The organism is Paenibacillus prosopidis (assembly GCF_003337375.1).
Taxonomy (GTDB): Bacteria; Bacillota; Bacilli; order Paenibacillales; family Paenibacillaceae; genus Pristimantibacillus; species Pristimantibacillus prosopidis.
Window position 1 is genome coordinate 242674 of record NZ_QPJD01000008.1, and the last position, 57671, is coordinate 300344.

General features: G+C 46.5%; 48 protein-coding genes and 2 tRNA genes (1 of these 50 running past the window's edge). 38 read left to right on the forward strand and 12 right to left on the reverse strand.

Annotated elements, in window-relative coordinates; translation table 11 throughout:
• The first annotated feature begins 10 nt into the window (after positions 1–10).
• From DFP97_RS14670 to DFP97_RS14680, 3 genes are all read left to right on the forward strand, one after another.
• Positions 11–86: transfer RNA gene (locus DFP97_RS14670), tRNA-Lys, on the forward strand.
• 55 nt (positions 87–141) lie between these two features.
• Positions 142–226 (forward strand) — tRNA-Leu (locus tag DFP97_RS14675).
• Positions 227–443: 217 nt separating this feature from the next.
• Positions 444–1595: a Gfo/Idh/MocA family protein gene (locus tag DFP97_RS14680; protein WP_114380931.1), complete on the forward strand. Its 1152-nt coding sequence runs from the start codon at positions 444–446 to the stop codon at positions 1593–1595.
• A 4-nt stretch (positions 1596–1599) separates the two neighbouring features.
• Here DFP97_RS14680 and DFP97_RS14685 read toward each other — a convergent pair whose 3' ends face one another.
• Together DFP97_RS14685 and DFP97_RS14690 are read right to left on the reverse strand one after the other, a co-directional pair.
• Complete coding sequence (locus DFP97_RS14685; RefSeq protein ID WP_114380932.1) at positions 1600–2493, reverse strand: AraC family transcriptional regulator; 894 nt, start codon at positions 2491–2493, stop codon at positions 1600–1602.
• Positions 2494–2595: 102 nt separating this feature from the next.
• Entirely contained in the window at positions 2596–2934 is a 339-nt protein-coding gene (locus DFP97_RS14690) for a L,D-transpeptidase (protein WP_114380933.1), read from the reverse strand.
• Between the two features lie 335 nt (positions 2935–3269).
• On the opposite strand from DFP97_RS14690, the gene DFP97_RS14695 reads away from it, so the two are divergent.
• From DFP97_RS14695 to DFP97_RS14725, 7 genes are all read left to right on the forward strand, one after another.
• Complete coding sequence (locus DFP97_RS14695) at positions 3270–4841, forward strand: response regulator transcription factor (RefSeq protein WP_114380934.1); 1572 nt, start codon at positions 3270–3272, stop codon at positions 4839–4841.
• Positions 4842–4858: 17 nt separating this feature from the next.
• The gene (locus DFP97_RS14700) at positions 4859–6607 is read left to right on the forward strand and encodes a sensor histidine kinase (RefSeq protein ID WP_114380935.1); all 1749 of its coding nucleotides are present in this window, start codon (positions 4859–4861) and stop codon (positions 6605–6607) included.
• A gap of 182 nt (positions 6608–6789) precedes the next feature.
• The gene (locus DFP97_RS14705) at positions 6790–8499 is read left to right on the forward strand and encodes an extracellular solute-binding protein (protein ID WP_114380936.1); all 1710 of its coding nucleotides are present in this window, start codon (positions 6790–6792) and stop codon (positions 8497–8499) included.
• Between the two features lie 107 nt (positions 8500–8606).
• The gene (locus tag DFP97_RS14710; RefSeq protein ID WP_114380937.1) at positions 8607–9569 is read left to right on the forward strand and encodes an ABC transporter permease; all 963 of its coding nucleotides are present in this window, start codon (positions 8607–8609) and stop codon (positions 9567–9569) included.
• 13 nt (positions 9570–9582) lie between these two features.
• Positions 9583–10530 (forward strand): carbohydrate ABC transporter permease, encoded by a 948-nt coding sequence (locus tag DFP97_RS14715; RefSeq protein ID WP_114380938.1) that lies wholly within the window; start codon positions 9583–9585, stop codon positions 10528–10530.
• A gap of 33 nt (positions 10531–10563) precedes the next feature.
• A complete protein-coding gene (locus DFP97_RS14720) occupies positions 10564–11571 on the forward strand; it encodes an endo-1,4-beta-xylanase (RefSeq protein WP_114381019.1) in 1008 nt (335 codons plus the stop codon).
• A gap of 36 nt (positions 11572–11607) precedes the next feature.
• Complete coding sequence (locus tag DFP97_RS14725) at positions 11608–12747, forward strand: family 8 glycosyl hydrolase (protein ID WP_114380939.1); 1140 nt, start codon at positions 11608–11610, stop codon at positions 12745–12747.
• A 293-nt stretch (positions 12748–13040) separates the two neighbouring features.
• Here the strand turns inward: DFP97_RS14725 and uraA are convergent, their stop codons facing one another.
• Both uraA and DFP97_RS14735 read right to left on the reverse strand, forming a co-directional pair.
• On the reverse strand, positions 13041–14342 hold the full coding sequence (uraA, locus tag DFP97_RS14730) for a uracil permease (RefSeq protein WP_114380940.1): 1302 nt from the start codon (positions 14340–14342) through the stop codon (positions 13041–13043).
• Between the two features lie 119 nt (positions 14343–14461).
• Complete coding sequence (locus DFP97_RS14735; protein WP_114380941.1) at positions 14462–15376, reverse strand: ArsR/SmtB family transcription factor; 915 nt, start codon at positions 15374–15376, stop codon at positions 14462–14464.
• A 334-nt stretch (positions 15377–15710) separates the two neighbouring features.
• Between DFP97_RS14735 and DFP97_RS14740 the strand changes: the two genes are divergently transcribed.
• Genes DFP97_RS14740 through DFP97_RS14750 form a run of 3 tightly spaced genes read left to right on the forward strand, consistent with a single transcriptional unit; the run spans position 15711 to position 18850 of the window.
• The gene (locus DFP97_RS14740) at positions 15711–17018 is read left to right on the forward strand and encodes an ABC transporter substrate-binding protein (RefSeq protein WP_114380942.1); all 1308 of its coding nucleotides are present in this window, start codon (positions 15711–15713) and stop codon (positions 17016–17018) included.
• A 37-nt stretch (positions 17019–17055) separates the two neighbouring features.
• The gene (locus DFP97_RS14745; RefSeq protein ID WP_114380943.1) at positions 17056–17997 is read left to right on the forward strand and encodes a carbohydrate ABC transporter permease; all 942 of its coding nucleotides are present in this window, start codon (positions 17056–17058) and stop codon (positions 17995–17997) included.
• A gap of 4 nt (positions 17998–18001) precedes the next feature.
• Positions 18002–18850 (forward strand): carbohydrate ABC transporter permease, encoded by an 849-nt coding sequence (locus DFP97_RS14750; RefSeq protein WP_114380944.1) that lies wholly within the window; start codon positions 18002–18004, stop codon positions 18848–18850.
• Between the two features lie 90 nt (positions 18851–18940).
• Here the strand turns inward: DFP97_RS14750 and DFP97_RS14755 are convergent, their stop codons facing one another.
• Positions 18941–19321: a sensor histidine kinase gene (locus DFP97_RS14755; protein WP_114380945.1), complete on the reverse strand. Its 381-nt coding sequence runs from the start codon at positions 19319–19321 to the stop codon at positions 18941–18943.
• On the opposite strand from DFP97_RS14755, the gene DFP97_RS14760 reads away from it, so the two are divergent.
• From DFP97_RS14760 to DFP97_RS14805, 10 genes are all read left to right on the forward strand, one after another.
• On the forward strand, positions 19322–19645 hold the full coding sequence (locus DFP97_RS14760; RefSeq protein WP_181873530.1) for a hypothetical protein: 324 nt from the start codon (positions 19322–19324) through the stop codon (positions 19643–19645).
• Between the two features lie 337 nt (positions 19646–19982).
• Entirely contained in the window at positions 19983–21023 is a 1041-nt protein-coding gene (gene hflK, locus DFP97_RS14765) for an FtsH protease activity modulator HflK (protein WP_245976263.1), read from the forward strand.
• Complete coding sequence (gene hflC, locus DFP97_RS14770) at positions 21020–21886, forward strand: protease modulator HflC (protein ID WP_245976243.1); 867 nt, start codon at positions 21020–21022, stop codon at positions 21884–21886. The genes hflK and hflC overlap by 4 nt, the downstream gene beginning before the upstream one ends.
• A gap of 138 nt (positions 21887–22024) precedes the next feature.
• Positions 22025–23746 (forward strand): sensor histidine kinase, encoded by a 1722-nt coding sequence (locus DFP97_RS14775; protein WP_114380946.1) that lies wholly within the window; start codon positions 22025–22027, stop codon positions 23744–23746.
• On the forward strand, positions 23743–25299 hold the full coding sequence (locus tag DFP97_RS14780; RefSeq protein ID WP_114380947.1) for a response regulator: 1557 nt from the start codon (positions 23743–23745) through the stop codon (positions 25297–25299). Before DFP97_RS14775 ends, DFP97_RS14780 begins: the two co-directional genes overlap by 4 nt.
• A 188-nt stretch (positions 25300–25487) precedes the next feature.
• Positions 25488–26408 carry an ABC transporter permease gene (locus DFP97_RS14785; protein ID WP_114380948.1) on the forward strand — a complete coding sequence of 307 codons (921 nt, stop codon included), beginning with the start codon at positions 25488–25490 and terminating at the stop codon, positions 26406–26408.
• A 15-nt stretch (positions 26409–26423) separates the two neighbouring features.
• The gene (locus tag DFP97_RS14790; protein WP_114380949.1) at positions 26424–27362 is read left to right on the forward strand and encodes a carbohydrate ABC transporter permease; all 939 of its coding nucleotides are present in this window, start codon (positions 26424–26426) and stop codon (positions 27360–27362) included.
• A 56-nt stretch (positions 27363–27418) separates the two neighbouring features.
• The gene (locus DFP97_RS14795; protein WP_114380950.1) at positions 27419–29002 is read left to right on the forward strand and encodes a DUF3502 domain-containing protein; all 1584 of its coding nucleotides are present in this window, start codon (positions 27419–27421) and stop codon (positions 29000–29002) included.
• A gap of 74 nt (positions 29003–29076) precedes the next feature.
• A complete protein-coding gene (locus tag DFP97_RS14800) occupies positions 29077–29655 on the forward strand; it encodes a glycosyl hydrolase 53 family protein (RefSeq protein ID WP_114380951.1) in 579 nt (192 codons plus the stop codon).
• A gap of 29 nt (positions 29656–29684) precedes the next feature.
• Positions 29685–33119, forward strand: coding sequence for a glycosyl hydrolase 53 family protein (locus DFP97_RS14805; RefSeq protein ID WP_181873531.1), 3435 nt, complete (start codon positions 29685–29687; stop codon positions 33117–33119).
• Between the two features lie 262 nt (positions 33120–33381).
• Here the strand turns inward: DFP97_RS14805 and DFP97_RS14810 are convergent, their stop codons facing one another.
• A complete protein-coding gene (locus DFP97_RS14810) occupies positions 33382–34851 on the reverse strand; it encodes a glycosyltransferase family 39 protein (protein ID WP_114380953.1) in 1470 nt (489 codons plus the stop codon).
• Positions 34852–35028: 177 nt separating this feature from the next.
• Here DFP97_RS14810 and DFP97_RS14815 point away from each other — a divergent pair, with 177 nt between their 5' ends.
• The 6 genes from DFP97_RS14815 to DFP97_RS14840 all read left to right on the forward strand — a co-directional run bounded on the left by DFP97_RS14815 (position 35029) and on the right by DFP97_RS14840 (position 43331).
• Complete coding sequence (locus DFP97_RS14815; RefSeq protein WP_114380954.1) at positions 35029–35805, forward strand: YheC/YheD family protein; 777 nt, start codon at positions 35029–35031, stop codon at positions 35803–35805.
• 400 nt (positions 35806–36205) lie between these two features.
• A complete protein-coding gene (locus tag DFP97_RS14820; protein ID WP_114380955.1) occupies positions 36206–37114 on the forward strand; it encodes an ABC transporter permease in 909 nt (302 codons plus the stop codon).
• Positions 37115–37148: 34 nt separating this feature from the next.
• Positions 37149–38045, forward strand: a complete 897-nt coding sequence (locus DFP97_RS14825; protein WP_114380956.1) for a carbohydrate ABC transporter permease — start codon at positions 37149–37151, stop codon at positions 38043–38045.
• A gap of 79 nt (positions 38046–38124) precedes the next feature.
• A complete protein-coding gene (locus tag DFP97_RS14830; RefSeq protein WP_114380957.1) occupies positions 38125–39801 on the forward strand; it encodes an extracellular solute-binding protein in 1677 nt (558 codons plus the stop codon).
• A 168-nt stretch (positions 39802–39969) separates the two neighbouring features.
• Positions 39970–41511 (forward strand): response regulator, encoded by a 1542-nt coding sequence (locus tag DFP97_RS14835; protein ID WP_114380958.1) that lies wholly within the window; start codon positions 39970–39972, stop codon positions 41509–41511.
• A 2-nt stretch (positions 41512–41513) separates the two neighbouring features.
• Positions 41514–43331, forward strand: a complete 1818-nt coding sequence (locus DFP97_RS14840; RefSeq protein WP_114381022.1) for a sensor histidine kinase — start codon at positions 41514–41516, stop codon at positions 43329–43331.
• A gap of 290 nt (positions 43332–43621) precedes the next feature.
• Here DFP97_RS14840 and DFP97_RS14845 read toward each other — a convergent pair whose 3' ends face one another.
• Positions 43622–44164 carry a hypothetical protein gene (locus tag DFP97_RS14845; RefSeq protein WP_114380959.1) on the reverse strand — a complete coding sequence of 181 codons (543 nt, stop codon included), beginning with the start codon at positions 44162–44164 and terminating at the stop codon, positions 43622–43624.
• Positions 44165–44373: 209 nt separating this feature from the next.
• Here DFP97_RS14845 and DFP97_RS14850 point away from each other — a divergent pair, with 209 nt between their 5' ends.
• Complete coding sequence (locus tag DFP97_RS14850; protein WP_114380960.1) at positions 44374–45087, forward strand: MBL fold metallo-hydrolase; 714 nt, start codon at positions 44374–44376, stop codon at positions 45085–45087.
• A 25-nt stretch (positions 45088–45112) separates the two neighbouring features.
• Positions 45113–45673: a TetR/AcrR family transcriptional regulator gene (locus DFP97_RS14855; protein ID WP_114380961.1), complete on the forward strand. Its 561-nt coding sequence runs from the start codon at positions 45113–45115 to the stop codon at positions 45671–45673.
• A 42-nt stretch (positions 45674–45715) separates the two neighbouring features.
• Here the strand turns inward: DFP97_RS14855 and DFP97_RS14860 are convergent, their stop codons facing one another.
• A complete protein-coding gene (locus tag DFP97_RS14860; protein WP_114380962.1) occupies positions 45716–46630 on the reverse strand; it encodes an ROK family protein in 915 nt (304 codons plus the stop codon).
• A 194-nt stretch (positions 46631–46824) separates the two neighbouring features.
• Between DFP97_RS14860 and DFP97_RS14865 the strand changes: the two genes are divergently transcribed.
• Together DFP97_RS14865 and DFP97_RS14870 are read left to right on the forward strand one after the other, a co-directional pair.
• The gene (locus tag DFP97_RS14865; protein ID WP_245976250.1) at positions 46825–48066 is read left to right on the forward strand and encodes an MFS transporter; all 1242 of its coding nucleotides are present in this window, start codon (positions 46825–46827) and stop codon (positions 48064–48066) included.
• Between the two features lie 84 nt (positions 48067–48150).
• Positions 48151–48351, forward strand: a complete 201-nt coding sequence (locus DFP97_RS14870; RefSeq protein ID WP_114380963.1) for a hypothetical protein — start codon at positions 48151–48153, stop codon at positions 48349–48351.
• Between the two features lie 76 nt (positions 48352–48427).
• On the opposite strand, the gene DFP97_RS14875 is transcribed toward DFP97_RS14870, so the two are convergent.
• Entirely contained in the window at positions 48428–49102 is a 675-nt protein-coding gene (locus tag DFP97_RS14875) for a DUF4386 domain-containing protein (protein ID WP_114380964.1), read from the reverse strand.
• Between the two features lie 182 nt (positions 49103–49284).
• Between DFP97_RS14875 and DFP97_RS14880 the strand changes: the two genes are divergently transcribed.
• Together DFP97_RS14880 and DFP97_RS14885 are read left to right on the forward strand one after the other, a co-directional pair.
• Positions 49285–49662: a hypothetical protein gene (locus tag DFP97_RS14880; RefSeq protein WP_114380965.1), complete on the forward strand. Its 378-nt coding sequence runs from the start codon at positions 49285–49287 to the stop codon at positions 49660–49662.
• A gap of 4 nt (positions 49663–49666) precedes the next feature.
• Positions 49667–50464: a helix-turn-helix transcriptional regulator gene (locus DFP97_RS14885; RefSeq protein WP_114380966.1), complete on the forward strand. Its 798-nt coding sequence runs from the start codon at positions 49667–49669 to the stop codon at positions 50462–50464.
• A 15-nt stretch (positions 50465–50479) separates the two neighbouring features.
• Here DFP97_RS14885 and DFP97_RS14890 read toward each other — a convergent pair whose 3' ends face one another.
• A complete protein-coding gene (locus DFP97_RS14890; protein WP_114380967.1) occupies positions 50480–51379 on the reverse strand; it encodes an ArsR/SmtB family transcription factor in 900 nt (299 codons plus the stop codon).
• Between the two features lie 162 nt (positions 51380–51541).
• Between DFP97_RS14890 and DFP97_RS14895 the strand changes: the two genes are divergently transcribed.
• Entirely contained in the window at positions 51542–53305 is a 1764-nt protein-coding gene (locus DFP97_RS14895) for a glycoside hydrolase family 2 protein (protein WP_114380968.1), read from the forward strand.
• 195 nt (positions 53306–53500) lie between these two features.
• On the opposite strand, the gene DFP97_RS14900 is transcribed toward DFP97_RS14895, so the two are convergent.
• Positions 53501–53728 (reverse strand): 3-dehydroquinate dehydratase, encoded by a 228-nt coding sequence (locus DFP97_RS14900; protein ID WP_114380969.1) that lies wholly within the window; start codon positions 53726–53728, stop codon positions 53501–53503.
• A gap of 175 nt (positions 53729–53903) precedes the next feature.
• Positions 53904–54815, reverse strand: a complete 912-nt coding sequence (locus DFP97_RS14905; protein WP_114380970.1) for an AraC family transcriptional regulator — start codon at positions 54813–54815, stop codon at positions 53904–53906.
• A 172-nt stretch (positions 54816–54987) separates the two neighbouring features.
• Here DFP97_RS14905 and yicI point away from each other — a divergent pair, with 172 nt between their 5' ends.
• Both yicI and DFP97_RS14915 read left to right on the forward strand, forming a co-directional pair.
• Positions 54988–57309: an alpha-xylosidase gene (gene yicI / locus DFP97_RS14910; protein WP_114380971.1), complete on the forward strand. Its 2322-nt coding sequence runs from the start codon at positions 54988–54990 to the stop codon at positions 57307–57309.
• Positions 57310–57514: 205 nt separating this feature from the next.
• Positions 57515–57671 carry the 5' portion of a sugar phosphate isomerase/epimerase family protein gene (locus DFP97_RS14915; protein WP_114380972.1) on the forward strand. 614 nt of this gene lie beyond the right edge of the window, so the window shows 157 of its 771 coding nt (coding positions 1–157); its start codon is at positions 57515–57517; the stop codon falls past the right edge of the window.

The window sequence follows — 57671 nt, forward strand, 5'->3', positions numbered from 1 at the left end:
GTCACAGTGAGAGCCATTAGCTCAGTTGGTAGAGCACCTGACTTTTAATCAGGGTGTCGAAGGTTCGAGTCCTTCATGGCTCACCATTTACTTCAACCCTCGAAGTAAGTGCGGGTGCAGGATTAATTAAACTTCAAATATGCGGTAGTGGTGGAACGGCAGACACGCTATCTTGAGGGGGTAGTGTCCCATGGACGTGCAGGTTCAAATCCTGTCTACCGCACCATAACTTAAATAATCGAAACCCTTGCGGAGCAAGGGTTTTTTTTGATGCAGTGAAAGATGAGTCCGATTGGGAAGATTAAACCGCAAAGTAGCGTCATTTTCTCACAATCTATGCATACATTTGAAACCGTTTGCTTGGTAAGCTTGTTGCAACAAGTAAATCTAATGCTCTCGCAGCTGGTTTTGCTTTGCAAAACGTATTTTAGGAGGTTTCAACTATGCTTAAAGTAGCCATAATCGGTGCCGGGGCTATCTCTACGGCTCATATTGAATCATATTTGCAATTTCCCGAACGCTGCCGGATTGTAGCCATCAGCGATATTTACGAAGAGAAGGCATTATCTCGAATTGAACAATTTAAGCTGGAAGCAAAGGCGGTATCGGATTACAAGGAGCTGCTTAGCGAGGACATTGATATCATATCGATCTGTACGCCGCCTTATACGCACGCTCCACTTGCGGTCGCATTTTTGGAAGCGGGCAAACACGTCATCGTCGAGAAGCCAATGGCCTCCTCCTTGGAGGAGTGCGACCTTATGAACGAGGCGGCAAGGAAGAGCGGGAAAGTGTTGTCCGTCATCGCTCAGAACCGGTTCAAAACGCCGATGATGAAGCTGAAATCGGTGCTGGACAGCGGACTCATGGGCAAGATCCTGCATGCTCAGGTCGATTCGTTCTGGTGGCGCGGACACTGCTATTATGATTTATGGTGGCGGGGAACGTGGGAGAAGGAAGGCGGAGGCTGTACGTTAAATCATGCGGTGCATCATATCGATGCTTTGCTGTGGATGATGGGCCGCCCATCGGAAGTGCAGGCGTTTATGACGAATGTATCGCACGACAATGCGGAGGTAGAGGACTTATCGATCGGCATGCTCCGTTATTCGGATGGCGCGCTTGCGCAAGTAACGAGCTCCGTCGTGCACCACGGCGAGGAGCAGCAGCTTATTTTCCAAGGGGCAAAGGCGCGTGTCTCCACGCCATGGAAAATAAAAGCGTCCACCTCTATGGCGAACGGATTTCCTGAGCCGAATCCTTTGCTGGAGCAAGAGCTTCAGCGCTATTACGACGCCTTACCGGAAGTCGTGTATGAGGGACATGCCGGACAAATCGACAACGTTCTTACTGCTATAGAAACCGGGCAGCCTGTCCTTATCGACGGTATAAGCGGGCGTCAAACGCTTGAGCTTATCGTCGGCATCTATAAGTCGGCAAGCACGGGGCAGCTTGTGCAATTCCCGTTAAGCCCGGATGATCCGTTTTATACTCGAAGCGGCATGCAGACTTGTGCAATTCACTTCTATGAGAAAAAAACATCGGTGGAAAACTTCACGGATCAGTCGATCACAACGGGAAGCAGCTACAAATGACGGCCTAGTTCATCTTCTTAAATTTTTCGTGAAACTGTTTGCGGTATTGATGCGGTGTCGTACCCATGTGCGTCTTAAATAATTTGCAAAAATAGGAGCAGTTGGTTAAGCCGATTTCCTCGCCAATTCGGGCAATCGATTGATCGGTCGCGGTGAGAAGCAGTATGGCCTGCTGCATTTTTTTGGCCGTCACATAATCGGAAATGCTGCTTCCCGTACACTCTTTGAACAAATGGGACAAATGATAGGGAGAAAGGTGAAGCTCACTAGCCATATGGTCCAGTCGCAAAGGCTCTTTATAATGGTGCTCCAGCCAGCTAAGAATTCGTTCTGCCTGATGCGTTTTTCGTGCAGCGCCTAAAACGGGATGCTCCGTCTGCTGTTCCCACAACTGCTTGAGTACTCGGAAGAAGGCCACGAGGAACAAAGAAAACTCTTCAAAGTAATCATTCTTGGATAGGCTGGGAAGCCTTTCATTCAAGCTTCTCAGCAAGCTATGCAGTGCTTCGGGCTCTCCCAAATTGTACATACAGTTCCCGGAGAGCTTGCTCATATGCACTTTTCGGAAAAAAGCTTGCAATCCCGGCCATTTGTCAAAATACGTTTCGTATAGGGATGGCTCAAAATGAACGATAGAACGTATGAAGGGCGTCTCCCGGCTAACATCCATCTGAACATGGTGCAGCTGGTAAGGCTGAAAAATGCACATCATTCCTGAGGTGATTTCATAGCTCTTTTGTTCGATGATAAGTGTTCCTTTTCCCTGATGGATAAATAATATTTCAATGCCTTGATGGGCATGAAACGTCCCTTGGAACTGCTCGTTTCCGTAGCTTGCACGCTGGTAGGCAAAATAAAGCGGGATCTCTTGAAGATCGACGTTGTGGATGTAAGTCATAGAAGCACATCCTTACTTACAGATTAGGCTTAGTCTAATCATTTTACCACAACGGCAGGTGAAATTTATCGTTCGAGATGAGCTAACGTGAATGTCTATTCGCTATGGCCGAATCGTAACGCGCGTCCGTATGGGTACTATTTTTGATAAAGCGATAACATCGTCGTTATACATACGGATACACCCAAGCGAAACCATACGGCCGATAGAGGAAGGGTCATTAGTGCCATGAATACCGTAATGCGGTTTGGACAGCCCCATCCAGAAGGCACCATATGGACCGCCGGGATTAGCTTGTTTATTAATGATCGTGAATTCACCGGTAGGTGTTTGGGTGACCATTTTACCGATACCGACCGGGAAGGAACGAACGACTGTATTGCCGTCCAGTAAGTGCAGATGACGGTCTGACAGGTCTACTATAATGCGATAGGCGGGCATGCTTACTTCACTCCTTTCGCTCTATGCTATGTGGAAGGAAGGCAGGATGCTTCATAATTTACAAGAAGGGAGTGCCCAAGTTGGCGCTCCCTTTCTTCATGTGCGGCTAGCTGATTTACTACAGAATTACCCAAAGCAATAAAAGGCGGTATATAGTAAACTAAGGAGAATCTATATTTTTTGCAGTTAAAGTGCACATCGGATTACAGTATACTTAAATGGATTGAAAGCGCTTCCTGTATATTGAGATGAATAAAATGACATATGCCGGTAAGGCACCAGCAAACTTGAGCGAATATCCAGCCGCATGAAGACAACGATCTCAAGGGGGACTTATGATGTTCAAGGTAGTTTTGGTTGATGATGAGTTGTATGCAAGACAAGGCTTAAAGCAATTTACCGACTGGAACAAACACGGATTCGATATCGTGGCCGAGGCTGCGAACGGCGAAGAGGCGCTGCATGTAATCGAGCAGATCAAGCCGGATTTGGTCGTCACCGACATCCGGATGCCGGTGCTGGACGGGCTGGAGTTGATTCAAGCGGTGAAGGAAAGAAAGATAGCGGAACCCTCGTTTATTATTGTCAGCGGGTACGGCGATTTCAAATATGCGCAGAAGGCGGTTCGTTTCGGCGTCAATGACTTCATTTTGAAGCCGATCGACGAGGAGGAAATGGAACAGACGCTCCAAACGTTGAGTGAAACGTTAAGCAGGAACATACAATTTCAAGCGGATCGGGCAAGAATGCTGAGCAAATCCTTCTTCGATGGTTTAGTGACGGGAACGCTGGATAAGGCCTTGTCTTCCGATATGATGCGGGCATTGGGGCTGAGTGAAGATGAGGAGTTGTGCTATTTCGACGTTGAACTCAATGATCTTCAGCTTACCCCTGACGATTCGGAAGGGCGATGGAAAACGGATGTTGCTAACGCGATATCTTCTGCGATTGATCAAGCGGTCGTTTATGTTCATGAGCGGCAGAGAGGCGTGTACGGGTTTGTCGCGTGCCAGCGAAGCTGGAAGAGCGATGACCTCAGCTGGAAGCAGTTTGCCGATATGCTGCAGCTGCGGCTTCGCGAGCAATTAGGTGCGAATGTCGTTCTGTATGGAGGGAAGGCTGTATCTGCGGTCGAGCTCGTTCCCGAATCGTATCGAACAGCCGGCGAAGCTTGGAAACACAAATACGCATCGACCGCAGATGGGCCTATGCTGTTCGAGGAGTGGGAAGGTTGTCCTGTCCGATACTTAGAAACGGACGACAGTGTGGTTGCGAGACTTATGCTAACCATTGAAGAGAATGAGCCGACGGCTCTGTCCAGCGAGATCGATGAAATCTTTGATAAATTCAAAGCGGAGCATTATGCGCCGGATGCGGTGGTTAGGTCAATAACCCGGTTCATCTTTGGCGTCGTGCGGATCATAGAGAGCATGGATGGCGACAAAAACGGTTTGCTGATGCTGGATACGATGGTTACCTGGACGCAGACGCCCGCTTCCTTACAAGGACTAAAAGCCATGTTTATAACCTTTATTCAAGAAAGCACGGTCTATATTGCAGTGCTTCGGAAAAATAATTCGAAAGGCAGTATTCAGAAGATCAAACAATATATTGAGACGCATTACGACCAAAATCTGAGTCTCAAAAGCATAGCTGCCGTTTTTTATATGAATCCGGTCTATTTGGGACAGCTGTTCAAGAAAACATACGGCGTCTATTTTAATGAGTTTTTGCTCCAAACCCGTATGCAGGAAGCGAAGCGGCTGCTTCGCCAGACGGGGCTTCGGGTGTACGAAATCGCGGATAAAATCGGCTATAGTAACGCGGATTATTTCGTGACTCAGTTCGAGAAGGTGGAACGGAAGACACCGAGCGAATACCGCAGCGCCCTATACGCCAAAAATTAAGGTCTGGTGGTTTGTATATGCTGAAACTAAGCTTAAATCACGTGAAGCTGCGGGACAAAATGCTGCTTATTTATTTTTTATGCGTGCTGATCCCGATCGTTCTGACCAACGTGATCTTCTATAATGTAACGACGAATAACGTTAAAAATCAAAAAATGAAAGATATCGCCATTACAGTCGAGAAGGCAAGGAACGACCTCCGCTCCCAAATCGATATCGCTCTTGGAATCTCCTCCGTATTAAACACGGATTATTTCTTAAACGAAAGCTTGGAGAGATTGTACAAAACCGATAGTGAATATATAGCTAGCTACAACACCGACATTGTCTGGATTTTGAACAAATACAGTCCAGTCTATAAATCCATAAAGCAAATTACGATTTATACGGACAATCCGACCATTATAGGCGGCGGATACGTCATACCCATCACAGAAAAGGTTGAAAATTCCGAGTGGTACCGGGAAATCAATCAGACGTCTTATCCGATCGTTGTCCGCAATAGTGAATTGGGCGCGTTTGGCCGCGAAAATATGTACAGCATCATTCGAAAGCTCAATTATTCCGCCGATCAGAACAAGTGGCAAAAATTCGTGAAAATCGATATCCACGCCGATGCGATCGGGAAGGTGTTCAGCTCCATCGCGCTGGACGGCGACGTCTTCCTGGTTGACGAGGACAACATTATCCAGTATTCGAACCGGCGGGACATCGATTGGGTGAATCAAAAGGCCGCTTACTCTCCTTCCTACTTGGCAAGCGATGCTTTTCTATTTGAAGAACGATATTCAAACATGAATGATATTGGCGACTGGAAGATTGTGCTAGCCGTGTCTGAGGAGAAGGTATTGGAGGAGGTTCGGAAGTCCAGGGTATCCGTTTATTATTTAGCTTTGACTAATATATTGATCCCGACGCTGATCATTGCGTGGATTATGAAATCGCTAAGCGCACGTCTGGTTGGATTGCTGCGGCATATGAAGAAGGTGAAATATGGCTCCTTCCATACAGTGGCGTACGGGGATCACCGTGACGAGATCGGGCAGCTCACAAGAGAGTTCAACTTGATGACCCTGCAAATTAAAACGCTGATCGACGACGTCTATGTCGCCGATATCCAGAAGAAGGACCTTGAGCTGAAACGAAATCAAGCGCAGCTGCACGCGCTGCAAAGCCAAATCAACCCGCATTTCCTGTTTAACGCGCTTGCGACCATTCGAACGCGAAGCATGATGAAAAACGAGGTAGAGACGGCTAAAATCATTCATAATATGGCAAAGATATTCCGGAAATCGCTGCAATGGGGCAAGGATTGGGTCAGCGTCAGGGAAGAGATGGATTTGGTGCTGTGCTTTTTAGAGATTCAAAAGTACCGGTTTGCTGATAAGCTGAACTATCAAATCGAGGTGGACGAGTCCGCTTATAGCTGTACCATTCCTAAGATGATGCTTCAGCCACTGGTGGAGAATGCCAGCATTCACGGCATCGAGCCGCTCAAGGAAGATGGCCTGATTACGATCAGAATCGAGCATCGTGACGGATCGCTATATTTTAGCGTGAAGGATAACGGCGTCGGCATGAATGAGGAGGAATTGGGCCGAATGATGAGATCACTGCATGAGAGCGAAGATATGGGGGACAACGTAGGTATCAAAAACATCTATTACCGGTTACAGATGTATTTCAACGGTGAAGCTGATTTTGAAATAACAAGCTCCCCGGGAGAAGGGACGCTGGTCCACATTCGAGTACCTGATCGCGGGTAGCAATAATGGATAACCTATGGCGCGGATTGAATGTCGGAACCTCCGGTATCGTTCCGCGCCGTCTTATGTTGTTTGTTTTTGAAAGTAAAACCTTTAGTTTGCCGGGTAACAGAGAAACCGGTTTCATTTTATACTGAAAGTGCTTACAAAATAATGGCTGTTGAAAGGGGATTCTACAAAACATGCACGTTAAGAAATGGATGACAGGAGCGATTGCCGCTGCAATGCTGTTCACGGTCATTGGCTGTTCAGGCGGGAACGGAACAAATGAGTCGGCGACGCCGGGCAATAACAGCGAGACGAAGAGCAACGGGGCCGAAAAGCCTGCTTCACTTGAAAAGGTGACTTTCAGCTACTTCAATGCAGCCGCTGCGGCGAAGGACATCAATACAAACGAAACGACAATCGGGAAAATGCTCGAAGACCAAACGGGGGTTAACTTTAAAATTGAACATTTGGTCGGCGACCTCAATACGAAAATCGGTACGATGATCGCCTCCAACGACTACCCGGACGTATTGATTCCGGATGCAGCGATCGACAAAGTCCTCGACGCCGGGGCGTTCATACCGCTCAATGACTTGATCGAGGAGCATGGTCCGAACATTAAGAAAGTGTACGGTCCTTATTTCGACCAAATGAAAGCGGCAGACGGAAACATTTATTTTATTCCGTTCTCCAACGTAGTCGGCGAGTATGTCCCGGATCCGTCCATCGGTCAAGGTGCGTTCTGGGTTCAGCGCCGCGTATTGGAAGAAGCAGGCTATCCGAAGATCAACAAGCTGGATGACTACTTTAAGCTGATTGAAGACTACATGAATAAGCATAAAGACGAAGATCTGACTGGCTTCATGACCCTTACGCACGACTGGAGATTTTTCGCAACGTCGAACCCTCCGATGCACCTCGAAGGGTACCCGAACGATGGCGGCGTTATTGTCGATATGAACACGTTTGAAGCAAAAACGTATGCAGCGGCAGACTCCACGAAACGCTGGCTGCAGAAGTTGAACGACATTAATGCAAAAGGTATGTTCGACAAGGCCTCCTTCGTTGACAACTACGATCAATATCTTGCAAAAATGACTTCCGGCAAAGTACTTGGTTTCTTCGATTACGGCTGGCAAGTCGGCAACGCGACAAACAACTTGAGTGATGCGGCGAAAGCTGACCCGTCGAAGGACGGCTTGCGTTACTTCCCGCTTCCGGTTACGTTTGACGGTCAGAAGGACCAATACCTCGATCCGCCAAGCTTTGTTAAGAACCGTGGTATCGGCATCACGGTAAGCGCGAAGGATCCGGTCCGCATTATTCAATATTTCGATAACCTGCTGAAGGAGGAAAACCAAGTTCTTCGCAGCTGGGGTATTAAAGGCGAGACGTTCGAAGTGAATGATCAAGGCCGCATGTACCGTACGCCGGAGCAAATCGCCAAGATTGACGAGACGTTCAACGAAAAGTTCGGTTTCAAATACTATTCGTGGAACTGGCCGCTGTGGGGCAACGGCTCATCCTTCCCGGATGGAAACGCCGTGTCGCCGGGCGTACAACCGGAAGTATTCCAAATGAGCTTAACGGACGCCGATAAAGCGATTCTTGAGAAGTATGGCGTAAAAACGTATTCGGAAATGTTTGCAGCACCGGATGAGCGTCCTTGGTTCCCGGCATGGGCGATTCCGAAGGAGCAAGGCTCGCCGCAGCAAATTTTCACAACGAAGAGCGATGAAATCACGAAGAAGTACTTCCCGAAACTCGTTCTTGCAAATCCATCCGAGTTCGAAGCCGTCTGGGCGGAGTACACGGGCGAGATGGGTAAACTCGATACGGAACAATATGAGAAATGGACGACAGAAGAAGTGAAGAAGCTGATCGATCTGGCTAAAGCGAAATAAATGAAGCAGTAAAGGAAAGGTCGGCCTGAAGGGGCTCACTTAAGAGCCTCGCGTCCGACCTTTTCACCCTATTTATCCCGAATCGGTGCCGGAAGGAGAAGAAATGTATGGAGAACACACCACTGACGGCGTCTGCCAAGACGGAATCCAATAAACCGGCGGGTTTTTTCACGAAACTGGTTCGACAGCGCGCCCTTGTCCTGATGTCTGTTCCGTTTATTTTATGGTTATTTATATTTAAATATTTGCCGCTGTGGGGCTGGACAATCGCGTTTCAAGATTTTAAGCCGGCTAAAGGCTTCTTTAATCAAAGATGGGTAGGCTTCGAGCATTTTTCGTTTTTGTTCCAGGATGAACGGTTTTTAAGAGTACTGCGAAACACGCTTGCAATGAGCTCAATAAATCTCGCGCTCGGCTTCGTTACAGCCATTATTCTAGCTCTTCTGTTGAATGAGGTACGGCATGTCTATTTCAAGCGTGTCGTTCAGACGGTCAGCTATTTGCCTCACTTTATTTCCTGGGTCGTAGCGGCCAGCATCGTACAATCGACGCTCTCGCCCGATGGGATCATTAACCAAATGATGCTTTGGTTCGGATGGGTGGACAAAGGCAATGAGATATTATTCCTCGGGATAGGGGAATATTTCTGGGGAATATTCGGGGCATCCTCGGTTTGGAAGGATGTAGGCTGGAATACCATCGTATATTTGGCTGCCATGACCATGATTGATCCGGCCCAATATGAGGCTGCGAAAATGGATGGCGCGAATCGGTTCCAGCGTATTTGGTACGTGACGCTGCCAGGCATTAAGCCGGTTATTATCGTCCTGCTGATTATGCAAATCGGACATCTGCTTGAAGCGGGCTTCGAACCGCAATACTTGCTCGGCAACGGCATGAACGTGGACTATTCCGAGGTTATCGATATTTTCGTGCTCAAATACGGTATCGCACAAGGCAACTTCTCGCTCTCGGTCGCTGCGGGGATGTTTAAGACCGTAGTCAGCTTTATTTTATTGTTCGCTGCGAACTATTTAGCGAAGCGGATGGGCGAATCCAGATTGTTCTAAGGAGGGTTAGATCATGGCAACAGCAGCTATATCATCGTCGAAGCCGAAAAAGGCGCATCGCATATCTTCATCGCGCGAAGACCGGATTTTCGACATTTGCAACTATATCTTCTTGGTCCTGCTCATGGTCGTCACCTTGTATCCTTTTCTAAACACGGCGGCGATTTCTCTAAATCAAGCAAACGATACAATCCGCGGCGGCATCTATTTGTGGCCGAGATTGTTTACATGGGATAACTATGCATATGTATTCAAGGAAGCAAGCGTGTTTCATGCAACGATGATATCGGTGCTTCGGAGCGTGATTGGTACCGTGGTTACAGTATTCTGTTCGGCGATGGTCGCTTACACAATCAGCCGGCAGGACTTCGTTCTCCGCAAATTCGTGACGCTTGCGTTTATTTTGACCATGTATTTCAATGGCGGCTTAATTCCGAACTTTCTGCTTGTACGCGAGCTGGGCATGCTCGGCACATTCTCGGTTTATATTATTCCCGGCATCATCGGCGTATTTAATTTGATCATTATTCGCTCCTTTATCGACGGACTGCCTGAAAGCATCCTCGAATCCGCCCGGATCGACGGCGCCGGCGATTTCACGACTTTTATCAAAATTGTGCTTCCGCTCTGCGTGCCGGTGTTAGCTACTGTAGCTCTCTTTACAGCCGTATACCAGTGGAATTCATGGTTCGACGTGTTCCTGTACAATTCGTCTTATCAGGAGCTGAGCACTCTGCAGTACGAGCTGCAGAAGATTTTGCAAAACTCGAACGCATCATTAACGGCCCGCACAGCAAGTGATGCCTTTGCGAATGCTAATAATGATGCAGCGAATGCTGTCACTCCAATGGCGGTACGTGCTACGATGACGATCGTCGCGAGTTTGCCGATCATCATGGTGTATCCGTTCCTTCAAAAGTACTTCGTCAAAGGTATGATGGTTGGCGGAGTCAAGGGTTAATGTCTACCCAAGAAAAGAGGAGAAAAACAAATGATGCGACATTCTAATAATCCCGTGATACCTAAATTGTATGAGGCATTCAGCCAATCCTTCGATATCGGTGCCGCTGTAAATACGAGAACGATACAGACGCAGAAAGAGCTTCTGGCCTATCACTATAACAGCATCACACCGGAAAATGAGATGAAGTTTGAAAGCCTGCATCCTTCGGAGGATACGTATACGTTCGAGCACGCGGATGAAATTGCCTCTTTCGCCAAAGCCCAAGGCATGAAGCTCAGAGGGCATACGCTCGTGTGGCACAACCAAACGCCGGACTGGCTGTTCCGGGACAGCAAGGACGGCACAATTGAGGCCGAAACGCTGCTGACCCGCATGAAAACGCATATCGATACCGTTGTGAAGCGGTACAAAGACAGCATATACGCCTGGGATGTCGTAAATGAGGTGATCGCGGATGAGGGAACAGAGCTGCTGCGACACTCAAAGTGGCTCGATATCGCGGGAGAAGGCTTCATTGCGAAAGCTTTTGAATACGCGCATGAGGCGGACCCGAAAGCGGTGCTGTTCTACAACGATTACAACGAGAGCAATCCCGTGAAGCGGGAAAAAATTTATAAGCTGGTTAAAGGCTTGGTCGACCACGGAGTTCCGATTCACGGCGTCGGGCTGCAGGCGCATTGGAATATCACGAATCCGGGATTGGACGACATTCGCAGCGCAATCGAGAGATATGCTTCCCTGGGGCTGCAGCTGCAAATTACGGAGATGGATGTGTCGGTATTCGAACACGATGACCGGCGGACTGATTTAACCGCGCCGACAGAACGGATGAAGGAGCTGCAGACGGAGCGCTATGAACAGTTTTTCAAGCTGTTCCGCGAATACAAGCAGCACATTTCGGCGGTAACGTTCTGGGGTGCGGCCGATGATTATACATGGCTTGATTATTTCCCTGTTCGGAGCCGTAAAAATTGGCCGTTGCTGTTCGATGAGCAGCAGCAGCCGAAGGAAGCGTTCTGGCGCGTTATCAAGGGCTAGCGAAGCAATAACACTTTATGCCGGGGGGGACTTACAATGTCGGGGAAATTAGGCGCCTTCTATACAGGGCAATATCGTAACGTTTTTCTGGAATGCGGCTACAGGGAGGAGGAAATCGAAGCAAGGGTTCAGCATACGTGGAATGAGCTGTTCGAAGGCGATGAAGACACCCGGATTTATTACGAGGCAGGTGACGGCAAAGCGTATTTTCTCGACACCGGCAACCTGGACGTAAGGACCGAGGGGATGTCCTACGGGATGATGATGGCGGTGCAGATGGACCGCAAGGACGTATTCGACCGTCTATGGAAGTGGACGATGGACCATATGTACATGACGGATGGTCTGCATGCCGGCTATTTCGCGTGGTCGTGCAGTCAAGACGGCACGAGAAACGCGAACGGCCCGGCACCGGACGGGGAAGAGTTTTTTGCGATGGCGCTGCTGTTCGCCTCGTTTCGCTGGCAGGAGGGGCCGCCCCCGTTCGATTACGGCAGGCAGGCTCGCGATTTGCTGCACACGTGCATTCATAAGGGAGAGAACGACGACGGTTATCCGATGTGGAACTCGGACAACAAGCTGATTAAGTTTATCCCAAACTGCGAATATTCAGATCCGTCGTATCATTTACCGCATTTTTACGAACTGTTCGCCTTGTATGCCTACGAGGAGGACCGCGCGTTTTGGAAGCAGGCTGCGACAGCAAGCAGAGAGTATTTGAAAATTTCTTGCCATCCCGTAACAGGCCTGGCGCCGGAGTATGCCCACTACGATGGAACGCCGAATAACGACCGGGGCTACGGGCACTTCTTCAGCGATTCCTATCGGGTTGCGTGCAATGTCGGATTGGACTGGGAATGGTTCCGGGGCGACGCATGGGAAATCGAAGAAGCGAACAAGCTTCAATCGTTCTTCGCGGATAAGCAGCCGGACGATTACCGCCGGTATACGGTCGCTGGCGAGCCGTTCGAGGAAAAATCGCTGCATCCGGTCGGCTTGATTGCGGCGAACGCCATGGCGTCGCTTGCTGCCGACGGACCGCATGCGCGCGCCAATGTGGAGTTGTTTTGGAATACACCGGTCCGTACCGGCGCACGCAGATACTACGACAACTGTTTATATATGTTTGCCATGCTGGCCTTAAGCGGCAATTACCGGATGTGGCTGCCGAAATAAGCTTAGTTTTAGTCTGGGGGCCACCGGCTCCAGAAGTTCAAGAAACACCGATTTACTTCAAAGAGTCAAGACTAACCTTGATACTTTTCATAGGATCCTGACTAACATCCTGCTCTACGAAATAATACATGACGCCGACATCTCTGAGAATTCGGAAAATCGAAGGAAAATCGATGAACATAAAGAAGCTTATCGTCCATACGCTTGAGCTTCAAAGCGCAAAAAAAGGGCCATCTCAAAGCCGTGTAAACGACGGTGAGATAGCCCTTTTGTATAGCCGGTTTGGCCCGGAACTAATGCCCCGCCGCTTCGTGATCGTTCGAAAGCTTCAACACATCAAACAGCTTGAACAGCAAGCTAAGAACGATTGCGACTACTGTAGCGAGCGCCATGCCGGATAAGGAGAAATCGCCAATGGTCAATTTCACGCCGCTGAGGCCCGTAACGAGCACGACTGTCGTCAGAAACAGGTTGGTCGGCTTGCTGTAATCAACCTTTGATTCCACAAGCATTCGAAGGCCGGAGGCGGCGATAACGCCGAACAGCAGAAGGGAGACACCGCCCATGACCGGCTCTGGTATTCCAGAGATTAATGCAGAAAACTTACCGGAGAACGAAAGCACAATCGCAATAACCGCTGCTCCTCCGATGACGAATGTCGAGTAAACCTTGGTGATCGCCAGTACGCCGATATTTTCGCCGTACGTCGTGTTCGGCGTGGAGCCGACGAAGCCGGACAATACGGTTGAAATGCCGTTACCGAGCATGGAGCGGTGAAGACCGGGATCCTTCGACAAGTCTTTGTCGACGATGTTGCCCGTTACAACCAAATGACCGATGTGTTCCGCGATGACGACAAGTGCCGCTGGAGCAATCGCAATGATCGCTGTCCAATGAAACTCAGGGAACATGAAATGCGGCGATTGGATCCACCCGCTTTTTGATACACCTGTGAAGTTCGTAAGACCCATGGAAAAAGCGATGACGTAACCGGTAACGATACCGACCAGAATCGGAATAATTCGCATAAAGCCGCGGAACAGTACAGAGCCGAGCACGGTAACAGCCAACGTTATCGTGGATAGGGTCACGATGCTAGGGTCCGGTACCCAGGTTGCCGGGTCTTTGCCAAGAGGAACGATCCACCCGGACATCCGTGCCGCGACTGGAATAAGCTCCAAGCCAATAATAGCGACGATAGCGCCCATGGCCGCCGGCGGAAATACGACATGGATCCAACCCGTGCCAGCCGCTTGAATAATGAGTGCCACGATCGTGAATATCAAGCCGGCAAAAATAAATCCGCCTAAAGCTGCGGCGTAACTGCCGCCGCCTGCTGCTTGATCGCCGATAACCGCGCCGGCAGGAGCTAGAAAAGCGAAGCTTGAGCCCAGATACGCTGGAATTTTTCCTTTACAAATCCACAAATACAGCAGCGTGCCGATACCGTTCATCAGCAAACAAATCGCCGGATCGACGCCAAGTAAATTCGGTACGAGTACGGTTGAACCGAACATGGCAAAAAGATGCTGCAGGCTGAGCATGATGCTTTGCCCTATAGGAGGTCTTTCATGGACCCCGATTACGTTTTTCATTTTGAGACTGCCTCCATTAAATATGTAGTTTATGAAAAGACCCTTGTCGATTCTACATATTCAGTATTGGTTTGGCAAGTGTTTTCTTATAACAGTAACAGTCCTATTAGATGTTTCTTTTACTTCTCGATAACATCGTATAAAACTCTGGCAATCAGATCCTGCTTGTAATTCCCGAAGTGTTGTCCGTAAATGGTCAGTCCTCCCGCTTGTCCTGTTTCGGAAACGCCGATTTTGAACTTAATATCCATATGCTCATGCAGCTTCAGATCGTTAATGGTCACCTTAGAAATTAGGCAGCCATCGATGAACGTACCGCTTTCGTTAATGCGGAGGAGCTTTAGGAGTCCATACTGGTTCAGGTGGGGCGGCCACCAATCCGGATTATTTGTCCCTTTCTCGCCGCCGAAGTCGCCGGGGGAGGTCCATACGCCAAGCATGATATTGTTCACGCTGAAGACAATATCAGAGGGGTAATCGTTATTGTAGCCCGGCGCTTCCGAGCTTAGCTCCATGATGAACTGAAGCTCTTTGAAATGATGATTCCGTTTGAGGTAATTTGGAATCCGGTATTCAAGGAAACCCTTTGTCAACCATACGATTCCCGCGTTTATGCGCTCCGGATCGGCGAAATAACGCGGATTGTCGAATTCGCCGATAATGCTGTCATTGGTTGCCAGACCGCAGGTCGGTTCGGAATGATAGTCGCAATAATGGCCAACCTGTATTTCAACCTCATAGATGCTTTCCACGCCTTTCTTACGCAATTCGACGGTTAGCAGATCTTCATTTAAATAGCAAATTTTCTGAATGCCGTGCTTGCCTACCGCAGTCGTAATATCAATGAGTCCGCTTTCCTCCAGTTTCTTGATGTGCATCGTAATCGCGCCGTTCGTAAGGCCAAGCTTCTCTGCGATTTCGTTCATGTTTAAGCTATCGTATTTGGTTAACAGCTGTAGAATTTCAATTCGAATTTCAGAGCTTAATGCTTTGAAAATATTTAATCCTGAACGGAGTTCTTTGATATGGATCAAGATGAACCGCCTTCTTTCCGCCTTCATTGTTTTAAAACAGTATAAACTAAAAGGCTGAATGTGAGAAGAGAATTAGCCGAATATGACTATTTACTTATTCTAATGAACTCTTACATAGCGTATCTGCTTATTTCAACTTGAAATCAGTACGAAAAATGTCATTATTAGTCGAAATAAACCATCTTTAGTTTAAATTAATATCAATAAAATCAATATAGTAAACGCATACATTTCCATATTGACAAGTTAATTGGTTGAATTTATGATTAAAACGCAAACTGTTTTATAAAAGTTTAAAGTAAATCAATTAAACTATTTTAAGGGGGAAAAAGAAGTGAAGAAGCAACTGCTTGTGATACTCTCTCTTCTGATTATGCTCACAGCCTTGTTGACAGCCTGCTCGAGTAATAATGGCAATGCAGGAAATTCCGGAGATGGCAGCGGGAAGACGACCAATCTGGAATTTTGGACGTTCAATGAGCTTCATGAAAAGTTCTACCAGGACATGACGAAGCGTTGGAACGAAGCTAATCCGGACCGGCAAATCAAGCTGACAGCTAACGTATACCCTTACGATGATATGCATAATAAATTGTTGGTAGCGCTTCAATCCGGGAAGGGGGCGCCCGATATTGCCGATATCGAGTTGAACAAATTTCCAAACTTCCTGAAAGGCGAACCGCAGCTCTTGTCTTTAAATGATGTAATTGAGCCGGAGCTGAACAATTTGGTTAAATCCAGGCTGGATATTTACGCTAAGGATGGCCAATATTACGGAATTGATTTTCACGTAGGCGCTGCAGTTATCTATTATAACAAAGAGATTCTCGACAAAGCGGGAGTCAATCCTGACGATATTAAGACATGGGCTGATTTTGAATCGGCCGGTCAGAAGGTGCTTGATCAAACAGGCGTTCCGATGACATCGCTGGAAACGAGCGACCTTTGGTCGCTGTGGCCGCAAGTTGCCCAAGCACCGGGAAACGACGACTTCCAAACGGCGGATGGCCAGTTGAATATAACAAGTCCAATTGTTGTGAATGCGCTCAACTATCAACAGGGCTTGCTTGAGAAAGGCATCGCGATACCTGTTCCAGGCGGTAATCACCATTCGGAAGAGTATTACGGCTTGATGAACGGCGGCGGCGTTGCTTCCGTATGGATGCCGATGTGGTATATGGGACGGTTTACCGATTATATGCCTGATTTGAAAGGTAAAATGGTTATTAAGCCAATGCCGGCTTGGAAGGCAGACGAGCCGCGTTCCGCAGGTATGGGCGGCACAGGGACCGCCGTAACGAAGACCTCTAAGAACCCGGAGATTGCTAAAGAGTTTTTGGCGTTCGCCAAGCTCTCCAAGGAAGGCAATATCGAAATATGGAATCAGCTCGGCTTTGATCCACTCCGCTCGGACGTATGGGATGCACCTGAGCTTAAAGAGCCGAACAAATTTACGGATTATTTCGGTACTGATATTTTCAGCGTACTTACAGAAGTGAAAGAAGAGATCGAAGGGGTCAACATTAATGAGAAAACGCCTACGATTTCCGATATGTTCAGAACATCAGTAATTGTCCGTATTCTGCTCGACAAAGAAAACACCGAGAAGGTACTGAAGGAAGCAGCCGAGCAGTTAAAATAACAGGTTTGCATTCGCAAACCTTTAAGGAGGGGGAATCATGACAGACAGCGCCCTGGAAACGGCGGCAAACACGGAGGCGAAACGAAAAGCGAAGCGCTCTGGCATTTTATACTCGCAGAAGTTCGCCCCGTATTATTTTGTATTTCCGTTTCTCGTTTCCTTTGCTGTTTTTTTCGCTTATCCGGTATTGTCGGCCATCAACATGAGTTTTCAGGAGGTGCTTCCTGGTCAGGTTAAATACATTGGGCTGGATAATTACAAAGATTTATGGAATGCGACTTTTCTAAAAGCCATTTTGAATAGTACGAAATATACGATTTATACGATTGTTATACTCATACCCGTACCGCTTGTTTTGGCCGTGTTTCTACATTCGAAGCGAATGATCGCCAAAAACTTTTTCCGTTCCACGCTGTTCATTCCTGCTCTGACCTCGGTCGTTGTAGCGGGAACTGTCTTCCGGCTGGCTTTCGGCGAGTTAGAAGGGTCATTGATGAATTCATTTGTCATGTGGCTCGGCTTCGAGAAGCAGCGCTGGCTCGGCAATGGAGCGCTGGCTATGAGCACGCTCGTTATCCTTGCGGCATGGAGATGGATCGGAATTAACTTGCTTTACTTTATGGCCGGATTACAAAATATTCCGAAGGAATTGTACGAGTCGGCGGAAATTGACGGCGCATCGACTTGGAATAAATTTTCCCGTATTACGATTCCTCTTCTCCGGCCTATCACGATTTATGTGTTTACGATTAGTATTTACGGCGGTTATTCGATGTTTACCGAGAGTTATATGCTGTGGAACGGCAACCGGTCGCCGAATGACATTGGACTGACAATTGTCGGTTATTTATACCGGAATGGGCTGGAGCAGAATAATCTGGGTCTTGGTTCTGCCGTAGGGTTTGCGCTGCTGCTCATTACCTTTGTGATTACGATCGGTCAGCTCAAATTATTCGGTATGTTCCGGAAGGAGGAGTAACCGGGTGGATACGACAGTAAAAACAAAGTGGACGTTAAATCAGGTACTGCTTCTAGCTCTGTTTACTGTATTTGCCGTGTTCTCGTTATTTCCGATCGTTACTCTGACGATTGCCTCCTTTAAGCCGGCTCAGGAGCTAATGAGATTCGGTCTTAACCTGAAAATCGACCCTGACCTCTTTTCCTTAAAAAACTATACGTATTTGTTTTCCGGCGAATCATTATACTTGACCTGGTACAAAAACAGTATTGTCATAACTGCGATCTATACTGCACTGTGCTTGTTTATATCGTCGATGATTGGTTACGGGCTTGCCGTCTATAAATTTCCTCTTCGTAACCTAACGTTCACATTAGTGCTGATCACGATGATGGTACCGCTGGAAATCATTATGCTTCCGCTTTACAAGCTGTCTATTTCTTTGCAGCTGATTGATTCTATATGGGGAGTAATTCTTCCTTTTATTGCTGCTCCACTGCCGATTTTTTTCTTCCGTCAATATGCAGGCGGGCTGCCGAAGGATTTCCTGGACGCTGCGCGCGTGGACGGATGTACGGAATTCGGAATTTTTGTACGGATCATGATGCCGCTTATGGCGCCTGCTTTTTCCTCGATGGCAATTTTGCAGGCATTGTTTTGCTGGAATAACTTTTTATGGCCGTTAATCGTGCTGCGCACGAATGAGCAATTGACGATTCCAATCGGGTTATCCACTTTACTGACGCCATACGGAAATAACTTCGATATGTTGATTTCGGGTGCTGTGCTTGCCATCGTACCCATTCTGATCGTATTTCTTTTTTTTCAGAAATATTTTATCGAAGGTATGACAGCAGGCGGGGTCAAAGGTTAAGCATTGCAGCACGGAAAAATAGAAAAGCTGTCCCGCGAGCAGAGAAATCTGCCTATAGGACAGCTTTTTTTTGCTGAGCGATAAATTGATTTACCGTCCAGGAATACGAATGGTAACTGTCGTTCCGATACCGAGCCGGCTATATACCGTGACGCCATAGGAGTCGCCGTACAATAGCTTAATCCGATTGTCTACATTACGAATGCCGTAGCCTGATAACGTGTCGCCGCTCTCTGGCAGCTCGCAGTCGTTTCCTCTTCTCATACCCATGCCGTCATCAATGATTTTTAACAAGATATCAGGACCTTCCCGGTATGCTTTAATGATGATATTGATACCAAGCTTGTCGTCCCAAATGGCATGATTAATACAGTTTTCCACAAACGGCTGCAGCGTTAGCTTGACGATCGGGCAGGGCAGCACCGACTCCTCGATTTGATAATGGACGCGGAGCAGGTCGGTGAATCTCACTTGCTGGCCCCTTATGATTTGCCAGGCCGTTATGAATGTACGGAAATCGACAAGATGGCCATCAAAAACCTGTCTGATTCCGTTTTCGATTCAGCGATTTATGATGGGCTTGGTCCGCAGAGCGGAACGCCTGAGGCTTTGAATGAGCAGAAGGTGAACGATATCTTGAAGCAGGCCTTAACGAAGGCGATCATGGCCAAAACTGCGGATGATGCCAACGGCATCTATGACAAAATGCTGAATGATATGAAATCGGCTGGCGATGAGAAGGTCGAAGCTGTATATTCGAGCAACTACAATGCACGTAAGGATTTGTGGAAATAAGGGGTAGTTATTTATGGAGGAGGCCAGCTAAAAGCTGGCTTTTTTCATATCAGAAATGTGGAGGACGAGAGAGCAAGCGAAAAGATAGCATTATTTGAAAGGCTGGACATAGATTCCTCTAGGGGGCTAGTCGTCTGAGATCTATGGAACGGAAGCGAATGGCAGGTTGCGGCAGGTGCGAGCGAATTGCAAATGGAGCTGGCGCCTTCCGAGTCGAAGCTGCTGCTGATCAAGCAGCCTTAATCCATTGTGAGAAAACCGTGACCTTAGGCTTATTACCGCGTATTATCCCCTAAAGTACCATTTTTTCAGAAGGGGAGAGATCACTTTGAGCACAATGGATCAAGACCAGAACCAGAGCCAGACTCAAATGAACCGCAAGCCGCCTGAGTTCAAGCCAGGTACGGTCAAAAAAATCGTCATAGGGCTTGCAGCCGCAATCATTATTATTTATCTGGGGTCATCGTCGTTCTATACGGTACAAGAGCAAGAGCGGGCAGCCATCCTGACATTCGGTAAGTATACGGGGGAGAACTCAGCAGGGCTGCACTTTAAGTGGCCGTATCCGATACAACAAGTCATTACTGTTCCGGCGGAGCTGACGCAGCGAATTCATATCGGTTATCGTCAGAACGGGGACGAAGTGATTCCCGTTGACGAGGAAGCAATGATGATCACGGGTGATGAAAATATCGTATCCGCAGACGCTGTCGTGCAGTGGAAGATAAGCAATATTCATGATTATTTGTACAATATTGATGATCCGGAGCAATTTTTACGCAATGCGGCAAGCTCATCGATTCGTTCGGTAATCGGCTCGGAAAAGCTGGATTACGCCATTACGGATGGTAAAACGGTTATTCAAGACAAGGTTCGGGAGAGACTGCTGGAGCTGCAGGCTAAATACAACACAGGCATTCAAATCATCGATATTAAATTCCAGGATATCGAGCCGCCTAGCGGTCAGGTAGCGGAAGCGTTCCGGGAAGTAACGAACGCGCGGGAAGAGAAAAATACGAAGATCAATAATGCGGCCAAATACGAGAATGACCGCATTCCGAAAGCGCGAGGCGAGGCTCAGGCGCTTATCGAGAACGCGGAAGGCCAGAAGAAGTCGAGGATCCTGAACGCGGAAGGTGACGTGGCCAAGTTCAATGCGATATTCGGAGAGTACAAAAATAATCCGGGCGTCACGCAAAGCCGTTTAGTACTCGAGACGTTAGAGAAAATATTGCCTAACGCCCAAATTTTCATAACGAATTCGAACAGCGATACGGTCAATTACTTGCCGTTAAATGAACTGCTGCGAAACGGATCGTCGAATAATTCGGCCACGCCGCCTGCCGCAAATGCTCCGCAAGGAGGCGATGCCGAGTGAAAAGAAATCAATGGATTGGTCTCATTGCAGGCGTGCTTGTTCTAATTCTCGCATCAGGCTCGATGTATATCGTGAAGGAAGGCGAATATAAGGTCGTTCTCAAGTTTGGTGAAGCCGTGAGGGCAGTAGGAGAACCGGGTTTGAAGTTTAAAATTCCGTTTATCGAGAATGTTTCGACGCTCCCTAAATATCAGATGACGTATGAGAGCAGCCCGACGACGATTTTAACGAAGGATCAGAAGCCGATCGTCGTCGATAATTACACCGTATGGCGGATTAAGAACGCCTCGCAATTTTTACGAACCGTTCAGTCGGTCGGCGGCGGCATTCAACGTATTGATGAAGCGGTGTATAACTCGGTTCGCCGTAAGCTTTCGGAGGTAAATTACGATAACATCATCAGTGAAAATACGGCGCGAGGCAACATTAACGACGAGATCACGAAAGACGTTATAGAGGCATTGACGCGAGATAATTATGGTATCGAAGTTATAGACGTACGCATTAAGCGTACCGATTTGCCGGAGGAAAATAAGCAAAGCGTGTATAACCGGATGATCTCGGACCGTCAATCGATCGCGGCAAGGTATTTGTCCGAGGGTGACGAGGAGTCGCGCAAAATCACTTCTAAAGCTGATCGTACCGCTACCGAGCTGCTTGCTCAGGCGGAGGCCGATGCGAAGAAGATTATCGCTGAAGGCGAACGTGAAGCGGCAAAAATTTATAATAAAGCGTATGGCAGCGATCCGCAGTTCTATAACTTTTACCGGACGCTGGAAAGCTATGTAACGACTTTGCAAAATGAACCGGTCATCATGATACCGATCGATTCGCCATATGCCAAAATATTGTTAGGCCAGTAAATGAGAAGCCGTGTTCTATCCGTTATTTTGGATAGAGCTCGGTTTTTCTTTTGCCTGCTTCTTTATTTATGCCTAATTGCAAGGTAAGATGAACGTATATAATTCGACAAATTACACGGAAATCAACAGGGGGAGCGAATGAATAAGGAAACCCGCAGAAAAACGTTTATACCGTTTACTTATAAAATGATGATTCCATACCTCATACTGGTTTTGTTGACTGATGTGTTTATCGGTTATATTTCTTATACCATGCTTATTGAATCAAGGACGGAAATGGCTGAGACTAATATTCGTACGGCTATGGAACAGACCAGAAATAATGTGAAGTATCAGCTGGATGAAATAACGCGAATGTCCGACACACTGTTCAGCAGTCTATCCTTTCAACGGGCGCTTCAAAGAAAAGGTGATCCTTTGCAAAATTACCTTACCATGATGGATGAGATCGTCCCGCAAATGAAAGGGCCGCTTCAATTGTATGGCAATAATATCCGGCTTCTCGTTTATACGACAAATGAAGATCTAAATTATATTCAAGGCGACGATTTGACGGAACAGATTAAGGACAGCGACTATTATGTTCTCCCCATAAATGAAATTGCGAACAGCAGTTGGTTTCAAGCACTAAAGGATTCAGATATGGATAATCTTTGGCTGCAGGTCGACAGTGATAAAAAGCTGGAACACATCTCCCATTTTCGAAAATTGGTATCCTACAGCGACTATAAAACCGTTATCGGGTATGTTAGAATTACAACCCGGCTTACCGATCTTCTTGGCGACTTTAATTCTTTTCCGGTTGAGGAAGGCATTATCCTGCGACTATTCGATGAAACCTCGGGAACTAATTTGTTTCAGCGTGGTGAAACGAGTCAAAGGATCAGCGCTGAATCGTTTCTTATATTGAGGGAGAGCATTCCGGAAACGGGCTTTGTCATTGAAACGCTGGTACCCTATTCATACCTTGAAAAAGACGCCAGCAGATTGCAGTCCGTTATTATAATGGTGTGTTCGATCAGTTTCTTGTTTATGGCTTTTATCGGATTTATAGTGGCAAGATTGTCGGGGCGCAAGATGAAGCGTATTGTAGCCTTTTTGCGTTCTTTCCAGGAGGGTAATTTCCAGAAAAGGATACGGTTCAGCGGAAACGATGAATTTGTCCATATTGCCGATGCATTTAATGTTATGGCTACAAATACGCAGGAGCTTATTAATCGGGTTTATGTGCAGGGTATACAAAAAAAGCAAGCGGAGCTGGAGGCGCTGCAGGCTCAAATCAATCCTCATTTTCTTTATAATACGCTCTCAACGATAAGCAGTCTTGCTAACCTCGGGGAGACGCAAAAAGTAACCGGCATGGTCAGCGGACTTGCGAAGTTTTACAGACTTTCTCTAAACCAAGGGAACGTTTATATCCCTCTTGAAAAAGAACTGGAACAGATCGAAACCTATCTTGATATCCAGAAAGTGAAGTATGCTGATGCCTTTACCGTTTATTTTGATATAGAACCGGACATTAAAGACATTCAGGTCATCAAATTGATACTGCAGCCTTTTGTTGAAAATATTTTTAAGCATGCTTGGTTTGGTGATAAGATTGCCATCCGTATTACCGGAAAGCGGATTGGGGATCGAATTGAGTTGAAAGTGATTGACAACGGGATAGGGATGAGGCCGAATACCGTTAAAAACTTGCTGATCGGGCCAAGCCAATTGGGCGGGTATGGTCTAAAAAATGTGGATGACCGTATTAAGCTCAGGTACGGCGATGAGTTCGGCATTCATATCGGGAGCATTTACGGAGGGGGAACTACGGTGCAAATCTTACTTCCAGACAGGAGGCACAATCAGGAATGAATATCTTATTAGTTGATGATGAAGCTGTTGATCTCGAATGGCTTCGCCGCAGGGTTGTTAACAGCCATTTATCTTTGCAGGTAATCGGAACGGCCAATAACGGGTTTAGCGCTTTGAAAATTTTGGAGTCGGAGCAGGTCGATATTATCCTTTCCGATATCAGGATGCCAATTATGTCCGGCATGGAATTTGCGCGGAAGGCCAAGGAGCTGAGTCCACAGGTGCAGATCGTATTTATAAGCGGGCATGAAGATTTCGGTTATGCGAAAGAAGCGCTTCAGCTGAGTGCCTCCGGCTATCTGCTCAAGCCTGTCGACGACGGCGAATTGTACGATATGCTGGCTTCCTTATGCGAGAAGGTGGAGAAGGAACGCGAACAGAATCGCAGCGTATCGGAGGCTTTGACGCTTGTTAATCAGGAGCTGCTATTGCGTTGGTTCAATGATCATTCCCAGGGAGAGGCCCATCATCATATAAAAGAGTTTCTAGCGCCGTTACTGCGTTGCGGCACTGCAGCAGCTATTATTGAAACCGATGATATAGAATGGAAGATTGCTGAAGAAGAACGACATGGATATATGACAAATATTTCTCGATTTATCGAAAATTTTGCTCAGGAAAAAAACATAGGCACATTAATAATAAGTCACGATTCACGCTTTGTTTTGCTTTCAACCGTTCAGGAGGAACGTTTTACCTCATTGCTTGGAGAGTTAATTCTAGCCGTTCGTCATGCTTTTCCTGTTACGATTACGATCGGTACCGGAATGTATACAAATGAATTGAGCGGATTGCACGAGTCCTATCGGCAGGCCCAGGCTGCATTGAGCGCGAAATGGCTGTTAGGGAAAAACAGATTGATCAAGGACGGTTCTAAGTCGTCACCGAAAGGAGCACTCGCCCCGAATATTGAAGAGAGCGTCGAACGGATGCTTCAGGCTATACTTGAATATGATTTGGTAACGATTGATGATTGCTTATTAAAGCTGTTCAACAGAAATGTATCCATATCCCAGAAAAAAGACATATATGATCTTATTATCCGCATTACCTCTAAGCTGCATGCAGATTTGCTGCAGCGAAACGAAAACTTGTATGAGCTTCTAAAATGGGAATCTCATCAACCAGCCGTTTTATTCCAGTTCGAAACGATGGATGATATCCTCTCATGGCTCCGAAGAAGATTTTTTGAATTGTCGGAGCTGCTGTATGTCAAAAAGCAAAAGCAAAAACGAAAACTGGTAGAGGAAATCATAAAGTATCTCGAAGAAAAGCTGGAGCACCGCGTTACGCTCAAGGAGGTTGCGGCAAACTTCGATTTTACGCCCAATTATCTCGGGTCTTTATTCAAAGAGGAGACAGGCATTCTTTTCAGCGATTTTTTGAACGAGATGAGGATGAACCGGGTGTGTCAATTGCTTACCGATCCTACGCTTAAAGTATATGAAATTGCCGAACGCGTAGGGTATAAAAATATCATTTATTTTAACCGGCAGTTTAAACAATCAACGGGGATGACACCAGGTGAGTACCGGAAAAAGAACAAAATCTAATCTCAACTGATATCGAAAGCTCGCGTCTAAAGCAGACCGCGGGCTTTTCTTGTTATTTGCATCGAAGTATAAACTTATTATTTGCAAATCGTAGATTAAGTATTACTTTTAGTTGCTTTCCTTAATTTTTCTGACCCCGGCCGCTTTATATAATGAGTACACAGAGAGATTACGAGAGGAGAGTACAGATGAACCGAAGCGGATTTTGGGGCGATGTCCTGAAACAAAGAATGTTGCTATTGATGCTGACACCAGCGGTATTGTTTTTTCTCTTATTCGCTTATGTGCCGATGGCCGGTATCGTTCTTGCTTTTAAACAGTTTAATTATGGGGGCGGAATTTTTGGAAGCCCATGGAACGGTTTAGATAATTTCCGGTTCTTTTTTGAGTCGGGAAATGCATGGATGGTTACAAAGAATACCGCGCTATATAATATCGCTTTCATAGTCGTGAATAACGTGCTCCAAATCGCCGTAGCGATCCTGTTGTTTGAGGCGGTGGGAAAATGGTTCCGGAAAATAACGCAAACCGTTCTGTTTCTGCCTTACTTCATTTCTTGGGTTGTAGTCGGCGCTATCGCGTATAACTTGTTTAACTACGATGTAGGAACGATTAACTCGATCCTGAACGCGTTTGGCATAGAGCCGATCGATATTTACAATACGCCAGCCTATTGGCCCTTCATTTTGGTGCTGGTCTCCGCATGGAAGGCGCTTGGATACGGATCGGTCATGTATCTGGCAGCCATTACCGGGATTGATACTGAAATGTACGAAGCTGCCGAAATTGACGGCGCTAATGTCTTTCAACGAATCTTCCATATAACGGTCCCTAACCTCTATCCGACCATCATTATTTTGGTGCTGCTCGCGATTGGAAACATCTTTAGAGGCGACTTCGGAATGTTCTATAACATGGTCGGAAATAACGGCCTATTGTTCTCCTCCACCGATGTGATCGACACCTTCGTTTTCAGGTCGCTTACCACATCAAATGAAATCGGATTATCAGCTGCAGCAGGTTTTTATCAGTCCGTTCTTGGTTTTGCGACGATCTTGCTGGCAAACTATGCGGTGCGTAAATATGACAAAGATCACGCTTTGTTCTAAAACGGAGGGATAACAATGAGTGCTACCGTTACTAATTACGGCAAAACAGGCAATACGTCCAAGGGCGCAGGCAAAAAGCAAATAGACCGGCTGCTGCTTTCCCTCATCGGATACTCGGTCATTTCGATACTGGCAATCCTTTGCATCATTCCATTTCTGCTGATCGTATCCTCATCACTTTCAGAAGAAGGTAAAATTATCGAGAATGGATTCCAATTGATTCCTTCCATGTTTTCTCTTGAAGCCTACAGCCTTCTGTTTAAATATCCGGCGCAATTGCTGAAGGCATATGGCGTGACGATCGCGGTTACGGTTATAGGAACGATAGGGGGGTTATTTCTAACCGCAATGACCTCCTATGTCCTTCAACGGAAGGATTTTAAATGGCGCAACCAGTTTTCGTTTTTCTTCTTCTTTACGACGCTGTTCAGCGGCGGACTCGTTCCATGGTATCTGATGATCATCAAATACCTTGACCTAAAGAATACGCTGATTGTCCTTATCCTTCCGATGCTTCTGAATGTGTTTTATATCATTGTCATGAAATCGTTCATGAGCAGCATTCCTGAAGCCATTACGGAATCGGCAAAGATCGACGGAGCAGGCGATTTTCGTATCTTCATTCAGCTGATCATGCCGCTATCCAAACCTGCACTCGCTACAATCGGTTTGTTTATTGCTCTCGGTTATTGGAATGATTGGTATAACGCGCTGTTATTTATCAGCACCGAAAATCTAATGCCTCTGCAGTACTATCTGTATAAGATGCTTGGCAATATGGATGGCATGAGAAGGGCGATGGTCAGCTCCGGAGCAGTCGTTACGATGAATATTCCGACTGAAAGTCTGAAGATGGCCATGACAATTGTTGCGACAGGCCCGATTCTGCTTGCATATCCGTTTATCCAACGGTATTTTGTTCAAGGCTTAACGATTGGCGCAGTGAAAGGATGACCCTAGGGAAACCTGGTTATCATATACAACATTACCTTTTAGGGGGAAAACGGGTCATGCAAAAGAAAAAGTCATTTATGCTATTATTTGCAATCATCATGGTAATGGCAACGGTTTTAAGCGCATGCGGCGGTAACAACAACGGGAATACCGGCACGAATGCCGGAGCAAGCAATACACCGTCTGAAAGCAATGGCAATGAGCAGCCGGCTGCAAATGATGGGAAGGCTGACACTTCTGAGGAAGTCGTTCTTAAGATGCTGCTTGTTGGCGGCAAACCGATCGATTATGATGTCGTTTTCGGCGAACTTAATAAGAAGCTAAAAGAAAAAATCAATGCAACTGTCGAAGCGGAATTTTTGGATTGGTCCGATTGGACGCAAAAATATCCGTTGAAATTTGCTGCAAATGAAGACTTTGACATCGCTTATACGGCAAACTGGGCTTTCTATAACGACCAGGCTTTAAAAGGCGGATTCCTGGAATTGACCGAAGAATTGCTTTCCGCAAATATGCCGTTAACTTGGAAGGCAATGCCTGAAGTGGCTTGGAATCAAGCGAAAGTAAACGGAAAGCTGTTCATGGTTCCAAATAACAATCCGGAAGTTACGGATAAGGCTGTTCTAATCCGCGAAGATCTTCGCAAGAAGCACAATCTGGAACCGGTCAACAGCCCAGAGACTTTTGCTAACTATGTAAAAACAATTGCTGCAAACGAAAAAGGGATTAATGCCTACAACGCAAAAGCAGCAGACGGCTGGAAATGGCATGAGCTGGACCAAATCCTTCTGGAGCAGCAAAACGAATGGAATCTTGTCGACTACAACATTCCGCTCGCATATAAGCTGACTGACGAAAAAGGTCAAGTGTTCAACGTATACGATACTCCGGAATTCAAGCAATTGCTGGCGTACTACAAGGATCTGGCTGACAATAACGCTTGGTCGAAAAACGTTGTAAGCAATAAAAATGATGTTTGGCAGGATATGAAAGCAGGCAAAACGGCTTCATACGCTCATAACCTGGGTACGTTAGCCATGAACCTGGCTGAGCTGCGCAGAGAGCAGCCTGAGGTTGAACTGGCAATCGCAGATCTTACGCCGGATAAAAAGAAGATTGCTGCAATTTCAACACAAAACGGAATGGCTATCCATGCGACTTCCAAAAATGCAGAACGTTCGTTGATGCTCATTGATCTTCTGCAAAACGATAAAGAAATTCATGATCTATTCATGAACGGTATTGCAGGAAACCATTATGAAGCGGTTGGCGATGATAAATTCAACGCGACAGCGGGCACGCCTAACTTTACAGGCTTCTCCAACTGGGGCGCTAACTCGCCGCTCAATCGAAAGGATGCCTCTTATCCGGCAGAAGCGGATGCGATCGCTAACGCTTGGCAGGAGAAAATTCACAACTTTGCACTGGAAACGTTCGTTTTCAACGATGCCAATGTGAAGAATGAAGTGGCAAACGTAGGCAATGTTATGCTTCGTTACGCAATTCCGCTCGAATATGGCCTAATCAAAGATATTGATAAAGGACATGCTGATTTGATCGAGCAGTTAAAAGCAGCTGGCATTGAAAAGCTTCAACAGGAACTGCAAACTCAAATCGATGCTTTCCTGGCAAACCAATAATAAGCAGAAAAAGGAGGTGACAGCAGTCTCCTCCTTTTCTTTTCGAAATGAAACATTCTTTAGAGGAGATATGAATGATGACCAAAACGTTGATCGAAGACAAGGACATTTCTTTTTTGGATGAAATCGGGACATTAGAAGTGACGAACGAAGACGACGGTCAGACATTAGATGCTCTAGAGATCATGAAAAATAATGGAGTTAACGCGATTAGGCTTCGCATCCGGAATGAGCCTGCAGGAGGCTTTCGCAAGCTTGAACGTACGCTTCAAATGGCCAAACAGATTAAGGCTCTACATATGCATTTTTTGCTTGATTTCCATTTTAATCATAAATGGGCATACCCGGAGGATCATTCGAAGTCTAAAAATCGGGTGCATTTAGGAAGAGAAGCACTGAATGATCAGGTCTTTAATTATACGTACTATGTTTTATCCGTATTGAAAGAGCAGGGGGCGTTGCCCGATATGGTCCAGATAAGCAGTGAAATCACTCACGGCCATCTTTGGAATGAGAGTAAAGTCGATGGGGATTTCGGTTCAAACGATCATTGGGATCATTATATGACTTCAGTAATATCCGGTGTAGTTGCAGCGAAATCGATTGATTCTGCCATCAACATTAGGCTGGGAGATGGAGGAGAATTACAATGAAATCTATGACTATACGAGGTGGAAGGCGCATGATCGTTTTGGCTCGTAAATGGATGATAACCTTAATGGTATTTTCGATAGCGCTTACAACGATGTTTGCCGCGGGTGTATACGAGGAGGCTTCGGCTGCTGTGGTAAATCCAAATCTAATTAAAAATTCTGGCTTTGAGAGCGGGAATCTAACTAATTGGTCGGTCTCAGGAACTGAGAATGCTGTAGTAATCAAAAATGTAGAGGCAGATGCCCACTCTGGAAGTCATGCAATCAACTATTGGTTTAAAACGCCGTATGCGTTTAAATTAAAGCAGACGATTACCGGGTTGGAAAACGGCACCTATGAGCTGAAGGCATGGGCATCCGGCGGCGGAGGCGATACCAAGCTTAAGCTGTTTGTAGAAGGTTTCGACGGAGAAACGCGGAGCACCGATGCCGTTAATACAGGCTGGAACAAATGGATACAGTACTCTGTTACAGACATTGAGGTAACGGGCGGCCATGTTACGATTGGCTTTGATGTTGAGGCTCCTGGTGATGTGTGGGGATACTTCGACGATTTTGAACTTGTGAAAGTTTCATCAAACGAAGAACCGTCAGAGCCAGAGGAGTTTATTAAAGGGGTAGACATATCGACGCTTCAGGCGATAGAAGCAAAGGGAATCAAGTATTATGACGGAGGTGTAGAGAAGGATCTGCTCACGATACTGAAAGACCATGGCGTCAATTATGTGCGATTACGGGTATGGAACAATCCCGTTGAAGCGGAAGGGTTTAATGATAAGGCGCATTTAATTGCCCTGGCAGAGCGGGTTAAGGCTGCAGGAATGAAGCTGCTCGTCGATTTCCATTACTCCGATTTCTGGGCCGATCCCGGTAAGCAGGTCAAACCGAAGGCTTGGGAAGATCTGGCATTCACTGACTTGAAGCAAGCGGTTTATGACTATACGAAAGAGGTTATGAATGAATTAAAAGCGGTTAGCGCCTATCCGGATATGGTACAGATCGGAAATGAAATTAACAACGGCATGATGCATCCCGAAGGTTCCGTTAGCAATTTCGTACAGTTAGCAGAGCTGCTGAAGGAAGGCGTTAAAGCGGTTCGTGATACGACTCCGGTCAATCACACTACGAAAATTGTGATCCATTTGGCAGAGGGTGGAGATAATCGTAAGTTCCAGAGCTTCTTCGACGAAGTAGAAAATCATGATGTGGATTATGATGTGATCGGCATGTCTTATTATCCATATTGGCACGGAACGTTCCAACAGCTGAAGACAAATATGGACGACATGGCTGCCCGTTACGGGAAGCAAATCGTCGTCGCTGAAACGGCCTATCCGTTCACGCTGGATAACGGCGACCAGCAAGGAAACATCGCCGGAGCGGATCAGGTGAGAATTACCGGCTTTACGGCAACGCCGGAAAATCAAAAGCTTGTAACAGAAACCGTAATGAATACGGTAGCCCATGTTGAGGGCGGTAAAGGTCTGGGTGTGTTTTACTGGGAACCGGCCTGGCTTCCCGGTGTCGGCTGGAAAGTTGGAGAAGGCAACGGGTGGGAAAATCAGGCGATGTTCGATTTTGAAGGAAATGCGCTGAACTCGCTCGATGCGTTCAAGTTCACACCTGGCAGCATCCCGGAGTTATCTCCGATTTTGGTATATGCGTTACCTGGTATTACAATTGCCAAAGGCGGAACGCCTACAATGCCGAGCAAAGCTAACGTGCTGTATAATGAAGGTTCCATTTTTCAGACAAACGTGGTTTGGGACAACATTACCGAGGAGCAGTTGAACACACCCGGGACATTTACGGTAAATGGTACCGTCGTCGGTCTGAGCCAGAAGGCGACGATTGAGATTACCGTGCTGGCAAACCCTAATATGGTGAAAAATCCAGGCTTCGAAAACGGGGATTTGACGGATTGGACCGTAACAGGGACAACCGCTGCTGGGAAGATACATGAAAGTACGGGCAACTCTCATTCTGGAAGCCATGCGTTCAACTACTGGTATGGATCGCCGTATGCCTATCAATTAAAGCAGACGATTACCGGCTTGGAGGCTGGGACGTACGTGCTCAAAGCATGGTCATCCGGCGGCGGGGGCGACACAAGGCTGAAGCTGTTCGCAGAGAACACGGGAGGAACAACCCTTAGTAAGGATATGGTTAATACGGGTTATAACGTTTGGAAGCAATATGCCATCGAAAATATTCAAGTGAACGACGGCCAGTTAACCATAGGCTTTGATGTCGAGGCGCCAAAAGATATTTGGGGATACTTCGACGATATTGAACTCGTACAAGTAGCTAAAGCGCCTACCGATACGGGTAACAGTTCAAATTCGGGCAGCACCAATGAGAGTGGTGGTGTCATCGTTACACCTGATCAAATCAGTAAAACCGAGGATGGGATCAGAACGGTTGAGCTTCCTGCAAATACTTCTGAAGTCATTCTGCCTTCCGGTATCTATGACCAACTGAAAAATGAGCCGCTGAAGTTTGATACGGGCAACCTCTCTATTGAAATACCTTCCGAGTTGTTTAAAGAACTTCAAAGTAAGCTGCCTAACGTGGAAAAAAGCACGATTACGCTTAAGTTATTGCCTCTGGAAGAAGCCAAAACGAAGGAAATACTTTCGCAGAGCGGTGAGAACCGAGGGAATACACAAGTTAAGGTGGCTGGCCAGGTTTACGATTTTAAACTATCGATCAAGAATGAAGCAGGAAACGAAACGGTTCTTTCGCAGTTCAGCAAGTCGATCACCATTCGATTAAAACCGGATTCAACGATCAATTCACAAAATGCAGGTATTTACTATATCGCAGATGATGGAAGACTAGAATATGTAGGCGGCAAGTGGATTAACGGTGAATTAGTGGCACAAATCGAGCACTTCAGTTTGTATGCAGTCTTGGAAGTAACGAAGCAGTATGACGATGTGGCAGCGGGATATTGGGCACATGATATCATCGCCCAGCTTGCAGGTAAACAAATCGTTCAAGGAACGACAGCTGCTACCTTTGAGCCTAGAAATTCCATAAGTCGTGCGGAGTTTGCTGCTTTGCTTGTAAGAGCTCTAAAGCTAAAAGGTCAAACGGAAAATATATTTAACGATGTGCCAGCCGGAGCATGGTATGCGGATGAGGTTTCCGCAGCGTACGGGGCAGGTATCGTCAAGGGCCGCAGCGCATCTCTGTTTGATCCGAAAGCACCGATCACGCGCCAAGAAATGGCGATTATGCTGATGAAGGCCTACTCGATTAAAACGGGTGCTACTGCGGCACCAGGGGAAGCAGTACCATTTGTAGACGCAGATAAAATAGACGAATGGGCAATATCATCAATTCAATCAGCACATAAGCTTGGATTGATCCAAGGACGCGAACAGAACAGGTTTGCACCGGATGTGTATATGACCCGTGCCGAAGCGGCCCAGGCCATAAATCGATTGCTTATGATTTAATCAGACAATAACAAGCCAACAGGCGCACCTAGCTCATCACTAGTTGCGCCTGTTGCACTTTTTACAGCAGAAACCTCACATCAATCATCGAAAGAAGTGTTCTGTTATAAAAACTGCAATGCAAGTTAGAATCCAGACGTCCAAAGTCTATTCTGCTGCACAAACTACAGTAGAAACTTAGGTAACCCATCTCTGACTACTTAAGTAACCATTACTGACTCATCGGTTAAGCGTGTCCCGCTAGGGACGAAAGCGCTCCTACTCAAACGTCCCCGCCAAGCGTCTCTTTAGCTCTAACGTTCGTCCCCGCGCGGGTGTCCAGAGGGCGCAGCGCCTCGGGGCCCTCCCTTGGAAGGGAGGGTTTGGGAGGGTTCGAAACGCCTTTGAAGGTTTGGTTGAAGCCTTTGAAGGTTTGGTTGAAGCCTTTGAAGGTTCGGTTGAAGCCTTTGAAGGTTTGGTAGAAGCCTTTAAAGGTTTGGATGTCCAACGCTCGATCAACCACATAAGCGGCACATAGGAAAATAATGAATACATTAGGGTAGCCGTATCTTGAAAATGCGACAAAAGGTACATAAATAACGGTAAAGTAGGCGAAGGTCAGCAGCAATAACAGGTATTGCTGTTTCCTTTGTCTAATGGCTTGAATGAGCATTAGAAGCAACCCGGCCCCGCCAATCGCTACAAATAGGATATGATAGACCGTTACCAATGACCCTGGAATGCCAAATACTGTTTTCCAATAATATGGTCCCAAATATAATCCTTTTAGTTTTTCGATGGTGTACCACTGTAAGTATTGTAAAGGCTGCTCTTTGAATCCGAATTGCACAATCTTCTTGGTTGTCTCTGCCATATCCGCATCTGAGCCTGTGAAAAGGCTGTCTCTGCCGCCAGTGTATTCCGGATGCGCATCAAAAAAGGCTTGCGGCGGAGCTGCATTATGGATGAGCGCCCCAAGCAGCATCGGATTCCCTGCGGATTTGGTAAATGGAATGAACTCATCGAACGTTGCGTAATTACGAATCCACCATGGACATAGTAGCAAAATTAAAGTGACGGAAATAACGGTGGTATGCTTGATAATTGTTTTCCAAGATACCCTGTTCACTAACCACAAAATGAATAGCACGATCGGAAAAAGGATGGCATGCGGTTTGAAATAGCAGGCTAACCCTACTAGAACGGCTGCAATTACATAATGTTTTGTTTGATTGCTCTTCAAAGCAAGGATGCAGAAACAGATCAGCAGTATAAAAATAGTCCTAAATAGAGTTTCCGATAAAATGACACCCGACGAAAAGTAATCAGGCAAATATAGTGCCGAGGCAATACAGGCAATAATAGCTGCTCTACAATTAAACAAGTGATTTGCTATAACAAATATGAGATAAATAGACAAAGCTTGCAGGGCTGCCTGTAGAACACGGAACGCAATTACCGCATCGTTGTCTTGTCCGAAAATAAGCATGAATCCGGATAAAATCAAGGGCATTCCCGGCATAATAAACGCCGAAGGTGCTTCTCCGCTATTATAAGCAAGCGTATGCTTATTCAATAAAATTTTGGCGCTGTTTACGTATTTGACATCATCGTTATTTAATTTTTCATAGGAGCCTAGCAAAAAGTGGTCCCCATGATAAAGGACAGATGCCGTACTGATCGCGAAAACGAGCAAGATGATGACGATAAGAGATATCCTAACTCGATAAGATATATGATTCAGCTTAAACAAAACCTGCACACCTTTCTCTACTATAAATATACGACAAATACATAAAATTCCTCCTCATTTTAATAGAAACGTACAAATAAAGCAAAATGTTCCATCCAGTTGGTATTTTTAGCGTCTATACACGTCCGTACAAGTACATATATCTCTCATTTCATAAAGTATAACGAGGTGAGAGTATTGTATAGAAAAGGATATAACAGCAGAAGAATACGGGGAAAGCTTATCGTGTGCGATTACTTATCAGCCAGCGTGGAGCTAGAGCAGCATATTCCGCAAACCGTTTCCTTTAGTCTAGCTCAATTAGAGGAAATGATAGGAAGGTACTCGACGCTTTACGTGAAGCCCGATATCGGCTCGCATGGGATCGGCATTTTTAAGCTAAAGTGCTTGACTGAAGGATTTGAGCTGTACGAGATCGTAAAGAAAAAGCAAATGACGAATCAGTATGAGACGCTGACAGCTGTTTATGATCGAATAAATACCGCGAGCTCAGCCAAGCTGATTATTCAAAGAGGCGTCGAATTGGACAGGGTGAACGGACGTCCCTATGATATTCGAGCCATGGTTCAGCGGAAAAAGGGAGGCATCTGGACCGTCACCGGGTTTCTCGTAAAAGTGGGCGCAGCTGACAAAATAGTAACGAACTATCACCAAGGCGGCACTATATATACGATGAACCAGCTAGGCAAGCTGCAGGGTCTGTCTGCATCGCAGACCCAATTACGGATACAGACGTTGACGCTTACCGCTCTCAAAATTAGCCGGCTGCTGAGCGAGAAGCAATCGGGAATGCACGAAATGGGCATCGATTTTGCTTACGATGTTGAGCAGCAGCTGTGGGTGCTCGAGGTTAACTCGAACCGTCCGCAGTTTGGTCCCCTGAAGCGGCTTGATCGCCGCGCATATGACAGGATGAAGCGGTTTGCTGCAAGCTACGGCAGACGCAGCCATTAATGGTAATTAAAAAGAGCAGCCAAGGCTACGTCGAAGATAAGGCATATAGCGCATCCAATGTCCGCACGACTCGCTTTTAAGCCTTTTTCATACAAATAGCGGATCCAATGTCCGCAAAATAGAGGTTTTTTTGCTCAAGAAAGCAGCAATAGTCAAAAAAAGAAATAGGACGGAGCAGTTTTAGCTGCTTGCTCCGTCCTATTTCTGTTTAGTGGTTTTAGTCAAAGCGAGCTGTTTCTCAAGTGAACCTACTAACTTTTGAGATGACCCCTTTATTAATTATGATATTATTCAACGCATAATGATTGAAAAGTATCATTTTTCGTTGTTCAGGTAGCTAGTAGTGCTATAGTCGTCACGATAAAATACAAGTAGAACGACAGCAGCAAGGGGGACTGGAATGGCGATGTTCATTCGATTCGTTAAGCAAATCGACATCCAATTGATGGTATTGCCTGCCTTAATACTCATTATCATTTTTAGCTACATTCCGATGTACGGCGTACTGATGGCTTTTCAGGATTACAGCATCTTCAAAGGTTTTATGGCGAGTCCATGGGTTGGATTGAAGCATTTCAATATGTTCTTTGGCTCTCCGGAGTTTTTGGAAGTTATGCGAAACACGGCAGTCATCAGCCTGTTGAAATTTTTTATAGGCTTTCCGGCACCGATCCTGCTTGCATTAATGCTCAATGAAGTGAAGAACATGATGTTTAAGCGGCTCGTACAAACCGTCAGCTATTTGCCTCACTTTATGTCATGGGTTATCGTAGCCGGGCTAGTAATGTCGATGCTCTCTACCGATAACGGCAGCATTAACATTTTGATGGAAAAGATGAATGTCATCGATGAACCAATTAACTTCCTGTCTCTTCCGGAATTGTTCTGGTCCATCCTGGTGTCGACCGGCGTTTGGAAGGAAATCGGCTTCGGTTCGATTGTATACTTAGCCGCAATTGCCGGCATCGATCCGAGTATGTACGAGGCAGCATCGATGGACGGGGCGAGCAGGTTTAAACAAATCTTTCTGATCACGCTGCCTTCCATTATGCCTGTCGTCATCATTTTTATGATTCTTGCGATAGGAAATCTGCTGAACGCAGGCTTCGAGGACATTCTCCTGCTTGCCGTCAATCCGGTGCTCAGGGACGTTTCGGATGTTATAGATACCTATGTGTATCGAGTGGGCATACAAAATTCGCGTTACTCATACGCCACTGCGGTCGGATTATTCAAAGCGGTAATCAGCGTCGGACTTTTGACGATGGCCAATTATATTGCCCGCAGAGCCGGCAGCAGCTTGTGGTAGATTATACATTTTGTCCGGAAAGGCGGATGGTGCAGTGATTAGGCTCAGCTTTGGAGACCGCGTAATGACGGTAACGATTTATATTTTGCTATCGCTACTCGCGTTTATGACCTTTTATCCGTTCTGGAACGCACTTGTTATATCATTCAACAGCGGGATGGATACATCGATGGGTGGCGTAACGTTCTGGCCGCGTGTATGGACGTTGGAGAATTACGGGATCGTGTTTAATGATGCGCGGCTCCTGAATGCGTTCTTCATCTCCGTTGGGCGTACGGTTATCGGAACGGCGGCATCGATTTTGTTCACAGCTATATTCGCATATGGCATCTCTAAGAGAGAATTGATGGGCCGCAAATTTTACATGATTCTATGCATCATTACGATGTATTTCAGCGGCGGGCTCATTCCTTCCTTCTTGCTCATCCGTGAGCTTGGCCTGATGAATAGCTTCTGGGTATTTATTATTCCTTCTCTAATCAGCGTTTGGAATATGATCATATTCCGCACCTTCTTCCAAGGTCTGCCTGCAGGACTCGAGGAATCAGCGAAAATCGATGGAAGCGGCAACTGGGGTATCTTTTTCCGAATCGTCATTCCGTTATCCGGTCCCGTAATAGCAACATTATCGCTCTTCACTGCCGTATATCACTGGAATGATTGGTTTGGACCAAGCATCTACATATCCAATGAAAATCTGCTTCCTATACAAACGATGCTGAAGCAAATTTTGAATTCAAACATCGTGTCCGATCAAATGTCGCAGCTCGATTCCGCGGCTCAGGGCCAGCTTGCCAAAATGAGAACGGTTACGAGCAAATCGCTTTCGATGGCGACCATGATGGTTGCGACCATTCCTATCATTATGGTATATCCATTCGTTCAAAAGTATTTCGTAAAGGGCGTTCTGATAGGATCTTTGAAAGAGTAATTGGTCATCTATAAGTAAAGTAGTTTAGAGCGATAGCTTTGAACATATAAAAAAAGACCTTGAAAGGGGATTTTAGACAATGAAGTTTAAAAGGAAACTGCTCGTCCCAGTCGTGTCCGCATTCATGGCCGTTTCATTAATGGCAGGCTGCAGCAGCAATGGCGGTAACTCCGGCAACTCTGGTAATTCCGGCAGCGGCGAGACTGCTAACGGCAATGCTGAGTCAAACAACGGCAACAAGCCTGCATCCGTTTATGAACTTGGCAAGGAGCAGCTTGATTTCACCCTTTACGGTCATTACGATTGGTATACGATGCCTGAATGGGGAGGCGACATTACAAGCACATGGATCAGGGATACAAAGAAGGTTAACGTAAAGCCGATTCATTCAGGAGGCGCGGCCCCCCAGAAGCTGAACACAATGATCGCGACAGGCGATCTGCCTGATGCCATCTGGCTTGAGCGTTCAGATGTAGAGAAATTGCGCAGCGCTGATTTGCTTGTACCGTTCGACGATTATCTCGATAAATATCCGAACTTGAAAAAATGGCTCGGCGAGGAAGGCATTAACATGCTTCGTTCCGAAGACGGCAAGCTGTATCAATTTCCGAATTGGTATACGAAGCAGCCGAATGGTAACGCCGGTTATGTTGTAAACAAGAAAATTTACGCGGAGCTCGGCTCGCCTAAGCTGGAAACGACAGACGACCTGTACAATTACTTGAAGCTTGTAAAAGAGAAATATCCGAATGTTGTTCCTTATGAACCGCATTTGGCCAAAGACGGACAAGGCATTGACGTTTTGTATTCCGCTTTCAAAGAAAACGATCAAAAATTTCCCGGTATGCGCGCTGTTCCAAACGGCGACCAATTAACTTCGATTTTCCTGGATCCTGAGTACCGGGAAGCTATGCAGTACACGTCCAAGCTGTTTCGCGAGAAGCTGATTACGCAGGATGCCTTGACACAAACCATCGATCAGATTACGGAAAAAGTGATGACAGGCCGCGTTGCGGTATTCGCATCCGCAAGTCCGACTGAAATTGCCATGCAAGCTCACGCTGAGCTCGTTAAGAACGACCCGGAAGCCGGCTATTTCATGATTTGGCCAATTCACAAAGAAGGTCTTGATAAAAACAAGATTTTCCCGGGCACGTACGGCATGCTTGGCTGGAACGTAACGGTTATTACGAAAGCTGCCAAAAACCCGGAAGCCATCTTTGCATTCTATGATTGGCTGACTGGTCCTGAAGGGCAAAGCGCGCTCATGTGGGGTCCTCCAGGCATCTATTGGGACGGGGTTGAAGCAGACGGCGAAACGCCAAAATTCACGGAGAAATATACATCCGAAGCCGGCGAAATGGCCAAGCTTCAAGCGATTACAACAAACCTGAACTGGGTTGGAAACACCGTTTTCATTGATACAACAAAAGCGGAGTTCGAATCAAAACTGCCAGTAGAGCAGCAAAACTGGGCGACCCGTTACCAGCGTGAAATTACGTGGAAAACGCAGTCCAATGCAACTGAATTCATCAATATTGATCCGCAACCGGAAACGGAAGAAGGTATTATACGACAACGTATAGAGGATCTGTACGTCGAGATGAGAGCGAAAGCCTTGTTCGCGAAGAGCGATGAGGAAGTCCTTGCGATTCTTGACCAAGCGCAGAAGGATGCAGTCGAGGCAGGCTACGATAAGCTTCTTGCGTTCAAAACGAAGAAATGGCAAGAAAATCTTGCCAAAATGCAGCAATAGCAAATTGAAGCTTTATTATATAACGGCGGGTATACTAAACTATTTAGTATACCCGAGTTTTTGTATATACGGATAAGTTAATGCTTTCGAAGCAGGTTTGCTGGGCAAACCTTAGCTGATGCTTACGAAGTAAGGTTTCCATTCGCAAACCTTTGAGGGGGAGGAATCATGTACAAGGTACTGCTGGCAGACGATGAAAAACTAGATTTGGACGGCATGCGCACATTCATTCCCTGGCAAGACCTTGGCATGGAGGTCGTTGATGGTGTGATGAACGGCTTTGATGCCTGTAAAGTACTAGAGTTAGAGAAGATCGACATCCTCGTTACCGACGTACGGATGCCCAATATGTCAGGATTGGAGCTCGCGAAGCGGGCGATGGAAATGTGGAAGGATATAAAAATTATTTTCGTCAGCGGCTATCAGGATTTTAGTTATGCGAAGCAAGCCCTCTCGCTAAATGCGGTCAATTATGTGCTGAAGCCGATGGATGACCAGGAGCTCATAGATTCATTAACCAAGGTTCGCGAGGATTTGGATCAGGAGCGGCTTAGGCAGGATGCTTATTGGCAGATGGTTCCGATCGTCAAAAATGAATATTTGCTGCAGCTGCTTGAAGGGCCGGGCGCCGAATCGACAATCGACGTTCTGAAGCAGGAATATCAGATGAGCCGATTCGTTTGGCCGGGCTGCGCAGCTGTTATCGAAATAGACGGTTTATCTTGGAAGCAAGCTGAAGAGAACCGCAGCGAAAAAGATGAAATGCAAGGCGTCGTTTCGATTTGCTCCAGGCTAGGTGTTGAACATATATGTAAAATTAGTAAAACTCGTGCGGCATTGCTATTAGAAAATATCGACAACAATCCCGTGCTTGACCAAATTTTCGATCAGGTGAAAAAGAATCTTCCATTTTCAATAACGGCTGGCGTCGGAGAACGCTGCAATGCCCTATCTGAGTTAACGGTCTCTTACCGGCAAGCGGTAGAAGCACTGGATTTAAAAATGTTTTACGGCAAAGGCAAGGTTATTGGCTATGGCGAGGTTAGAACGGCGGAGAAGGAGGACGTCAAGCATTTGGACGCACGACTTGAGGCGTTGTTTGTGGCGATGTCCAACTATGAGCTAGTCCGGATTCACGATGAGTTAGACGACTTGTTTCAAGTGGCCAAAAGCCTGAAGTCCAAATTTACGCTGCGGAATTTTGCCTTGTACATCTTAATGAAGCTTGATAATTACTTGCACAAATCAAACGAAAATGTATTCCACCTGCTTGGAATGGAATTGAACAATTATGATATTATAATGCAGTTCGAAACCATTACGGATATTCACTACTGGCTGCGGCGCCGTGTTTATGAAATTTCCGAGACGCTGCAAGCAAATAAACATAAAAAAAATTGGAAGCTGATACGTCAAATGGTCGAGTATATGAAAGAACGCACGCATGAGAATATTACGCTGCGCGATTTGGCCGAGCAATTTTCCTTGTCGCCAAACTATCTTGGCGTTATTTTCAAAGAGGAGACCGGCAAAAACTTCAGTGAGTATTTTATTTCGCTGCGAATGGAAAAATCATGCGAGCTGCTCAAAACGACAAATATGAAAATATATGAAATCGCTGATCGGGTCGGGTATCGACATCTGCCTTATTTCAGCAGGCAGTTTAAGGAAACGTACGGTATGACGCCGCTCGAATACAGACGCGCATGAACATGGATATAAACAAAAACGGGAACAAGAAAGAACATCGTTATATACCGTTTGGCATTAAACTGATGCTTACTTACAGCTTATTTATTATTATCCCGGTGCTTCTTGCAGGCTACACGGCTAATACGATCTTTACGAACTCGATTCAAGAGCGTACGAAGGAAATCAATCAAGGTACACTGGTGCAAATGAAGGATAACATCAATTATAAGTTGGAAGATATGTCGCGAATTTCAAGCATGCTTTACTTAGACAACAATCTCTCCTCCTATTTGCGCCATTATGAGGAGGGCTGGGTCAGCTACGAAGCGACGACGAAGCAGCTGCTTCCGAAGATTCAGACGACAATTGAGGCTGCGAACAATAAAATGCGGCTTGCTGTCTACCTTCATAATGAAACGCTGCCGGAAATTTATCATAATTACCATGATAACGATCCTCTGAATGCAGAGGGTCCTTTATTCGATTTGTACCATATTAAACGAATTGCCGATAAACCTTGGTATTTGAATTATCCGGCCGAGCAATATAACGTTACGATGCAGTGGAAGCAGGTGGAGGGTGACGAGAAATTCGGTCATATATCGCTTCTAAGACGGCTGGTCGATACGAATGATCCGATTTTGCTTGAAGAAATCGGTTTTGTCCGCATTAGTCTGCGGCTGACTGATTTGCTCGAAAGCGTTGATTCCGAGAAAATCGGCAAAGGAACGAAAATATTTGCGATGGACGAAAATCGTAAAATTATGTTTGCCTCCGGAGATACCGAATATAAGCCCGGTGAGACGTTTAGTGAAGAATGGCTGGCCGATTATTGGGTTATCGAAGAGGCTGTTCCGCAGCTGAATTGGCGGTTGGTAGCGCTCGTTCCTGCAGACATCATGAAGAAGGCGACGGAGAAGGTTCAATTATGGACGATTTTGATCTGCCTGGCTTGCTTTATTGTCTTTTCATTTGCCGGACTGTTCATTTCCCGTTTCTTCTCAAGAAAAGTATCGAAAATCGTTCGGGTGCTCGATTCCTTTCAAGAGGGTAATTTTCAAAAAAGTATTCATTTTAAGGGTAAGGATGAATTTACTCGTATATCGGTTGCGCTGAATGAGATGGGGCAAAATATCGATGAATTAATACAAGAAGTTTATATGACGAACATCAAGAAGAAGGAAGCGGAGCTCGAATCCCTTCAAGCGCAAATTAACCCTCATTTTCTATATAATACGCTTTCCTCGATTAGCCGCTTAGCTAAATTCGGCGAAATAGACAAGCTGCAGCGTATGGTGCTCGATTTAGCGAAATTTTACAGGCTATCGCTCAATGAGGGACGAACCGTCATTCCGGTTAAAAATGAGCTTGAGCAAATAGGCGCCTATATTAACATCCAGAAGACGAAGTTCGGAGACGGGATGAATGTGCTGTTTGATGTTGATCCTGACGTTGTCCGGTTTACGACCGTGAAGCTCATTTTGCAGCCATTTATTGAAAATGCGCTTGAGCATGCGTGGTACGGGGATCGAATCAATATCCGGATTACCGGAAAGCTGGAGGGGGAGCTTATCACCTTCCAAATCATAGATGACGGTATTGGCTTTCATCCCGAAACGCTCCGCCAGCTGACTGATCCGGCGGAAAGCTTGAATGTCGGCTACGGTATACGCAATGTAGACGGAAGGATACGTCTACATTACGGTGCGGAGTACGGTGTCTCGATCGTGAGCAGAAGAGGTATCGGCACTTCCGTCAATATTACGATTCCTGCTATTCGAATCCGTCATTTAGAAAATGGGCCGGGTAGTCCAAGCCATTCGCTCCGGGCTAGATGAAACCGGTATGTGTAGGCTATGAGCTGTTCGGAGAAATCGTGAGCGCCCAACAGCTCATCGTGCGGTGCGTTAAGCCCGAATCCCTAGCATGAATTCTATATCAGGTAAATAAAATCTTCTGATTGTAAGAACGCAAAGTACGCAAAAAAACCACTCAAAAGATTTGCGGTTAACACTAATGTATTTTATAGACATTAAGATTCAAAGTTATAATTTCATGGATTCGAGTCTTCGAGCAATTACCTGCAGCAGTATAGCAGTATGTTTAATAAAAAGCAGTATCCTTACCATTAGGATACTGCTTTTTGCTTGCGCGGCCAAAGAGTATAGCTGAAGCTTATGAGGAAGTCGATGCCAAGGATGAGCGACCAGAGCCGTAATGTGTTGAACAAAGCTTCGGTGCGGGTCTCGTCGCCCACCATCCTGATCATGCCGTACAAAATAGCGGAGCCGATCACCCAGGCAAGAAGGTGATGCAGCCAGCCCACACGTTCATAGTGAGCGTGCTCTTTGCCATGCTTCGGTTTGCCTATCGGCGCAGGAACGCCGGCGAATCGGTGCGCGAACCGCTCATCTGCCCACTTGATCATCCGATGTCCGAAAGCGATGGAAACGCCGATATAGACGGCGGCAACACTATGGGCGAAAGTCGCTTCAGAGCCGTCACGCAAATCATAAACGGTAGCGATAACTAATGCCAAATCGACGAGCGGTGTACATATGAGAAGGAAAGCGCCGAGTCTTTTTAACCGGAAAATATAACGGCATAGTAAGCCGGCAAGCACAAATAACCAAAAACCAATTTCACAGGCAATAATAAAAGCGGTAATCATGTGAAGAAACTCTCCTTCCGGTTTATTTCCTTTCATTTCCACTCTTATTATAAATGACAAATGCTTAGCTGTCGTGTCCGGTATTAAGGAATTGATACTGATTGGCACATAAGCGGAAATAACATTTAAATTTAGGCTTGCAAAAACTAATGACATTAGTTTATTATAAAACTAACAGTATTAGTTTTTATTTGAGGAGGCCGATTGGGATGAGGTTTATTCGTGAGAAGACGGTTGTTCAATTGACTTATTTACCGCGCTTGTTTCCAGTGAATTGTTATATCGTTGAGGAGGAGGATGGCTTAACGTTGGTGGATGCCGCGCTCCCGAACAATGTTAAAGCGATTATCCAGGCTTCCGAACGAATGGGAAAGCAGATTACTCGAATCGTATTAACTCATGCCCATGATGATCATATCGGAGCGCTGGATGGATTGAAAGAGCTGCTTCCTTCCGTACAGGTATTTATATCGAACAGAGACGCGCGGCTGCTAGCGGGGGACCGTTCGCTTGATCCGAATGAACCGAACGTTCCTATTCGCGGGGGCGTGCCAAAGGATAACAAAATTCACACGAAACCGGATGTGCTTCTGCAGGATGGAGACAAGATCGGCTCCTTGCTGGCTGTTGCAGCGCCCGGACACACGCCTGGATCAATGGCGTTTCTCGACACGAGAAATGACATTTTAATAGCAGGGGACGCTTTTCAAACCCGCGCGGGCGTTGCCGTATCGGGACAAATGAAGCTGTTGTTTCCGTTTCCGGCAATGGCTACTTGGGATAAGATGACTAGCCTCGAAACCGCCCGCCGTCTGAGAGACTTAAATCCGTCATTGTTGGCGATCGGTCACGGGAATATGGTATTGCAGCCAAAGGGCGCGATCGAGCAAGCTATTGGTGAAGCAGAACGGGCGCTGGCTTAAGAATCATTTTGGAGGAGAATCATAGATGACACCTAGAAAAGGACTTGATTTGCCGACCATCGTGGAGGCTGCTGCGGAAATCGCTGATACTCATGGTATTGAAGAAGTGACGCTTGCATCGCTGGCACAAAAGCTTGGTATTCGTTCTCCCTCTCTATATAATCACGTGAATGGATTAACAGGACTGCGGATACAGCTTGCGATTTACGGATTGAAGAAATTATCCGAAACCATTAACGAAGCGGTTAACGGTAAAACCGGCGACGAGGCGATGCATGCGATTGCCGCTGCCTATATGGCTTTTGCGAGAGCGCATCCGGGGTTATATGAGTTAACATTGCGCGCTCCCGACGCTCAGGACGAAGAGTATGGAGCAGCCAGCCTGGCGCTGGTGGAGCTTTTGGTGCAGACGCTTAGCTTTTATCGTCTTGATCGGGAGAGGTCGATTCATGTGGTACGGGGCTTTCGCAGCTACTTGCACGGCTTTGCATCCATCGAGCAGAAAGGCGGTTTTGGCATGCCCCAATCTGTCGATGAAAGCTTAAAGATTGTATTGCAGACCTACTTAACCGGGCTTCGTTACTGAAGAGAGGCTGGGGGTTACCCTACCCCAGCCTCTTAAATGATGTTAATATGATTGTTGGATTAAAGCGGCTGCACCGATCAGACCAGCATCCTGCTGCAGCTGTGCAGGTACGATTGCTGTTTGTCTGCCCGAAGGGTTTAGCGCATATTTGGAAACATACGACTGTACGGCTGCAAACAGCGGCTCGCCAACTTGCGATACGCCGCCGCCGATTACGATTTTGTCCGGATCAAGTATATTGATAAGTGATACACAGCCCATTCCAATATAAGTGAAGACGCGATCAACGAGCTCCGACATTTGCGAATCCCCCTGCGCAGCCAGCTGAAATGCTTCTTTGGAAGTCACATCCCGTCCAAGCAGCTCCGTCGCTTGCCGGGTAATGGCCGTGCCCGATGCGATCCATTCCCAGCAGCCGGCTTGTCCGCATGTACATACGCCGCCGGCGGGGTCAACAATCATATGGCCTGCATCACCGGCATTGCCGGTTGAACCTGTGAGCAGCTTGCCATGCAAATAGATTCCGGCTCCAATGCCTGTGCTTATCGTTATAAAAATAAAATGGTCGGAATCCTGCGCCGCTCCTAGCCATTTCTCGGCGAGGGCAGCAGCGGTAGCATCATTTTCCATTTTAATAGGCAAAGGCAGTTGTGATTTAAGTGCTTCCACGACAGGGAAATCCCACCAGCTTTTTAAGTTAGGCGGGCAAGTTAGTTTCCCGTTTTGGGTGTCGAGCGGGCCTGGCGCGCCTACGCCAATTCCTTTCATATCTGAAAATGACAGTCCGTTCTGTTCAGCCAGCTGCTTTACGGCATCGGCGATTCGAGTAATCATTTCGCCCGGAGAAACCGACAAATCAGTTTTTAACGAGCCTTTGGCAAGCACTCCGCCCTTCTCGTCTACGAAACCGAACGCGACCTTTGTTCCCCCAATGTCAATTCCTACTGCAATACCCAAGTGTGAACCCTCCAATAGAGAAAAATATATAAAAAAGTCTATCACACTCATGTAAGATAAGGAAGAAGGCGGCCTGATTGAAGCATATCGCGAGCGGTTAATTTTGCCTTCAACTAAAGCTGTACAAATAATTGCTAGTGTAGTAATATCCTCTCGTAGTTTAGACCAACACAGAGAAGAAGGTATTAGTTGAAATGGAGCCCGAAATGAAATCGAGTCCGCGCATCATGAAGCTTGGGATGCCAATGACTGCAAACGTTTGGAGAAACGCCCGCATAGATTTTGGGGCATCATGTCTATTTAGTTTATTTAACGTCGTCATGAATCAGTTTTATGTCGCCTTTGCGATCCAGCAGGGGGCGAGCAAATTGGAGGTCGGCTTATTGACAGCAGCACCGGCTGTCGGACTGCTCTTCTCTCCCTTCTGGGCAACCTGGATCGAGAAAGCGGACAACCCGAGACCGTTTGTCATTATCCCAAACGCAATTGGAAGATTGCTGCTGCTGCTGCCAGCTTTGTTTGCTTTCCCATCGGTGTACGTAGCTGCGGCGATTGTATTCCAGCTGTTAATGGGTATACAAGCTCCTGCCTATGCATCATTGATCTCACGTATGTACCCTTCTGATCTAAGGGGCAGACTGATGGGCTACGTTCGGGTGGCCATGGGTATTATTATGATACCGCTAGCTTATTTTGTCGGGAGCTGGTCGGACGCTTTTGGTCCATCTGGACCGCTGATCGCAGCTTCAATCGCAGGCATGCTGTCCATAGGATTGTTTAATAAGCTAAAGCTGCCGGAGCAGACAGAGAAAGCTAAGACTGTTGTTCGGAAAACCGGCGGCCGCTTCCCCCTGCAGGAGCAGTGGAAGCTCGTGAAGGAAAATCGGACACTAGCTGTTTTTCTTGCAGCGACCACGTTTTCAGGCTTCGGCAACATGTTTGCTAATCCGTTGTATCAAATTATTCAAGTTAATGTTTTGGAATTGTCCAATGTGCAAATTGGATATGCGCGTGTTGCGTATTTTTCGGCTTTGCTTCTGACCTTTCTGATTGCGGGCTGGATGCTCGATCGGATAGATATAAAATATACGCTTATGTGCGGTATTGCCGCTTACGCCATAGTGCCAATGTTATATGGACTTTGGGGGAGTTATTCGGCAGTTATTCTGGGCAACGCCATTCAAGGGATTGGCGAAGCAATCTGGGATATTGGCATACTTGCATTTGTGTTCCGGCTCGCGCCAGGACGGGAGGCGATGGTTTTCGGCCTTCATTTGATGCTCTTCGGCGTGCGCGGTACGCTCGGTCCGATCATAAGCACATCGCTGTCAACCAGCGTTTCCTTAACAATTTTGCTTGTCGTGGCGTCAGTGTTCGGCTGGATCGGCACGCTGATGTTCGTGTTAGGCAACCGGAAGAAACAATTAGAATGCTAAGGCTTGTTCATCTTTCGTTCATATTGATGCGCTAGAATGCTATATCGATAAATCGGTTGAACCGCGCCGGAGGGCGGTGAATGAATGAACATGGAAGACATGTTTACAGACGAGACGGTTGAAATTCAAGTGACCGAATCGACGAAAATCTTATCGATGACATTTGAGAACGAGCAAATGGTTGAAAAAGAAATTACGCTCGCCGACTTGAAGACGGATGATATTTTATCCGTGATGTTGAAGGATGACACGCAGGAAGCGGAGAATATTACACTTCGCACTTGAGGTATTTAATAAAATGAGGTGCATAATTGCACCTCATTTTGTTTGAGAGGCAAGCGTAAAATGGTCCCACCTTGTCCTATGACTTTGAATCGATTGCAGATGGATTGAATCCTTTTACGATAAGCCACACTGCCATAAACATTTCCTGCAAACCAAGTGGCATCAATAAAATAGAAAATGTTGCTCCAAACAAGGCAAATACACCTGTAGCTAAGTAGATGATGCTTCCAATAAAACCCCAACCCGATAGCCATTTTGGTATTAGTTTTGATTGATATAATAGATAATAAAACATCAAGGCACCAAGGCTGAATATAATCATTGTAATTGAATGAATCTGTTCACCTGCATCCCCTAACAGATTACTCATGTTCTGAAAGCTGGTACTGTCAGGAGAAGCTGTATTTACATATTCCTTACTTAATACCACAAGCAATAGCCAACTCATAGCAGTTGCAATATAGGTAAAGGTCTCAAGAGCTCCCCGGAAAACAACATACCCAAGAGCCAAAGCTTCATTATACTTTTTTAGAATTGGATTGATTATCACCGGAACCAATGCAAGTGAAATACCCATGATCAACATAAAGAGTGTTCCTAGTATGACTTGGTTTCCATTTGCTGAAACTTTCGTAAGTAAATCAGTACTCTCAAGAATCGACCCAGTACATACAACACTAAAGATGCCTGCAACTGTCCCAATTATATATAACAATCCAACAAATCTAGCAATCCTTTTATGATTATTCATTTTACTATTCCTTCTTTCCCTTTATTTCATTGCTTAAAACGCTGGTCTGAAATGGTCACAACCTTATTTCCTTCAGCTGCTGCTTCCGATTTCATTGTTTCTTATAAATATGATAATTGCTTAACAATAAATGCAATATTACAAAAATCATAATATTAATATTGAGCATTAATTCGCGAGCGATGACAGGCTTGCTTCGCAGCAGCGTGAATGAGGCCGATTTGGAGCTGCTTCGCACAATCGGCATCCATTTTAAGTGGCCTTATTTTACTTGCTTGGTTATTAAGCTGGACAAAAATTCGGTTGACAGTGAACGCTACAATCGGGCAGACCCATCATTGTTTCAGCTGTATATCCAGCAGCTCGTTCAGGAAGTGCTTAGCCGCAGGGCGAATGGCTTCTGCTTTGTCATGTCGGAGACGGAAGTCGTTGCTTTGCTTAACATACCGGATCAGCATAAAGCGATGCATGACGTAAAGGAAATAGGAGAGACCATTCGCAGACAGATTACCTCATTGTCTAACATGACGGTTACCATCGGCATAGGCCCAAGCGGCTGAAGGGGTGCGGTCCATCTCGTATGCCTACAATGAAGCGGAGATTGCCTTGCTTCACCGGCTCATCGTCGGCGGAGATAAGGTGCTTGAGTACTCGGAGACAGCTCACGATGAACGAATGAAGAGTGAGCTGAAGACATGGTCGCGGGAGAAGCTGGAACAAGCGATTAACGAGGGCAGGCGCGAGCTGGTGAAGGAGACGGCAAAAACATTCGTGAGTGAGCTTTGCAGTCAAGCGCAAGCACCGGAATTGGTACACCAGCAGCTCTGCAAGCTTTTGATCCACTATTATGAATGGTCAGGGAAGCTCGGGCTGACAAAGCAGTGGCTGGGCATGAAGGATATGAAATCCGTGTTGTTCCACGTATGCTCCATCTCTTCCCGTGAAGAGCTGATGGAGGAGTTCGGGCAGCTGCTTGTCCGGTTGACGGAATGCATCGCCGAAAGCGCCGTGCAACCCGAACATGACCCGATTGAAAAATCGATCCGCTACATCGAGCTGAATTACTCGAAAACGCTGACGCTCAAAGAGGTGGCGGATTCCGTCTATTTGAATGCGGCATATTTCAGCACGCTGTTTAAACAACGGACCGGGAAATCATTTATCGAGCGGCTGACCGAAATTCGAATCGTTGAAGCGAAGCGGAGAATGGCTCACTCCGACAATAAAATTGCGGTAATAGCGGAGCACACCGGCTTTTCGAATATCCGTCATTTTAACCGCGTGTTCAAAAATGAAACAGGAATGTCGCCAAAGGAATACCGTGACCGGTTTCACGGCAGAATGGATGCCACTCAGCTATAAAATAAACCGTTCATCTTAATAGGCGACGTAAACTTGAATGTCTTGATCGTAGTTGCCGAACTGCTTGCCGAACAAGCTTAAACCGCCGCTGTGGCTTGCTGTTTCCGGTACAGAGATCTTGAATCTGATATCTTCTCCATAACTAACCGCAAGGTCCTTGACTGTACAATCAGATATACGGATACCGTCGATGTAGGATCCGTCCGCATCGACGGTTATTTGTTTCAACAAGCCATGCTGCGTGCCCATCTCCCACCAAACCGGCGTGTAGACGCCCTTCACTGCGCCAAAATCGCCTGGGCATGTCCAAACGCCTAAGCAAATATCATTAATGAAGAAGGATAGGTCGGATGGCCAGTTCTCGTTATAGTGAGGCGCTTCCGAGCATAGTTCAAGTGAAATGGAAATGCTGCGGACGCTTTGTTTTCCGACTAAATAATTCGGTATACGGTATTCAATAAAGCCGCTTGCAAACCATAGGTGGTGCGCTTTAACATGCTCGGGATCAGAGAAGTAGCGCGGGTCGTCGACCATGCCGATAATTTTCGTGTCGGAGCAAAGGCCGCAGGTCGGCTTCACCTCATACGCGGAATATTGGCCAATCGGTATCGATACGGCATACCGGTTTTGATCGGCTTGTTTCTTAGCCCGAAACTGCAGCGTTGCAGATTCAAGCGTCAAGTGGCATATTTTCTGGCGTCCTCTCGTGCTAGGAACGCTTTCGGTCGTAATAATGGCGGCTTCTTCGAGCTTCTGTATATGCTTCGTTACGATAGCTGACGATATGCCAAGCGCTTCGGCAAGGTCTTTGATGTTCATTGGCCGATCATTCAACAGCTCAATGATTTTAATTCTTGTATCTGACGCAAAGCATTCGAGAAATTTTAAATTACGGCTGTTTACCTCGATATTCATTGTTAAGCTCCTCATTCCGTTCTTTTTTTCTATTATATAATTTTCAAGTTAACTAGACAACTTTTAAGTTGACTATTAGGGAGATTTCGTTTAGGATTTGTTTAAATGATGTACTTATTTATAATGTATTAACTTAAAAGTTAACAAAAAGGAGCTAACAAAATGACAACTCAACTACGCGCTGAATATCCTCGCCCGCAGCATGTAAGGCAATCGTGGATAAATTTAAACGGCGAATGGGAATTTGAATTTGACGATGCGGATGTCGGTCAAGGACAAAAATGGCAGCTGGGAGAAAAGGCTTTTTCGCAGCGGATTCAAGTGCCTTTTGCATTCCAGAGCAAGCTGAGCGGCATTGCCGATCCTGATTTTCACGATAGAGTATGGTACCGTAAGCAAGTGGTATTGCCGGAGGCTTTCACTGGAAAACGGATTTTGCTTCATTTTGGAGCGGTAGATTATGAGTCGACTGTCTGGGTTAACGGGCAGCAGGTCGCTTATCATGAGGGCGGTCATACGCCGTTCTGCGCGGATGTTACCGATACGCTCAAGAGCGGTGATAATACAATCGTCGTCAAAGCGGTGGATTACAGTCAAGACGTTACGCTGCCCCGAGGCAAGCAATATTGGCTGCATGACTCGGCAAGCATTTTTTATACGCGTACGACGGGCATTTGGCAAACGGTCTGGATGGAAGCGGTTGCGCCTGTCCATTTGGAGAAGGTGAAGTTTACGCCTCATTTGGATACGAATCAAATTGAAATCGAAGCGTATTTGCAGGGTGATTTGACGAAGTCGGGCATCGCGCTGAAGGTTCATATATCGTTTGAAGGCCAGCCGGTAGTAAGCGATACTTACGCGGTCAAATCAAGTCAGGTTACTCGAATGATCGGGCTGCATGATTTTAACGATCATGGGCTTGGTCGCTGGTGGTCGCCGGAGAAGCCCAGCTTATACGACGTTCAATTTACGGTTGTGCAGGATGGACAGCCTGTAGACGAAGTATCGAGTTATTTTGGCATGCGGAAGGTTTCAATTGAAGGCGGCAAGCTCAGCTTAAATAACCGTCCATATCAAATGAAGCTTGTTCTCGACCAAGGCTACTTCCCGGACGGCAATCTGACGCCTCCGAGCGATGATGCGATACGGAGGGATGTTGAGCTGACAAAGGAAATGGGATTTAACGGGGCCCGGAAGCATCAGAAAATCGAGGACCCGCGTTATTTGTACTGGTGCGACAAGCTGGGCTTGCTAGTCTGGGGCGAAGCGCCTAACGCTTACCAATATTCGAGTAAATACGTTCGCCGGTTTACGAAGGAATGGCAGGAAGCCGTTGAGCGTGACTATAATCACCCCTGCATCGTTGTCTGGGTACCGCTGAACGAGAGCTGGGGCGTTCCCAATATTCTCATTGATAAGCAGCAGCAGCAGCATGCGCTGACGATGTATTATTTAACGAAATCGCTTGATCCGACCAGACCGGTCATTTCCAATGACGGCTGGGAGATGGTTGAGACAGATCTATACAATATTCATGATTATGAATGGCGCGAGGAAGTACTGGCGCAGCGGTACGGCTCGGTAGAGGCGGCGGTCGCGGCAAGACCGGCAAACCGCGAGCTTTCGGCGGGCGGTTATGCTTACGATGGGCAGCCAATTCTCGTAACGGAATTTGGCGGTATTGCTTATAAGAAAAGCGAATGGGAAGGCTGGGGCTATTCCGGTGCGGATAATGACGAGGATTTTGTCGCGAAGGTTGAAGCCGTCATTAAGCCGATTCGTTTATCGAAGGCCGTACAAGGATATTGCTATACCCAGCTTACAGATGTGGAGCAGGAAATTAACGGCTTGCTGACTTATGACCGTAATCCTAAGGTGCCGCTGGAAATGATCCGCGCCATTAACGAGGGACGCAGCGTAAAATAAAGGCAGATAGAAGAACAGGCTATGGCGCGAATAGGCGCCATAGCCTGTCTTTTTTAAAATATAAGAAAGTATAAATTTGAACCTTATACGATGCTTATATTTCACCGATAAACGAGCCTTACTACCAAGGACGGCACAGAACCGAGCTTCGCACAAACGCAGCTAACGGTTCGTGCGAAGCGACAGCCGTTTACGCTAGTAAAGAGAAATGGTTAAGGTATCGCGTTCGAAATATGAATGAAGCGTAGCTTCACTGCCTACGATCTCAACGCTTATTAATGATTTGAGGCATGTTTTGAGAGCGTTTTTGCCTGTTGTCAGCTTGCGGTTGAGCACCGCGGACAGCTTTTCGATAGCTTGCTTATTGGTATCTGTTAAATAGACCGGAATCGTTTTATTTTGGAATATCAGCATGGTTTTCATCATATGGACCTCCATCCCGCGAAGGATTTTTTTTAATATTGTAACGCACAATTATTAAATAATTCTTAAAATTTAATGAGTATTTGGTTACAAAGCTGTAACTTTTGTCAAATAGCAACCAAAATTCCGTGTATACGAGTGAACTTCACCTTCAACCAGGCTCGAAAATTCAAAGCTAGATATGGCGGTCAACGGTTTCAAGCTGTTTTTTACGAAATTGAGAAGGTGTACATTTCATTGTTTTGCGAAATACTTTAACGAAGTAGCTCATGTGATCGAAACCGACATCAAGCGCTACAGCCGATATTTTGCGGTCCGGCTGCAGCAGCAGCTCGGTTGCTTGCCTAATCCGGTAAGCATTCAAATATTCGATCGGCGTCTGTCTGGTCATCGTTTTGAAGAAACGGCAAAATTGTCCCTCGCTCATCGGAATTTGTTCGGCAATTTCGGAAATGCGAATGGGACGGTGGAAATTTTGCTGCATAAAGACGATGGCCGTTTTCAGTCTGTCGATTTTCGTTGTGTCGGCCGAATTCGTCTCGCTGCGGTTGCTATAGCATCCTTCAGCGGCGATTTCATGAAGCATTAAATAAAGCCGGCCTTTAACGGCCGTTTCGAGACCGGCAGGCTGCCTGGAACACACATCCATAATGCCGCGCAAATGATCAAGCAGGGTACGCTCCCATTCCGTATGCGGACTAATAAGCCTTGGGAACGTTCGTTTCTTATCCTGCAAGGGTGAAATATAGCGTTCTTGAATGGCATCATAGCTTGCACTGGCGAGTAGATGGGTATCGAACACGATTGCGCAAAACTTGCAGACGGATTCGCCGATCGCATATCCCGCATGAATGTCTCCGCCGTCAATAAATACGGCCTCGCCTGCCCGTACGGGAAAATATTCGGTATCCACCTGGAATAGTACTTCACCTTCAAGCACATAAAAAAACTCAGCCTCTGCGTGCCAGTGGCACTCTAGCACGGGAGCGCCAATCTCCTCGGACTCTATCCAATAGGCCGCAAGCGGAAACATGTTGTCGCCGTGAAGGCGGTCTTCCTTTAAGGAGTGTCGGGTTGTCTGATCCATGATGTATACTCCTCCTTGGATATGATTCGCGCATTATGATTTGTTTGAGTCCTATTTCATCAGAATAATGCTATAGATGAGCATGATTTTGTTAGATTAGTTCGATTCATTATCAGTATAATGCAATTATGTAACAATGCAAATAAAACATAACAGGAAGGTTGGTTCAGCCATGAAATTTACAGACGGCAACTGGCTCATTCGTGAAGGATACAACGTATTAGGAGCTGTTCAAGCACATGATTTCGAACAGCAGAACGGCAGGCTGACGGCTTATGCATCTCCGCGTCCAATCGTAACCCGCTCTAACATGCTCGATACGATGCTGTTAACGGTGCACTTTCACTCCCCGCTGCCAGGCGTAATCGGCGTTAAGCTTGTTCATCATGCGGGAGTAGTAGAGCGGGGACCGGCATTCGAGCTATCCTCGCAAACCGGTGATCATGTTGTTATTGAAGAAAATGAAAATGAAGCGGTGCTTACAAGCGGCAGCTTGAGCGTCCACATCCGCAAAGGTCCGGAATGGGCGGTTGATTTCTACCGCGGCGGCGAGCGGATTACAGGCAGCACTCAAAAATCGATGGCCTATATTACGGAAAATAACACCAAAGCCTATATGCGCGAGGAGCTTGATCTCGGCGTTGGCGAATGGGTATACGGACTTGGTGAGAGATTCACTCCGTTTGTAAGAAACGGACAAGTCGTCGATCTGTGGAACAAAGACGGCGGCACCAGCTCTGAGCAGTCGTACAAAAACATCCCTTTCTACATCACGAACAAAGGTTATGGCGTATTCGTCAATCATCCTGAGCTCGTATCGTTCGAGATCGCTTCGGAGAAAGTAAAGAAAGTACAATTTAGCGTTGCCGGCGAATCTCTTGAATATTTCGTGATCGACGGTCCAAGCATGAAAGAAGTACTGGGCAAATATACGGATTTGACCGGTAAGCCATCACTTCCGCCAGCCTGGACATTCGGACTATGGCTGACAACATCGTTTACGACGAATTATGATGAAGCAACTGTTAATTCATTCGTTGATGGAATGGCTGAGCGCGACTTGCCGCTGCACGTATTCCACTTCGACTGCTTCTGGATGCGTGAATTTCACTGGACAGATTTCAAATGGGATGAGCGCGTATTCCCGGATCCGGTCGGCATGCTGACCCGATTGAAAGAAAAAGGGCTGAAAATCTGTGTATGGATCAACCCGTATATTGCCCAGCGCTCGCGTCTTTTCGAGGAAGGCAAGAAAAATGGCTTCCTGGTTAAACGGCCAAACGGCGATGTATGGCAATGGGATTTGTGGCAGCCGGGCATGGCGCTGGTTGATTTCACGAATCCTGCCGCATGCGAATGGTATGCTTCCTACTTGCGTGAGCTGGTAGATATGGGCGTAGACAGCTTCAAAACAGACTTTGGCGAGCGGATTCCGACAGATGTTGCTTATTTCGACGGTTCTGATCCGATTAAAATGCATAATTATTATACACAACTCTATAATAAAGTGGTTTTCGAAGTGCTGGAGGAGAAGCTCGGCAAAAACGAAGCGGCGCTGTTCGCCCGTTCGGCTACGGCTGGCGGCCAGAAGTTCCCTGTTCACTGGGGCGGCGACTGCTATGCGGATTACGAGTCGATGGCGGAAAGCCTGCGCGGAGGTTTGTCGCTTGGTATCTCCGGCTTCGGCTTCTGGAGTCATGACATTGGCGGATTTGAAAATACGGCGCCGGTGCACGTTTTTAAGCGCTGGTTAGCGTTCGGATTGCTCTCAAGCCACAGCCGTCTGCACGGCAGCAAGTCATACCGGGTGCCTTGGGCATATGACACAGAGGCCGTTGATGTGACACGCTTCTTCACGAAGCTGAAATGCCGCATCATGCCTTATCTTTTCAACACAGCTGTACAAGCGACAGAGCAGGGCTTACCGTCGATGCGTGCGATGGTTCTCGAATTCCCTGAAGATCCAACGAGCGAAATTCTTGACCGTCAGTACATGCTGGGCGATTCGCTGCTTGTTGCTCCAATCTTCAATGAGCAAGGAAAAGTAACCTATTATTTGCCTGAAGGAAAATGGACGCACCTGTTGTCCGGTGAAATCGTGCAGGGCGGATCTTGGCGCAAAGAATCATATGACTTCTTCAGCCTGCCTCTGTTCGTACGTCCGAATTCGATTATCGCGCTTGGCGCGAACGACGTACGTCCGGATTATGATTATGCGGATGGCGTTCAGCTTGAGCTTCACAACCTGGAGGACGGCCGTACAGCAGCAACAACGGTTCGCGATGTAAAAGGCGTGACGGAATTGACGGTTTCCGCAAGCCGTCAAAGCGGAGCGATTTCTGTAAAAGTTGACGGCAGCGGCAAACCGTTTACGTTTGCGCTGAAAGGACTTGGGGATATCGTATCTGTAGAAGGCGTACAAGCGGAATTTAAGGGCAGCATTATTCAGCTTCCTTCCGGTTCAAAGCAATTGGAATTTACAATTAACATTTAATAACAACAGAGCAGCTCTGTCATGGCCGGATTGCGGCTTTGCCGGATTGCTGCTCTTTCTGTTGTCCATGTACAAGCATTGACCAAAATTGCATAAGAAAATGCTAATAAGACAACTGTTTTTCAACTAGAACAGTCTATATAATGAAACTCGGTAAGCAAAATCAAATACATCACATCATCAAATATAAGGGAGTGCAGCTCACATGAAACGAATGGGTATTGGCTTGCAGTTGTACACGGTTCGAGATGCTACGGCGGAAGATTTCGAAGGCACGCTCCGCAAAATTGCTGCAATGGGATACGAAGGCGTTGAGTTTGCAGGCTATGGCGGCATTAAAGCGGAAGCGATGCGCGATTTGC

Excerpts from the sequence above, each read along its gene's own strand:
- DFP97_RS14710 (WP_114380937.1), top strand. The coding sequence starts at position 8,607 with ATGGAGAACACACCACTGACGGCGTCTGCCAAGACGGAATCCAATAAA.
- DFP97_RS14790 (WP_114380949.1), top strand. The coding sequence starts at position 26,424 with ATGAGTGCTACCGTTACTAATTACGGCAAAACAGGCAATACGTCCAAG.
- DFP97_RS14780 (WP_114380947.1), top strand. The coding sequence starts at position 23,743 with ATGAATATCTTATTAGTTGATGATGAAGCTGTTGATCTCGAATGGCTT.
- DFP97_RS14900 (WP_114380969.1), bottom strand. The coding sequence starts at position 53,728 with ATGAAAACCATGCTGATATTCCAAAATAAAACGATTCCGGTCTATTTA.
- DFP97_RS14785 (WP_114380948.1), top strand. The coding sequence starts at position 25,488 with ATGAACCGAAGCGGATTTTGGGGCGATGTCCTGAAACAAAGAATGTTG.
- DFP97_RS14700 (WP_114380935.1), top strand. The coding sequence starts at position 4,859 with ATGCTGAAACTAAGCTTAAATCACGTGAAGCTGCGGGACAAAATGCTG.
- DFP97_RS14745 (WP_114380943.1), top strand. The coding sequence starts at position 17,056 with ATGACAGACAGCGCCCTGGAAACGGCGGCAAACACGGAGGCGAAACGA.
- DFP97_RS14725 (WP_114380939.1), top strand. The coding sequence starts at position 11,608 with ATGTCGGGGAAATTAGGCGCCTTCTATACAGGGCAATATCGTAACGTT.
- DFP97_RS14845 (WP_114380959.1), bottom strand. The coding sequence starts at position 44,164 with ATGATTACCGCTTTTATTATTGCCTGTGAAATTGGTTTTTGGTTATTT.
- DFP97_RS14820 (WP_114380955.1), top strand. The coding sequence starts at position 36,206 with ATGGCGATGTTCATTCGATTCGTTAAGCAAATCGACATCCAATTGATG.
- DFP97_RS14795 (WP_114380950.1), top strand. The coding sequence starts at position 27,419 with ATGCAAAAGAAAAAGTCATTTATGCTATTATTTGCAATCATCATGGTA.
- DFP97_RS14685 (WP_114380932.1), bottom strand. The coding sequence starts at position 2,493 with ATGACTTACATCCACAACGTCGATCTTCAAGAGATCCCGCTTTATTTT.
- DFP97_RS14890 (WP_114380967.1), bottom strand. The coding sequence starts at position 51,379 with ATGAATATCGAGGTAAACAGCCGTAATTTAAAATTTCTCGAATGCTTT.
- hflK (WP_245976263.1), top strand. The coding sequence starts at position 19,983 with ATGGATCAAGACCAGAACCAGAGCCAGACTCAAATGAACCGCAAGCCG.
- DFP97_RS14880 (WP_114380965.1), top strand. The coding sequence starts at position 49,285 with ATGACAGGCTTGCTTCGCAGCAGCGTGAATGAGGCCGATTTGGAGCTG.
- DFP97_RS14840 (WP_114381022.1), top strand. The coding sequence starts at position 41,514 with ATGGATATAAACAAAAACGGGAACAAGAAAGAACATCGTTATATACCG.
- uraA (WP_114380940.1), bottom strand. The coding sequence starts at position 14,342 with ATGAAAAACGTAATCGGGGTCCATGAAAGACCTCCTATAGGGCAAAGC.
- DFP97_RS14895 (WP_114380968.1), top strand. The coding sequence starts at position 51,542 with ATGACAACTCAACTACGCGCTGAATATCCTCGCCCGCAGCATGTAAGG.
- DFP97_RS14775 (WP_114380946.1), top strand. The coding sequence starts at position 22,025 with ATGAATAAGGAAACCCGCAGAAAAACGTTTATACCGTTTACTTATAAA.
- DFP97_RS14705 (WP_114380936.1), top strand. The coding sequence starts at position 6,790 with ATGCACGTTAAGAAATGGATGACAGGAGCGATTGCCGCTGCAATGCTG.
- DFP97_RS14690 (WP_114380933.1), bottom strand. The coding sequence starts at position 2,934 with ATGCCCGCCTATCGCATTATAGTAGACCTGTCAGACCGTCATCTGCAC.
- DFP97_RS14875 (WP_114380964.1), bottom strand. The coding sequence starts at position 49,102 with ATGAATAATCATAAAAGGATTGCTAGATTTGTTGGATTGTTATATATA.
- DFP97_RS14695 (WP_114380934.1), top strand. The coding sequence starts at position 3,270 with ATGATGTTCAAGGTAGTTTTGGTTGATGATGAGTTGTATGCAAGACAA.
- DFP97_RS14800 (WP_114380951.1), top strand. The coding sequence starts at position 29,077 with ATGATGACCAAAACGTTGATCGAAGACAAGGACATTTCTTTTTTGGAT.
- DFP97_RS14835 (WP_114380958.1), top strand. The coding sequence starts at position 39,970 with ATGTACAAGGTACTGCTGGCAGACGATGAAAAACTAGATTTGGACGGC.
- DFP97_RS14855 (WP_114380961.1), top strand. The coding sequence starts at position 45,113 with ATGACACCTAGAAAAGGACTTGATTTGCCGACCATCGTGGAGGCTGCT.
- yicI (WP_114380971.1), top strand. The coding sequence starts at position 54,988 with ATGAAATTTACAGACGGCAACTGGCTCATTCGTGAAGGATACAACGTA.
- DFP97_RS14870 (WP_114380963.1), top strand. The coding sequence starts at position 48,151 with ATGAACATGGAAGACATGTTTACAGACGAGACGGTTGAAATTCAAGTG.
- DFP97_RS14830 (WP_114380957.1), top strand. The coding sequence starts at position 38,125 with ATGAAGTTTAAAAGGAAACTGCTCGTCCCAGTCGTGTCCGCATTCATG.
- DFP97_RS14720 (WP_114381019.1), top strand. The coding sequence starts at position 10,564 with ATGCGACATTCTAATAATCCCGTGATACCTAAATTGTATGAGGCATTC.
- DFP97_RS14850 (WP_114380960.1), top strand. The coding sequence starts at position 44,374 with ATGAGGTTTATTCGTGAGAAGACGGTTGTTCAATTGACTTATTTACCG.
- DFP97_RS14865 (WP_245976250.1), top strand. The coding sequence starts at position 46,825 with ATGGAGCCCGAAATGAAATCGAGTCCGCGCATCATGAAGCTTGGGATG.
- DFP97_RS14680 (WP_114380931.1), top strand. The coding sequence starts at position 444 with ATGCTTAAAGTAGCCATAATCGGTGCCGGGGCTATCTCTACGGCTCAT.
- DFP97_RS14715 (WP_114380938.1), top strand. The coding sequence starts at position 9,583 with ATGGCAACAGCAGCTATATCATCGTCGAAGCCGAAAAAGGCGCATCGC.
- DFP97_RS14905 (WP_114380970.1), bottom strand. The coding sequence starts at position 54,815 with ATGGATCAGACAACCCGACACTCCTTAAAGGAAGACCGCCTTCACGGC.
- DFP97_RS14805 (WP_181873531.1), top strand. The coding sequence starts at position 29,685 with ATGATCGTTTTGGCTCGTAAATGGATGATAACCTTAATGGTATTTTCG.